This window comes from Streptomyces sp. NPDC002328 (assembly GCF_042890065.1).
Lineage (GTDB): Bacteria > Actinomycetota > Actinomycetes > Streptomycetales > Streptomycetaceae > Streptomyces.
On sequence record NZ_JBIARQ010000004.1, the window covers coordinates 226,129 to 282,414 of the forward strand.

51 protein-coding genes, 1 tRNA gene and 1 pseudogene (2 of these 53 cut by a window edge) are annotated in these 56,286 nt (G+C 72.3%); 20 read left to right on the forward strand and 33 right to left on the reverse strand.

Going from position 1 to position 56,286, the window contains the following annotated elements; translation table 11 throughout:
* Window positions 1-625 carry the 3' portion of a serine hydrolase domain-containing protein gene (locus ACFYX4_RS13450; protein WP_389330814.1) on the forward strand. The gene continues 605 nt to the left of window position 1, outside the view, so the window shows 625 of its 1,230 coding nt (coding positions 606-1,230); the start codon falls outside the window, past its left edge; the stop codon is at window positions 623-625.
* A 12-nt stretch (window positions 626-637) separates the two neighbouring features.
* Here the strand turns inward: ACFYX4_RS13450 and ACFYX4_RS13455 are convergent, their stop codons facing one another.
* The 4 genes from ACFYX4_RS13455 to ribA all read right to left on the reverse strand — a co-directional run bounded on the left by ACFYX4_RS13455 (window position 638) and on the right by ribA (window position 4,817).
* Complete coding sequence (locus ACFYX4_RS13455; RefSeq protein WP_389330817.1) at window positions 638-1,849, reverse strand: saccharopine dehydrogenase family protein; 1,212 nt, start codon at window positions 1,847-1,849, stop codon at window positions 638-640.
* Window positions 1,842-2,903, reverse strand: a complete 1,062-nt coding sequence (locus ACFYX4_RS13460) for a saccharopine dehydrogenase (RefSeq protein WP_389330820.1) — start codon at window positions 2,901-2,903, stop codon at window positions 1,842-1,844. The genes ACFYX4_RS13455 and ACFYX4_RS13460 overlap by 8 nt, the downstream gene beginning before the upstream one ends.
* Entirely contained in the window at window positions 2,900-4,048 is a 1,149-nt protein-coding gene (locus tag ACFYX4_RS13465) for an NAD(P)/FAD-dependent oxidoreductase (RefSeq protein ID WP_389330823.1), read from the reverse strand. The genes ACFYX4_RS13460 and ACFYX4_RS13465 overlap by 4 nt, the downstream gene beginning before the upstream one ends.
* Window positions 4,049-4,157: 109 nt before the next feature.
* Window positions 4,158-4,817, reverse strand: coding sequence for a GTP cyclohydrolase II (gene ribA, locus ACFYX4_RS13470; protein ID WP_389330826.1), 660 nt, complete (start codon window positions 4,815-4,817; stop codon window positions 4,158-4,160).
* 38 nt (window positions 4,818-4,855) lie between these two features.
* Between ribA and ACFYX4_RS13475 the strand changes: the two genes are divergently transcribed.
* A complete protein-coding gene (locus tag ACFYX4_RS13475) occupies window positions 4,856-5,620 on the forward strand; it encodes a creatininase family protein (protein ID WP_389330829.1) in 765 nt (254 codons plus the stop codon).
* 191 nt (window positions 5,621-5,811) lie between these two features.
* On the opposite strand, the pseudogene ACFYX4_RS13480 reads toward ACFYX4_RS13475, so the two are convergent.
* The 5 genes and pseudogenes from ACFYX4_RS13480 to ACFYX4_RS13500 all read right to left on the reverse strand — a co-directional run.
* Window positions 5,812-6,849, reverse strand: a pseudogene (locus ACFYX4_RS13480) (lysylphosphatidylglycerol synthase transmembrane domain-containing protein); the annotation flags it as partial.
* Entirely contained in the window at window positions 6,849-7,994 is a 1,146-nt protein-coding gene (locus tag ACFYX4_RS13485) for a trans-aconitate methyltransferase (protein ID WP_389330832.1), read from the reverse strand. The pseudogene ACFYX4_RS13480 and the gene ACFYX4_RS13485, both read right to left, overlap by 1 nt.
* Complete coding sequence (locus ACFYX4_RS13490; RefSeq protein WP_389330835.1) at window positions 7,991-9,184, reverse strand: glycosyltransferase family 4 protein; 1,194 nt, start codon at window positions 9,182-9,184, stop codon at window positions 7,991-7,993. The genes ACFYX4_RS13485 and ACFYX4_RS13490 overlap by 4 nt, the downstream gene beginning before the upstream one ends.
* The gene (locus ACFYX4_RS13495) at window positions 9,181-9,579 is read right to left on the reverse strand and encodes a 6-pyruvoyl tetrahydropterin synthase family protein (protein ID WP_389330838.1); all 399 of its coding nucleotides are present in this window, start codon (window positions 9,577-9,579) and stop codon (window positions 9,181-9,183) included. The genes ACFYX4_RS13490 and ACFYX4_RS13495 overlap by 4 nt, the downstream gene beginning before the upstream one ends.
* A 116-nt stretch (window positions 9,580-9,695) precedes the next feature.
* Window positions 9,696-10,697, reverse strand: a complete 1,002-nt coding sequence (locus ACFYX4_RS13500; RefSeq protein ID WP_389330841.1) for a zinc-binding alcohol dehydrogenase — start codon at window positions 10,695-10,697, stop codon at window positions 9,696-9,698.
* Window positions 10,698-10,805: 108 nt separating this feature from the next.
* Here ACFYX4_RS13500 and ACFYX4_RS13505 point away from each other — a divergent pair, with 108 nt between their 5' ends.
* A complete protein-coding gene (locus ACFYX4_RS13505; RefSeq protein WP_389330844.1) occupies window positions 10,806-11,567 on the forward strand; it encodes a CDP-alcohol phosphatidyltransferase family protein in 762 nt (253 codons plus the stop codon).
* Between the two features lie 194 nt (window positions 11,568-11,761).
* Here ACFYX4_RS13505 and ACFYX4_RS13510 read toward each other — a convergent pair whose 3' ends face one another.
* From ACFYX4_RS13510 to ACFYX4_RS13525, 4 genes are read right to left on the reverse strand one after another with little or no spacing between them, the layout of a single operon-like run.
* On the reverse strand, window positions 11,762-12,991 hold the full coding sequence (locus ACFYX4_RS13510) for an MDR family MFS transporter (RefSeq protein WP_389330847.1): 1,230 nt from the start codon (window positions 12,989-12,991) through the stop codon (window positions 11,762-11,764).
* Window positions 12,988-14,781 carry an ABC transporter permease subunit gene (locus tag ACFYX4_RS13515; protein ID WP_389330850.1) on the reverse strand — a complete coding sequence of 598 codons (1,794 nt, stop codon included), beginning with the start codon at window positions 14,779-14,781 and terminating at the stop codon, window positions 12,988-12,990. Before ACFYX4_RS13515 ends, ACFYX4_RS13510 begins: the two co-directional genes overlap by 4 nt.
* A gap of 3 nt (window positions 14,782-14,784) precedes the next feature.
* Entirely contained in the window at window positions 14,785-16,284 is a 1,500-nt protein-coding gene (locus tag ACFYX4_RS13520; RefSeq protein ID WP_389330853.1) for an ABC transporter substrate-binding protein, read from the reverse strand.
* Window positions 16,285-16,287: 3 nt separating this feature from the next.
* A complete protein-coding gene (locus ACFYX4_RS13525; RefSeq protein WP_389330856.1) occupies window positions 16,288-16,872 on the reverse strand; it encodes a GNAT family N-acetyltransferase in 585 nt (194 codons plus the stop codon).
* A 136-nt stretch (window positions 16,873-17,008) separates the two neighbouring features.
* On the opposite strand from ACFYX4_RS13525, the gene ACFYX4_RS13530 reads away from it, so the two are divergent.
* Window positions 17,009-17,977 carry an ATP-binding protein gene (locus ACFYX4_RS13530; RefSeq protein ID WP_389331722.1) on the forward strand — a complete coding sequence of 323 codons (969 nt, stop codon included), beginning with the start codon at window positions 17,009-17,011 and terminating at the stop codon, window positions 17,975-17,977.
* Window positions 17,978-18,098: 121 nt separating this feature from the next.
* A complete protein-coding gene (locus ACFYX4_RS13535) occupies window positions 18,099-18,491 on the forward strand; it encodes an SCO5389 family protein (RefSeq protein ID WP_389330860.1) in 393 nt (130 codons plus the stop codon).
* Window positions 18,492-18,584: 93 nt separating this feature from the next.
* Here ACFYX4_RS13535 and ACFYX4_RS13540 read toward each other — a convergent pair whose 3' ends face one another.
* The 6 genes from ACFYX4_RS13540 to ACFYX4_RS13565 all read right to left on the reverse strand — a co-directional run bounded on the left by ACFYX4_RS13540 (window position 18,585) and on the right by ACFYX4_RS13565 (window position 25,709).
* Entirely contained in the window at window positions 18,585-19,424 is an 840-nt protein-coding gene (locus ACFYX4_RS13540) for an alpha/beta fold hydrolase (protein WP_389330863.1), read from the reverse strand.
* A 107-nt stretch (window positions 19,425-19,531) separates the two neighbouring features.
* Complete coding sequence (locus ACFYX4_RS13545) at window positions 19,532-19,735, reverse strand: DUF397 domain-containing protein (RefSeq protein WP_389330866.1); 204 nt, start codon at window positions 19,733-19,735, stop codon at window positions 19,532-19,534.
* Window positions 19,732-20,733: a Scr1 family TA system antitoxin-like transcriptional regulator gene (locus tag ACFYX4_RS13550; RefSeq protein ID WP_389330869.1), complete on the reverse strand. Its 1,002-nt coding sequence runs from the start codon at window positions 20,731-20,733 to the stop codon at window positions 19,732-19,734. The genes ACFYX4_RS13545 and ACFYX4_RS13550 overlap by 4 nt, the downstream gene beginning before the upstream one ends.
* Before the next feature lie 174 nt (window positions 20,734-20,907).
* On the reverse strand, window positions 20,908-22,953 hold the full coding sequence (gene fusA / locus ACFYX4_RS13555; RefSeq protein WP_389330872.1) for an elongation factor G: 2,046 nt from the start codon (window positions 22,951-22,953) through the stop codon (window positions 20,908-20,910).
* Between the two features lie 333 nt (window positions 22,954-23,286).
* Window positions 23,287-23,997, reverse strand: a complete 711-nt coding sequence (locus ACFYX4_RS13560) for a DNA polymerase beta superfamily protein (protein ID WP_389330875.1) — start codon at window positions 23,995-23,997, stop codon at window positions 23,287-23,289.
* Between the two features lie 386 nt (window positions 23,998-24,383).
* On the reverse strand, window positions 24,384-25,709 hold the full coding sequence (locus tag ACFYX4_RS13565; RefSeq protein ID WP_389330878.1) for a jacalin-like lectin: 1,326 nt from the start codon (window positions 25,707-25,709) through the stop codon (window positions 24,384-24,386).
* Window positions 25,710-25,928: 219 nt separating this feature from the next.
* On the opposite strand from ACFYX4_RS13565, the gene ACFYX4_RS13570 reads away from it, so the two are divergent.
* The 11 genes from ACFYX4_RS13570 (at window position 25,929) to ACFYX4_RS13620 (ending at window position 36,823) form a co-directional block, all read left to right on the forward strand.
* On the forward strand, window positions 25,929-27,659 hold the full coding sequence (locus ACFYX4_RS13570; RefSeq protein WP_389330881.1) for a PHP domain-containing protein: 1,731 nt from the start codon (window positions 25,929-25,931) through the stop codon (window positions 27,657-27,659).
* Window positions 27,656-28,156, forward strand: a complete 501-nt coding sequence (locus ACFYX4_RS13575; RefSeq protein WP_389330884.1) for a hypothetical protein — start codon at window positions 27,656-27,658, stop codon at window positions 28,154-28,156. The genes ACFYX4_RS13570 and ACFYX4_RS13575 overlap by 4 nt, the downstream gene beginning before the upstream one ends.
* A 119-nt stretch (window positions 28,157-28,275) precedes the next feature.
* Window positions 28,276-28,500, forward strand: a complete 225-nt coding sequence (locus tag ACFYX4_RS13580; RefSeq protein ID WP_389330887.1) for a helix-turn-helix domain-containing protein — start codon at window positions 28,276-28,278, stop codon at window positions 28,498-28,500.
* A 116-nt stretch (window positions 28,501-28,616) separates the two neighbouring features.
* Window positions 28,617-29,573, forward strand: coding sequence for a hypothetical protein (locus ACFYX4_RS13585; RefSeq protein ID WP_389330890.1), 957 nt, complete (start codon window positions 28,617-28,619; stop codon window positions 29,571-29,573).
* Between the two features lie 71 nt (window positions 29,574-29,644).
* The gene (locus ACFYX4_RS13590; protein ID WP_389330893.1) at window positions 29,645-30,799 is read left to right on the forward strand and encodes an NAD(P)/FAD-dependent oxidoreductase; all 1,155 of its coding nucleotides are present in this window, start codon (window positions 29,645-29,647) and stop codon (window positions 30,797-30,799) included.
* Window positions 30,796-31,095: a (2Fe-2S)-binding protein gene (locus ACFYX4_RS13595; protein ID WP_389330896.1), complete on the forward strand. Its 300-nt coding sequence runs from the start codon at window positions 30,796-30,798 to the stop codon at window positions 31,093-31,095. Before ACFYX4_RS13590 ends, ACFYX4_RS13595 begins: the two co-directional genes overlap by 4 nt.
* On the forward strand, window positions 31,088-32,614 hold the full coding sequence (locus ACFYX4_RS13600) for an FAD-dependent oxidoreductase (protein WP_389330900.1): 1,527 nt from the start codon (window positions 31,088-31,090) through the stop codon (window positions 32,612-32,614). Before ACFYX4_RS13595 ends, ACFYX4_RS13600 begins: the two co-directional genes overlap by 8 nt.
* Before the next feature lie 47 nt (window positions 32,615-32,661).
* Complete coding sequence (locus ACFYX4_RS13605; RefSeq protein WP_389330903.1) at window positions 32,662-33,558, forward strand: dihydrodipicolinate synthase family protein; 897 nt, start codon at window positions 32,662-32,664, stop codon at window positions 33,556-33,558.
* A 70-nt stretch (window positions 33,559-33,628) separates the two neighbouring features.
* Entirely contained in the window at window positions 33,629-34,630 is a 1,002-nt protein-coding gene (locus ACFYX4_RS13610; protein WP_389330906.1) for a proline racemase family protein, read from the forward strand.
* Window positions 34,631-34,734: 104 nt separating this feature from the next.
* Window positions 34,735-35,388 (forward strand): GntR family transcriptional regulator, encoded by a 654-nt coding sequence (locus tag ACFYX4_RS13615; RefSeq protein ID WP_389331725.1) that lies wholly within the window; start codon window positions 34,735-34,737, stop codon window positions 35,386-35,388.
* A gap of 148 nt (window positions 35,389-35,536) precedes the next feature.
* A complete protein-coding gene (locus tag ACFYX4_RS13620) occupies window positions 35,537-36,823 on the forward strand; it encodes a flavin-containing monooxygenase (RefSeq protein ID WP_389330909.1) in 1,287 nt (428 codons plus the stop codon).
* 164 nt (window positions 36,824-36,987) lie between these two features.
* Here the strand turns inward: ACFYX4_RS13620 and ACFYX4_RS13625 are convergent, their stop codons facing one another.
* From ACFYX4_RS13625 to ACFYX4_RS13655, 7 genes are all read right to left on the reverse strand, one after another.
* Complete coding sequence (locus tag ACFYX4_RS13625) at window positions 36,988-38,163, reverse strand: tryptophan dimethylallyltransferase family protein (RefSeq protein ID WP_389330912.1); 1,176 nt, start codon at window positions 38,161-38,163, stop codon at window positions 36,988-36,990.
* A 321-nt stretch (window positions 38,164-38,484) separates the two neighbouring features.
* Window positions 38,485-39,828 carry a cytochrome P450 gene (locus ACFYX4_RS13630; protein ID WP_389330915.1) on the reverse strand — a complete coding sequence of 448 codons (1,344 nt, stop codon included), beginning with the start codon at window positions 39,826-39,828 and terminating at the stop codon, window positions 38,485-38,487.
* 8 nt (window positions 39,829-39,836) lie between these two features.
* Window positions 39,837-40,430, reverse strand: a complete 594-nt coding sequence (locus ACFYX4_RS13635) for an ATP/GTP-binding protein (protein ID WP_389330918.1) — start codon at window positions 40,428-40,430, stop codon at window positions 39,837-39,839.
* Entirely contained in the window at window positions 40,405-40,782 is a 378-nt protein-coding gene (locus tag ACFYX4_RS13640; protein ID WP_389330921.1) for a DUF742 domain-containing protein, read from the reverse strand. Before ACFYX4_RS13640 ends, ACFYX4_RS13635 begins: the two co-directional genes overlap by 26 nt.
* The gene (locus ACFYX4_RS13645; protein ID WP_389330924.1) at window positions 40,779-41,180 is read right to left on the reverse strand and encodes a roadblock/LC7 domain-containing protein; all 402 of its coding nucleotides are present in this window, start codon (window positions 41,178-41,180) and stop codon (window positions 40,779-40,781) included. Before ACFYX4_RS13645 ends, ACFYX4_RS13640 begins: the two co-directional genes overlap by 4 nt.
* Window positions 41,177-42,358: an ATP-binding protein gene (locus tag ACFYX4_RS13650; RefSeq protein WP_389330927.1), complete on the reverse strand. Its 1,182-nt coding sequence runs from the start codon at window positions 42,356-42,358 to the stop codon at window positions 41,177-41,179. Before ACFYX4_RS13650 ends, ACFYX4_RS13645 begins: the two co-directional genes overlap by 4 nt.
* Window positions 42,359-42,764: 406 nt before the next feature.
* Window positions 42,765-42,849: transfer RNA gene (locus ACFYX4_RS13655), tRNA-Leu, on the reverse strand.
* A 307-nt stretch (window positions 42,850-43,156) separates the two neighbouring features.
* Between ACFYX4_RS13655 and ACFYX4_RS13660 the strand changes: the two genes are divergently transcribed.
* The 4 genes from ACFYX4_RS13660 to ACFYX4_RS13675 all read left to right on the forward strand — a co-directional run bounded on the left by ACFYX4_RS13660 (window position 43,157) and on the right by ACFYX4_RS13675 (window position 49,782).
* Entirely contained in the window at window positions 43,157-44,839 is a 1,683-nt protein-coding gene (locus tag ACFYX4_RS13660; RefSeq protein ID WP_389330930.1) for a thiamine pyrophosphate-binding protein, read from the forward strand.
* Between the two features lie 12 nt (window positions 44,840-44,851).
* Window positions 44,852-46,123, forward strand: coding sequence for a formyl-CoA transferase (frc, locus tag ACFYX4_RS13665; protein ID WP_389330933.1), 1,272 nt, complete (start codon window positions 44,852-44,854; stop codon window positions 46,121-46,123).
* Window positions 46,124-46,127: 4 nt separating this feature from the next.
* Window positions 46,128-48,272: an acetate--CoA ligase family protein gene (locus tag ACFYX4_RS13670; RefSeq protein WP_389330936.1), complete on the forward strand. Its 2,145-nt coding sequence runs from the start codon at window positions 46,128-46,130 to the stop codon at window positions 48,270-48,272.
* 121 nt (window positions 48,273-48,393) lie between these two features.
* Window positions 48,394-49,782 (forward strand): OFA family MFS transporter, encoded by a 1,389-nt coding sequence (locus ACFYX4_RS13675; protein WP_389330939.1) that lies wholly within the window; start codon window positions 48,394-48,396, stop codon window positions 49,780-49,782.
* 36 nt (window positions 49,783-49,818) lie between these two features.
* Here ACFYX4_RS13675 and ACFYX4_RS13680 read toward each other — a convergent pair whose 3' ends face one another.
* From ACFYX4_RS13680 to ACFYX4_RS13710, 7 genes are all read right to left on the reverse strand, one after another.
* Window positions 49,819-50,847: a sugar phosphate isomerase/epimerase family protein gene (locus tag ACFYX4_RS13680; protein WP_389330942.1), complete on the reverse strand. Its 1,029-nt coding sequence runs from the start codon at window positions 50,845-50,847 to the stop codon at window positions 49,819-49,821.
* Between the two features lie 79 nt (window positions 50,848-50,926).
* Entirely contained in the window at window positions 50,927-52,300 is a 1,374-nt protein-coding gene (locus tag ACFYX4_RS13685) for an alkaline phosphatase family protein (RefSeq protein WP_389330945.1), read from the reverse strand.
* Entirely contained in the window at window positions 52,297-53,466 is a 1,170-nt protein-coding gene (gene eboE / locus ACFYX4_RS13690) for a metabolite traffic protein EboE (protein WP_389330948.1), read from the reverse strand. The genes ACFYX4_RS13685 and eboE overlap by 4 nt, the downstream gene beginning before the upstream one ends.
* 3 nt (window positions 53,467-53,469) lie before the next feature.
* Entirely contained in the window at window positions 53,470-54,333 is an 864-nt protein-coding gene (locus ACFYX4_RS13695) for a TatD family hydrolase (protein WP_389330951.1), read from the reverse strand.
* Window positions 54,333-55,193 carry an EboA domain-containing protein gene (locus ACFYX4_RS13700; protein WP_389330954.1) on the reverse strand — a complete coding sequence of 287 codons (861 nt, stop codon included), beginning with the start codon at window positions 55,191-55,193 and terminating at the stop codon, window positions 54,333-54,335. Before ACFYX4_RS13700 ends, ACFYX4_RS13695 begins: the two co-directional genes overlap by 1 nt.
* On the reverse strand, window positions 55,190-56,125 hold the full coding sequence (locus ACFYX4_RS13705) for a sugar phosphate isomerase/epimerase family protein (RefSeq protein WP_389330957.1): 936 nt from the start codon (window positions 56,123-56,125) through the stop codon (window positions 55,190-55,192). The genes ACFYX4_RS13700 and ACFYX4_RS13705 overlap by 4 nt, the downstream gene beginning before the upstream one ends.
* Window positions 56,122-56,286, reverse strand: the end of a protein-coding gene (locus tag ACFYX4_RS13710) for an SCO3242 family prenyltransferase (RefSeq protein ID WP_389330960.1). The gene runs 774 nt beyond the window's last position; the window shows 165 of its 939 coding nt (coding positions 775-939); its start codon lies beyond the right edge, outside the window — the gene reads right to left on this strand; the stop codon is at window positions 56,122-56,124. Before ACFYX4_RS13710 ends, ACFYX4_RS13705 begins: the two co-directional genes overlap by 4 nt.

A 56,286-nucleotide genomic window follows, 5' to 3' on the forward strand; every position in this document is an offset into this window, starting at 1 on the left:
CCGGATCGTCGAGGTCGTCTCCGGCCGCCCCCTGGACGAGTTCCTCGCCGAGCGGATCTTCCAGCCGCTCGGCATGCCCGACGCCGGCTTCCAGGTCAGCGACGAACAGGCCGGGCGGCTGGCCGAGTTGTACGGGGACACCGAGAGCGGCGCCATAGAGCCGATCGCCGGTCTGCCGCTGTTCGGACGGCCCCGGTTCCTGTCGGGCAGCGGCGGCATGGTGGCGACCCCCTACGACATCCACCGCTTCATGGAGCTGCTCCGCCGCCGCGGCGAACTGGACGGCGTGCGACTGCTCCGTCCGGAGACGGTGGACCTGATGACCCGCAACCATCTCCCCGGCGGCGCGGACCTGCGCACCGTCGGCAGCCGTCCCGCCCACGACGAGCCCGGCAACGACGGCGTGGGCTTCGGCCTCGGCGTCTCGGTCGTGATCGACCCGAGCCGCACCCAAGCCCCGTCAGGGCTGGGCACGTTCGGCTGGAGCGGGGTGGCCACGACCACGTTCTGGGTCGATCCGAGCCGGGACGTCACCGTGCAGTTCCTGACGCAGTTGAGGCCGAGGAAGTCGCTGAAGCTCTACCCCGACCTCAAGCGCCTGGTGCACGAGGCGATCAAGGACTGACCGAACTGGCGGCTACGGGCCGGCCGGCGGATCGTCGACGCGCAGGGTGAACGGGACTCCTTCCCGGGCCAGTTCACCCAGCCAGTCCCGTGACCGTCCCTCCGTCTCGGCGGCACGGCTCAACCCCGCGGGCAGTGTGCCGTCGAGGATGTGCCGGACGCCGAGGGCGAGGGGCCGGGAGACGCAGCGGGCCATCGCACTCTCCTCCTCGTCGCCCACCAGGTCCAGCAGGTGACTGCCGGACCACGAGGCCCCGTCGTCGGCCCGCACCGCCAGTGACACGGCGAGGACGACCCGGTCGCGGTCGGCGTCGGTGGTGGGGTGCTCGGCCGCCAACTCCCTTGCCAGCGCGGCGATCCTCGCGTCGTCGCCAGCCGTCAGCTCCTCGAACACCGGCTGCCACGCCCGCCGCCAGCCGCCCAGCCGGAGCGTGCCGCGCACGAACGTCAGCGGTCGCCAGGCCTCGGGCAGCCCGTACTGCTCGACGAAGGGGACGCTGTCGCGGTTGGGGTAGACCTCGAAGGTCTCCCCGCCCACGGTGTGCTCCCGGGTCGCCTCCCATGGCCGCCCGGCGGTGGTCTCGCCGCCGTCCTCGATGTAACGGGCGGGCGAGCGCAGGGCGTTGAGGACGCCGAAGGGCGCCCAGCTGAAGCGGTAGCGGAAGTCGTTCGGGACGGCGGGGATGCCGCCGCAGTAGGAGGTGAAGCGGTAGGCGGCCGGCGTGCCCGCGCCGATCGCCGCGCGGGCACGTCCGACGAGGTCGTGCGCGAAGAGGTGGTCGATGCCGGGGTCGAGTCCGGCCTCGGTCAGCACGACGGTCCCGGCGTCGACGGCGGCGGGCACGTGCTCCAGCACCGCGTCCGAGACATAGCTCGAACAGGCGAAGTGCGCCCGCCGCTCGGCGCACGCCGCCAGCAGCGGGGCGTGCTCCGTGGCCGGAAGCATCGACACCACCACGTCGCCCGGGGCGAGTTCGGCGATGAGCGCGTCGAGCGTGTACGCGCGTGGCTCCGCCCGTCCGGTCAGACCCAGGCGACGGAGGGCCTCGGCGGCACGCGCCTCGGTACGGTGCCAGAGCCGGACGCTCCCAGCAGGCCCATCCTGGCCGGTAGGGCCCGCCTGCCCGGCGTACTCGCACAGGGCGGCCAGTCCGCTGCCCGTGGACAGGCCCGCTCCGACCCAGTGCACCGTTCCGCTCGCGGGGGTGCGGTGATGTTCAGCCACGACCGGACTCCCCTTCCTCGACGCCGAGTTCACGAGAGGCCTGGTGGAAGCGGTTCAGGCAGCGCTCCCAGGGGTCGCCCGCGCCGAAGTCGAGCAGGAGCGGCAGCAGGGACGCGCTGAAGCCGGTGCTGGACTCGCGGGGCAGCAGGGACGGCAGGTTGTCGATGGCGATCAGGTCGAGCGGGGGCTCCTTGCACAGCCGTCGTACCGGGTCCGTCCACTCGGTCGTGCGGTCGTACACCGGCAGGACGTTGAGGGGCGAGCCCACGTCGCAGGTGACGTCGGAGAGGGTGCGCAGCCGGCGGGCCGGGTCGTCGAGGTCCTCCTCGCGCACGAAGGGCGGGACGGGGGTGGTGGCGAGGACGGCGTTGACCATGACCTCGTGGTCCAGCAGGGCGCGGCGGTCCAGTTCGCGGGTCTCCGCCAGGTCCCAGCAGACGGGGTCGACGCCCGCCGTGGCGAACGCGGCCCGCGCGCCCCGGCCGCTGCGGCCCAGAGCGCCGACGACGAGGGCGGTGAAGGGCTCGTCGCCGGGCGCGGGACGCAGCGTCTCGTCCAGGTCGTCCTTGCCGGCCGGGCGCAGGGGCGCGGTCAGCCGGCCCCGGTGGTGGAGGGCCGCGAGGGCCGCGCCGAGGTAGCCCGCCCAGAAGCCGAAGGCGGCGAGCCTACGCCCGTGGTCGTCCACCAGGTACTCCAGGTCGAGGAGCGCCCCTCCCCCGGCGGCGAACCGGCGGAGCAGCTCGGCGGCCCCCGGCTGCCGCTTGTAGGCGTGCCCGAAGTAGATATGACGATGCGTCAGATCAGTTGGTACGTCGGGGAGTTCCTTCAGGCCCAGGACGACGGCGTCCCTGGGCGAGGACGTCCAGGAGCCCGCGGGTGCGATCCGGGCGCCGGCCGCCTCGTACTCCCCCGCCGGGAAGATCCGCTGCGGGGAGTCCTCCACGGTCAGTTCCACCCCGCTGTCCACCAGTCGCCGGGCGTCGTCGGGGACGATCGGGGTGCGGCGTTCGGTGGAGCGGACCTCGTGGCGCAGCCACAGGTGGAGTTCGGTCATACGCGGTTGACCTCCGGACGCGGGGCGTCGGCCTCGAAGCGGCCGGCGCCGAGGGGGGTGACGTCCACGAAGGGTACGCGTCCGAGGTACAGGTCGCGGACGACCTCGCCGACGGCCGGCCCCTGGAGGAAGCCGTGCCCGGAGAAGCCGGTCGCGTAGAGGAACCGGGAGACCGAAGTCGCCTCGCCGATCAGGGCGTTGTGGTCCGGGGTGACCTCGTACAGGCCCGCCCAGCCGCCGGTGCGGCGCAGGTCGAGGAGGGAGGGGGCGCGGCGTTGCATGGCCGCGGCGAGGCGGGGGATCCAGCGGTCGTGCGGGTCGGTGGCGAAGCCGGGTCTCTCGTCCGGGTCGGACATGCCGACGAGGAGGCCGGGGCCCTCGGCGTGGAAGTACAGGGTGCTGTTGAAGTCGATCGTCATCGGCAGGCCCGGCGGCAGTCCCCCGGGCACCGCTTCCGTGACCGCGATCTGGCGGCGCAGCGGCTGCACCGGCAGGTCCACGCCGACCATGGCGCCCACGGAGCGGGACCAGGCCCCGGCCGCGCAGATCACGGTGTTCGTGGTGATCCGGCCGAGGGTGGTCGTCACGGCGGTGATGGCGTCGCCGCGGGTCTCGATGCCGGTGACCGCGGTGTGCCGCAGGATGTGCGCGCCGTAGCGGCGGGCGGCGCCGGCGTAGCCGTGGACGACGGCCTCGGGGGTGCAGTGGCCGTCGTCGGGCGAGAAGGCGGCGGCGAGCAGGCCTTCGGTGCTGATCAGCGGGGAGAGGCGGCGGGCCTCGTCCGGGGAGATCATCCGGCTGGGCACGTCCAGGTCGTTCTGGAGCCGCACGCTCGCCTCGAAGGAGGCGACCTCCTCGGGCGTCGACAGCAGGAAGAGGTAGCCGACGCGGTGCAGGCCGATGTCGGTCCCGATCTCCTCCTGGAACCGTCCGAACAGCGCGAGGCTGCGCGCCCCGAGCTGGATGTTGACCTCGTCGGAGAACTGGGCGCGCACCCCGCCGGCGGCCCTAGACGTGGATCCCGCGCCGAGCTCGTCCCGCTCGACCAGCAGGACGTCCGGGACGCCGGCGGCGGCCAGGTGGTAGGCGATGCTGGTGCCCATCACCCCGCCGCCGATGACGACGACCGAGGCATACGTGTTCACGCGGGCGGCTCCTTTCGGCGGGCGGCCCCGGCCCGGGTGCGGAGGCCGAGGCTGTCACGCGCCGTCGCTGTCGTCGCCGGCGCGGGCCGGGAGACAGCCGGGAGCGGGGTCAGGACCAGTGGGCCACCGCGTCCAGGTGGGGCAGGTGGTGGTCCAGGCGCTCGCGCTTGGTGCGCAGGTAGGTGATGTTGTTCTCGCACGGCGGGATCAGCAGCGGCACCTCTTCGGCGACCTTGATGCCGTTCTCGACGAGCGCCTCGCGCTTGCGCGGGTTGTTCGACATCAGGCGGACCGAGCGCACGCCGAGGTCCTTGAGCATCTCGGCGGCCACGCGGTAGTCGCGGGCGTCCACCGGCAGGCCCAGCGCGAGGTTCGCCTCGACGGTGTCCAGGCCCTCCGCCTGGAGCGCCATGGCCCGCAGCTTGGCGAGCAGACCGATCCCGCGGCCCTCGTGCCCGCGCAGGTAGACGACGATGCCGCGGCCCTCGGCGACGACGGCGCGCAGCGCGGCGTCGAGCTGGTCGCCGCACTCGCAGTGCTGGGAGCCGAACGCGTCGCCGGTCAGGCACTCCGAGTGCAGCCGGATCAGCACGTCCTCGGCGCCGATCTCGCCGTAGACGAGGGCCACTTGCTCATCACCGCGGTCGTGGTCGAGGTAGCCGACCGCCTGGAATTTCCCGTACACGGTGGGCAGGGGCGCATTCACGACGCGTTCCACACCGGTGCGCTGCGGGGTCTTCTTGCCGAGCACGCCAATTTTTTCTGTCATGATCTGGTTCCTAAGCAGAGATGGAAGGCCGGGAAAAGATGAGTGGTTCGGAGATACGGTCGGCGGCGTACGGACTGTTGCCGGCGGACACCACGGAAGACGTGCGCGCTCGGGAATCGGGCGTCCCGGTCAAGGTGGCGGTCCTTCCGGTCGGAAGCTTCGAACAACACGGCCCGTACCTGCCGTTGGCCACCGACACGCTCGTCGCGTGCGCCATTGCCGCGGAGGTCGCCGCAGCGTACCCGGTGCAGCTCCTCCCGCCGGTGACCATCGCCTGCTCGCACGAGCACGCGGCCTGGCCGGGAACCGTCAGCATCTCGTCGGTGACCCTTCACGCGGTGGTACGGGACATCGCGGCGTCGCTGCGCCGCTCGGGCGTCGAGGCCCTGGTGGTGATCAACGGACACGGCGGGAACTACGTCCTGGGCAACGTCGTCCAGGAGGCTTCCGCCCGTGGGGAGCGGATGGCGCTCTTCCCGGCCCCGGAGGACTGGGAGGCGGCGCTGGAGCGGTCCGGGGTGTCGACCTCGCTGCTCACCGACATGCACGCCGGGGAGATCGAGACCTCGATCCTGCTGCACGCCCATCCCGAACTCGTCCGGCCCGGTTATGAGTCCGCAGATTTCACCGCGGACGACCGTCGCCATCTGCTCACCCTGGGAATGTCCGCCTATACCGATTCGGGCGTCATCGGCCGTCCTTCCCTGGGGTCGGCGGAAAAGGGCAAGGAACTCCTGGCGAGCCTTGCGGATTCCTTCGCCGCGTATTTCTCACTGCTGACGACGGAATCCGCGGGGTCCTGATCCGGCGCGGCAGTCCCTCCGGGTGCGGCCTGCGCACCGGGGGCCTCGGCCGCGGCGCCCGCGGGCGTCTCCCCACGGGTGCGCAGCGACGTGTACCAGCGGAACAGCAGGACCGCCGCTCCCGGCACCGCCGCCGCGAAGGTGAGCACTCCGTAGACGACCGCGACGGAGAGGCCGGTGCCCGCGCCGAGGCCGGCCGCGCCGAACGCCCAGGCGGTGACGCCCTCACGGGGGCCGAAGCCGCCGACGTTCAGCGGCAGGCCCATCGCGAGCAGGGCGAGGACCGCGAGCGGCAGCAGCGTCAGGACGGAGGCGTCGGCGCCGGCGACCCGGGCGGCCAGGACGAACGTCGCGATGTGCCCGGCGAGGACGACCGCCGACGACAGGGCGACGCCGGGCCCGTTGCGCCGGGACAGCAGCCCCTCGCGCGCCTCGGCCAGCGCCGCCCGGAGCCGTCCGCCCCGGCGCGGCCCAGCGGAGTTCATCCGCACGGCGAGGACGACGGCGAGCGCGCCGACGCCGCCCAGGGCGACCATCGGCGCGAAGTGCCGCACGTCCGCCCGCACCGGCGACGGCAGCGCCAGCAGCACCGTCACCCCGGCGACGGCCAGCGCGAGCTGCCCGGCCGTGCGCTCCAGGACGACGGCCCGCACGCCGCGTCCGACGTCTCCGGCGCTCTGCCCGTGCCGCACCGCGCGGTGCACGTCGCCGAGGATGCCGCCGGGCAGGGCGGCGTTCAGGAAGAGGGAGCGGTAGTAGTCGGCGACCGCCGGACCGAGCGGCAGCCGGATCCGCAGGCCGCGCGCCACCAGCGCCCACCGCCACGCGCTGAACACGGTGGTGACGACGCCGATGCCGAGCGCCGCCAGCAGCGTCGGGGCGTCGATCCGGCGCAGTCCGTCGAGGAAGACGCCGGTCCCCATCCGCCACAGCAGGACGGCGAGGATGGCGACTCCGGCGAAGGTGCCGAGATGGGTGCGGAGAGCGGGGGACTTGAGGCGGGCGAGGAAGGGACGCGCCGGCCGGCGCTCCGCCCGGGGCTCGGCGACGATCACGCCGATGCGGGCCGCCGAGACGGCGGCGTCCGTGCCCGCCCGGCGTCCGGCGCAACCGCCGCGGACCGTGACCACGGTGGCCCGCCCGGACCGCCGTGCGACCGGAGTCGTGCCCTCGCGCCTCATCGTCGGCGTCGTCGTGCGCACGCGCGCGCCCACCGTCTCCGCACTCATCACGCGCCGCCCGTCGGCCGGGCCAGGGCCAGCAGGTCGCTGTGGTGGACGGCGACCCGCAGCTCCCCGGCCGTGCAGGCGGCCAGCCGCCGGGTGAGGTACTCGTCGGCGCGGGCGGCGAGTTCGGGACGCTGTTCGACGGCCGCGCCGACCCAGCCGCGCAGCCACTGCGCGGTGAGGGCGGCCTGCTCGGGGCCGAGCCGCCAGGCGCTGGGGTGGACCTTCACCGTCGCGCCGCGGTCGGCGAACGCCTCGCAGGCGACGGTCACCGCGTCCGGGCCGAGGAGGCCGCCGCGCCGCTGGTGGTCGTTGAAGGCGGCGGCGATCTCCTCGTCCATCGGGTCCGGGTCGCCGAAGTCGACGCGTCCGGCGACCGACAGGGTGAGCAGCGCCGGGCAGCCCGCCCCGGCGCAGGCGGCGGCGAGGGTGCCGATCTCCTCGCGGGTGAGGACGTCGAGCAGCGCGGAGGCGGTCACCAGCGAGGCCCCGACCAGGGCGTCCGGGGTGAGGCGGGCTACGTCGCCGCGCCGCGTCTCGACGGTGACCCGGCTGCCGTCGGCGGCGGCGCGCGGGGAGGCGACGGCCGCGAAGTGCAGCAGGTAGGGGTCGCGGTCGTGCAGGATCCAGTGCTGGGGGCCGTCGAGGCGGGGCGCGAGCCAGCGGCCCATCGAGCCGGTTCCGCAGCCCAGGTCGTGGATGACCAGCCCGCCGGGGCGGCCGGGCAGGTTGGCGAGGCGGATCCGCAGCGGGTCGAGCAGGTCCAGCGCGCGGGCGGCCGCGTCGGCGGGCTCGCGCAGCTGGAGCCATTCGGGGGCGTAGCGGGGCGGCTCCTCCGATCCGGCGTCGTCGCGCAGCCGCACGGTGGGCCGCTCGCCGGGACGGGTCACCGGGCCCGCGCCGGCGATGACGGCGGACTCGTCGAGGTTCTGGCCCGTGACCGCTCCCGCGATCACATCCTCCGCGCTCGTCACCGCGGCGTCGCCGCTGTCGGTGCCACTGGTGCTGGTGCCGCTGGTGCTGATGTCGGTGTCCAAGGACGCCTCCCGAGGCCCCGGCTGGGCCGGTATGGCCGATATCGCCGGCGTGGCCGGCATGTCTCCCGCGTGCGGCGCCAGGTCCGTCGGCGTCACCGTCGTCTTCCTCATGCCGCCCTCCGGGGTTCGCTGGATAGCCGGCCGAGGACGCCGGCCAGGCTCTGGGCGGTGGACGCCCAGCCGTTCAGGGCCGCGCGGCGGCCGCGGGCGGCGGCCTTCAGCCGGCGTCGCACGTCGGCCTCGCCGAACCAGCCGCGCAGTTCGGACGCGAGGGCGGCCGGGTCCTCCGGCGGGACGAGGATGCCGGGGACGCCGCCGTCGGGGGCGCGGCCGACCGCCTCGGGCAGTCCGCCGACGTCCGTCGCGAGGACGGGGATGCCGCGCGCGAGGGCCTCCGTCACCGCCATGCCGTAGGTCTCGGCGTAGGAGGTGAGGACCATCAGGTCGGCGGTGGCGTAGGCGGCGTCGAGTTCGGCGCCGGCCTTCGGGCCCGCCAGCTCCAGCCGGTCCTGGAGGCCGTACTTGGCGATCAGGCCGCGCAGGTGGTCGACGTACTCGGGGTCCTGGCCGAGACCGCCCACGCAGGAGCAGGTCCAGGGCAGGTCGGTGACCGCGGCGAGCGCCTCGATCAGCCGGTGCTGGCCCTTGCGCGGGGTCACGGAGGCCACGCACAGCAGCCGGGAGACGCCGTCGGTGCCGGAGGCGAGCGGCGCGATGTCGGCGCCGGGGGCGGCGACGTGCACCTTCTCGGGGGCCAGGCCGTGGTGGGAGACGAGGCGGCGGACCGCCCACTCGCTGGTGGCGATGACCGCGGGGACGGCGCGGAGCACCTCGCGCTCCTTGGCGTCGAGCTCGGCCGCGACCTCGGGCGCGATGCCTCTCTCGTCGCCGAGCGGCAGGTGCACGAGGACGGCGAGCCGCAGCCGCTCCGCCTCGGGGACGACGATCTCGGGGACGCCGCAGGCGACAAGACCGTCCATGAGGACGATGGTCCCGTCCGGCAACTCGCTCAGCGTGCGGGCGAGTTCACCGCGGTCGGCGGTGCTCGGGCGGGGCCACTCACCGGAGACGAGATGCTTGTGGACCTGCCAGCCGAAGCCGGGGAGGTCCAGGCAGAGCCGCCGGTCGTAGGCGTTGCCGCCGGAGGGGTTCGCCGCGTCGTCGACGCCGCCCGGCATGACGAAGTGCACGGAGCGCAGGGACATGGGGATGATCCCGCCGATCTTCGGAGCTGCCGTCTGCGCGGGGACGTAGGCGAGCGAGGCCTGGGGAACGGCCTTCTCCAGGGTCACGTCGGTCACAGGGCACGCTCGTAACTCGCCCAGGCGATGTGCGACTCGTGGAGCGTGACGGAGATGGCGGCGATGCCGCGGGCGCCCTCGCCGAGCGCGCCCTTGTGGATCCGCTCGGCGAGCCGGTCGGCGATCACCTTGGCGAGGAACTCGGTGGAGGTGTTGACGCCGGCGAACTCGGGCTCGTTGTCGAGGTTTCTGTAGTTCAGCTCGCTCACCACGGCGCCCAGTTCCTGGGTCGCCAGGCCGATGTCGACGACGATGTTGTCGTCGTCCAGCTGTTCGCGGCGGAACGTCGCGTCCACCAGGAAGGTCGCTCCGTGCAGGCGCTGCGCGGGTCCGAAGACCTCGCCACGGAAGCTGTGGGCGATCATGATGTGATCGCGGACGGTGACACTGAACAACGGACGACCCTCCAGGTGCGGCGCGTCTTGTCCCCCGGCCATCGGCCGCCGGGGGATGCCGTGTAGTACGGCTCTTCGGTTCCCCGTGTTCAGCCGAGTCTCACTCTTTTCTCAGGTCAGGCGCGCTTGTCCTCGCCGTGGGCGTGGTCGGCGTACCTGATCCGGTGACACAGCGCGGGAATCTCCCCGGTGGCGAGCCGTGGCATCGCCTGCGGCAACTCCTCGAAGGCGCTTTCCCCGGTGACGAGTGCGTCGAGCGCGGGATCGGCGAGCAGTTCGAGCGCGAGCGCCAGCCGGTCGGCGTACGTCCGGTTCGAGCGGCGCGGGGAGACCGTGCCGACCTGGCTGCTGCGGATGACGAGACGGCGGGAGTGGAAGGCCTCGCCGAGCGGGAGCGAGACCTGCCGGTCGCCGTACCAGCTCAGTTCGAGGACGGTGCCCTCGGCGGTCAGCAGTTCCAGGGAGCGGGCGAGGCCCTGCTCGGTGGCGCTGGCGTGCACGACGAGGTCGCAGCCGTCGAGGGCGTCCGCGGGCGAGGCGAAGCCGACGCCCAGCGCCTCGGCGACCTTCGCCCGCGCGGGGTCGGCGTCGACCAGTTGGACGCGGACGCCGGGGAAGCGGGCGAGCAGCGCGGCGACCGAGCAACCGACCATGCCGCCGCCGACCACCGCGATCCGGTCGCCGACCAGCGGGGCGGCGTCCCACAGGGCGTTGACGGCGGTCTCCACGGTGCCGGCGAGGACGGCCCGTTCGGCGGGCACGGAGTCCGGGACGACGGTGACGGCGCTCGCCGGGACGACGAAGCGGGTCTGGTGCGGGTACAGGGAGAACACCGTCCGGCCGGTCAGCTCGGCCGGGCCCTCCTCCACCACGCCGACGTTGAGGTAGCCGTACTTCACCGGCCCCGGGAAGTCGCCCTCCTGGAACGGGGCCCGCATCGCGGAGTGCTGACTCTCGGGCACGCCGCCGCGGAAGACGAGGGTCTCCGTGCCGCGGCTGACCCCGGAGTAGAGGGAGCGCACGACGACCTCGCCGGGCGCCGGATCGGGCAGAGTGAGGTCACGAATCTCCCCATGACCGGGCGAACCGATCCAGAACGCACGGGCGGTGCGGTTCATCGGCGTCCTCCTGAACGATCGGGAACTGGTGCACGTACCGAGGTGTGGCACAGGTCGCGCACAGTACGCGGCCTTGATCGACTCTGTCACCTGGCCGGAGGATGTGCGGTGGCCCTGAACAACACTTACGACACGAGGCTGGTCCAGCAGGAGACCGCTGTGGGAGCGGGCGTGCAGGTCCTGTTGCTGGCCTTCCTCGGCACGGCGATCGGCATGGGGCCGGCGGGCTGGGTCAGCGGGCTCGTCTTCGCCGTCGCCACCTGGGCGGTGCTCTCCCGGGCGCTGCACCGCTCCCAGTTGCGCTCCTTCGGCCCGGCCAACCGGGTCACCCTGGGCCGCGCGACCCTGGTCGGCGGGGTCACCGCGCTGGTCGCGGACTCCTTCGTGAGCGCGCCGCCGGTCTCCCTGCTGGTCGGACTGACCGCGGTGGCCCTGATCCTGGACGGCGTGGACGGCAAGGTCGCCCGCCGCACCGGCACCTCGACCGCGCTGGGCGCGCGCTTCGACATGGAGGTCGACGCGTTCCTGATCCTGGTGCTCAGCGTGTACGTCTCGATGGAACTGGGCCCGTGGGTGCTGCTGATGGGCGGCATGCGCTACGCCTTCGTCGCGGCGGCCCGCGTCGCCCCGTGGCTGAACGCCCCGCTCCCGCCGAGCATGGCCCGCAAGACGGTCGCCGCGATGCAGGGCGTCTGTCTCCTGGTCGCGGGCGCGGACTTGCTCCCGTACGCCGCCAACTTCGGCGTCGCCTTCGTCGCCCTGGCCTCCCTCGTCTGGTCCTTCGGCCGCGACATCCACTGGCTGTACCGAACCTCCCGAGTCCGGTCCACCCCCCAGCCAGAACCCCGCCTGGAACTGGCAGCCCACTGACCCCTCACCCCACCGTCCCCTCCACCGCAAGCCGCGGGCATGCGTGCCGCCCGGGGCGGCACGGGTGGGCGCGGCGGCACCCCGCAAACGCCGGGCTGCGCACCCCACCCCCGAGCAGCAACCCCGCGCACCGGTGAACACGCCCCCGCAGCACCCCACCCGCTCCACCGAGCGCAGCTCACCCCTCCCCCGGTTCAGCCCCTCCGCGGCAGCAGCCCCACCGCCGCCGCAGGGACCGCTGCCAGGAGGAGCCAGGGGACGGCTGTGGGCAGGCCTGTGTCGAGGAGGGTGCCCGTGGCTGCGCTGCCCAGGAGGACTATCAGGCCCGATACCGACGACAGCGCGCCGGTGTAGAGGCCGAGGCGGCCCTCTTCGGCGAGGTCGGGGACCCAGGCGCGGGCCGCGGGGGCGACGAGCATCTGGCCGAAGGTGAGCAGGACGACGAAGCCGGCCGCGGGGATCAGGCCGATCACTCCGGTGCCGCCGGCGGGCGCCGCCGCGGCCACCGCCGCGAAGCCGACGGCGATCAGCGTCAGGCCCGCGGCCATGGAGCGGCGCAGGGTGAGCCGGTCGCCCACCCAGCGGGTGACCGGGAGCTGGGTGGTCACGACGAGGAGCGAGGACAGCGCGAACAGCCAGGCCAGCGGCGCCTGGGAGCCGGCCGCGCGTTCCACCTCCGCGGGCAGGGCGAGGTACAGCTGGTTGTAGGCGAGGAGGTACGCGCCGTACGCGCAGCACAGGGCGAGGAAGCGTCGGTTGCGCAGCAACGGGCCGAGGCCGCCGCGCAGTTGGACCCGCGCACGGCCGGGGATGTGCTGCGGGAGCAGCCACGCGTGGCCGGCGAGGACGAGGACGAAGATTCCCGCGCCCGCCAGGCACACCGTGCGGAAGTCGACCGACAGCAGCAGCGCGCCCAGCAGCGGTCCGACGAACGCCCCGGCCTGGCCGGCGACGGTGAACAGCGCCAGGACGCGGGTGCGCGACCCGCCTCCCGTCTGCTCCCAGACGACGGCCTGCCGGGCCACCTCGGACTCGACGGCGGGCGAGAACAGCGCGGCGGCGAAGCCGATGAGCAGCACCGCCCCGATGACGGCCCAGGACCGCTCGGCGTAGCCGAGCCAGCCGAACCCGGCGATGCGCAGCACGCACCCGGTGAGGACGACGGGGCGGATGCCGTACCGGTCGGCCAGTGCGCCGCCCACGACGAAGAGGCCCTGTTGGCTGAAGGTGCGCAGTCCCAGTACGAAGCCGACCATCCAGCCCGCCATGCCGACGGCTCCGCCCAGGTGCTCGGCGAGGAAGGGCAGGACGGCGAAAAAGCCGATATTGAAGGCTAGTTGAGTGAGGATCAGGAGTCGTAGGAGCGGCGAGAGTCGGGGCTTGTCGGTGCCGCGGCGCAGGGTGAGCCGGGTGAGCAGGGTCATCGCGCTCCCACCAACGCCTGCTTCCGCGAGGGCTGTTCGGCTTCGGGTTCGGGTTCGGTGGTGCGGCGTCGGCGGGCGGGTAGTCCCAGTCCGCCGGCCGCCGTGACCGCGAGCGCGCCGAGCAGGGCGAGGACGGCGGCCGGGGCGAGGACGGCCCAGGGGGCGCGTTCGGCGTAGGGCTGGTTCTCGGCGAGCAGCAGCCCCCACTCGGGGGACGGCGGCTGCGCGCCGAGGCCGAGGAAGCCGAGGGAGGCGAGCGCGAGGGCGACGCCGGGCAGGCGCAGCACCGCGTGGCGGGCGACGGGCGGGAGGACGGCGGGCAGGAGTTCGCTGCGGAGCAGGTACCAGGGTCCGGCGCCGAGCGCGCGGGTGGCGGTGAGGTGGACGGTGGCGCGTTCCTGCCGCAGCAGCGCCGAGGTGTGCGCGGCGAGCGGTGCCCAGGCGACGACGGCGACCGCGAGGACGGGCGTGGACGCGCCGCTGCCGGAGACCGCGGTGACGAACAGCGCGGCCAGGACGGGCGGCACGGCGTTGACGGTGTCGACGAGCGGCCCGGACAGCGCGGGCAGCAGCCCGAGCAGCAGGCCGGCGATCAGGGCGAGCACGGTGATCGCGAGGGCGAGCAGCAGGGTGTCGAGCGCGCCGTGGGCGACCCGGGCGAGGACGTCCCGGCCGAGGGCGTCGGTGCCGAACGGGTGGGCGGGCGACGGTGCTTGGAGGCGGGCGAGGGTGTCGAGGGCGAGCGGGTCGCCCGGCAGGCCAAGGGCGATGACGCCGAGCAGCAGGACGCCGTAGACGAGGGGGAGCATCCTGCGGACCGGCGGGGCCGGCCGGTGCAGGCTGTGCAGGGCGCCGTCGCGCAGCGCGGGGCCGATGAGCCGGCGGGCGGCGAGGTGGGCGAGGGCGGTGGTGAGCGCGGCGAGGGCGACCAGGGCGAGGGTGCCGGCCTGGAGGACGGGCAGGTCCTGGGCGATCGCCGCCTGGAGGGTGGTCCGGCCGAGGCCGGGGATGTCGAAGATCCGCTCCACGGCGACGGAGCCGCCGGTCAGTCCCACGACGAACAGGCCGACGTTGGGCAGCAGTCCGGGCACACAGCGGCGCAGCGCCTGGCGGGCGATGCGGTGGCCGGGCAGTCCGCGGGCCGCCGCCGCCAGCGCCCACTGTTCGGTGAACGCGCCGGGCAGCTGGTCGTCGAGGAGCCGTCCGAGCACCGCGCCGGCGGGCAGGCCGAGGGCGAGCGCCGGCAGCACCGTCCACTGCGGGCCGTACCAGCCGAGGGCGGGCAGCCAGCCCAACTGGACGCCGACGACGGTGGCGAGGACGGACGCGGTGAGGAACTCGGGCAGCGCGGCGAGCACCGCCGAGCCCGAGCCGCCGGCCCGCCGCCCGTCCAGGCGTCGCCGCGCGCCGAGCCGGAGGGTGCGCGCGCAGACGGCGGCGGCGGTGACGAGGGCGATCACGAGCGCCACCGTCACCAACAGCAGGGAGACGCCCAGGGCTTGGAGCACGTCGGGCATGACCTCGGATCCGGAGATCCACGACCGTCCGGCGTCACCGCGCGGCAGCCCGGCGAGCCACTGCACGAGCAGCCGCAACGGCCCGTCGTCAAGGCCGAGTTGGGCGCGGATGTCGGCGAGCACCTCGGGAGTGGGGTCCCGGTCGGCGGACCGTGCCTTGAGGACCGTCAGCGCCGGGTCGGTGTGCGAGAGCCAGGGCAGCAGCCCGATCCCGCACACCAGCAGCACGGCCAGTCCGGCACGCCACAGCAGCGCGCCCAGCCTGCTCCCCATGGATCAGCGCCGGGTGCCGGTGCCGACGAGGGTGCGCTCGTAGGGGTCGAGGAGCACACCGCTCACCTTGGCGTCGACGCCCGTGATGACGCGCTGGTGCACCAGCGGCACGACGGCGTCGGTGCCGAGGACGGCCGCCTCGGCGGTCATGGCCGCGTCCTGGCGCTCGGCGGTGTCGGCGACGCCCTGGGCCTTGGCGACGGCCTGGTCGACCTTCTTGTCGCAGAGCAGGGCGAGGTTGTAACTGCCGTCGCAGGTGAAGTCGCTGGCGAGCACGGCGACCGGGTCGCCGGTGTCGAGCAGGCTGTTGCGGGCGCCGACGAAGGCGTCGAACTTCCCGGCGAGGGCGTCGCTCTCCAGCCGTGAGTACTCGCGCACCTCCAGCTTGACCTTGAACCCGGCCTTCTCCAGCTGCTGCTTCAACACCTGTGCGGCTTCGGGGAGTTCGGGCCGGTTGTCATAGGTGGCGAGGGTGATGGAGGCTCCGGCGGGCTTGCCGGCCTGCGCCCGCCCGGCCGGCGCGACGCGCTTGCCCTGGGCCCAGGTCAGGGCGGGCCCGTAGACGCCTACGCCGGCGTCGGCGTGTCCCTCGTAGACGCCCTTGGCAAGGGCGGAGGTGTCGACGGCCGCGCGGGCGGCGGCGCGCAGGGAGGCGTCCTTGAAGACGCCGCTCTTGGCGTTGAGGAGCAGGCTCGTGGTGCGGGTGGTGGCGGTCTCGCGGCGGGTGTCCGCTTCGAGGGTGGCGGCCTGGGAGACGGGGATCGCCTCGGCGACGTCGACCTGTCCGGTGCGCAGGGCGTTGGCGCGGGCGGTGCCGTCGGCGATGAATCGGGCGTCGACGCCGGAGGCCTGGGCCCGGCCGCCCCAGTAGTCGTCGAAGCGGTCGAGGTCGGCGCTGGTGCTGCCGTTGACCTTGGTCAGCTCGAACGGGCCGGTGGCGGTGCCGACCGGGTTGGCGGCGCCCTTCGCGTCGTAGGCCTTCGGGGCGAGGATCGCGAGGCTGGGGCTGGACAGGCGCAGCGGCAGCACGGGGTCCGGCGTGGCGGTGGTGACGCGGACGCCGGTCTTGCCCTCGGCCTTGGCCGTGAGGGTGACGCCGGACAGGGCGGCGGGGGCGGGCTTGGCCTGCGTCGCGCGGGTGAGGGAGGCGGCGACGGCGGCCGGGGTGACCGCCGAGCCGTCCTGGAAGACGGCCTCGCGCAGGGTGAACAGCCAGGTGCGGTCGTCCTCGCGGTGCCAGGACGCGGCGATCGCGGGAGCGGCGGCCCCGTTGGCGTCGAGCGAGGTCAGGCCCTCGGTGACGCCGAGCCGGCTGAGGAGGGTGGCGTCCGCGCCGTACGGGGAGAGGTTCTCGGCGGGCGGGAAGGCGAGGGCGACGCGCAGCCGGGAGCCGTCCTTCGCGTCGGCCGCCTCGCCGTCGTCGCCGCCGGAGGCGAAGCAGCCGGCGAGCAGCGGGGTGAGGAGGAAGGCGGCCATGAGCCGCGGACGGCGAGGGAGACGCATGAGTTACCGGCCTATGAAGTGGGGAGCGGGTGCGGTGGACTGGGGGACGCCGAGGAGCGCGTCGAGGGGGACGTCGAAGTGCACGACGCCGTTGACGCCGTCCGCATCCTCGCGCTCGTCGTGCACGACGGTGCCGATCGACCGCCAGAACCCTTCGGCGCCCTCGACGGAGGGGTCCGTGTGCAGATAGACGGACCGGTAGCCGCCGTCGGCGGCGGCGAAGGCGAGCAGGTCGGCGACCAGCCGCCGGGCGAGTCCGCGCCGGCGGTGCTCGCGACGGACGTAGACGCGCCGCAGTTGCGCGGTCTGGCCGGAGGGGTAACGCTCGGCCACGTGGCGGGGGTTCGGCGGGTGCAGGGGGCCGCGCGAGTCCAGAGCGCCCGTGGCGACGACCTCGCCGTCCGAGTCCAGTGCGACCAGCAGGGTGTGGCGGTCCGGGATCAGATACGCGGCGGCCGGGTCGATGATGTCGCCGTGCCAGCGGGGCACGTACCCGGTGCCGAAGTCACGGTAAACGGTATCGAGCATGAGGGCCCGGGCCTCGTCGAGATCGCCGGGACCTGCGGTCTGGATGCAGTAAGCGCGCACTTGCACATCATAGGCATCAAGCGGAACGCACTTGATCACTTCACCCTCCCCTCCCCCGCCGTGCGACTTGACAGAGATCACTTGACGCCCCTAAACCTAGCCACATGACATTCATTTTCAAAACCCTGGGGGTGTGATGCGCGTCGCCTTCGTCGGAAAGGGCGGCAGCGGCAAGACCACCCTGTCGGCCCTCTTCGCGCGTGAACTGGCGCGATCCGGCGCACCGGTGCTCGCCGTGGACGGCGACATCAACCAGCATCTCGCGGAGGCGCTGGACCCCCTGGGCCCCGGTTCCTCGACCGGAGGACCCTTCACGGCCCCGCCCCTCGCCGCGCACCTCACCGAGATCAAGGACCTCCTGCGCGGCTCCAACCCCCGCGTCTCCTCCGCCGAGGCGATGACGAAGACCACACCGCCCGGCCGGGGCTCACGCCTGCTGAGCCTGCTCGGCGACGACGAACTGCACACCCGCCATGTCCAGCGCGTGGGCGGCGTACCGCTGATGGTGACGGGCGCGTTCGACGAGAGCGACCTGGGCGTGGCCTGCTACCACTCCAAGCTCGGGGCCGTGGAGCTCTACCTGAGCCATCTGCTGGACGGACCCGGCGAGTACGTGGTCGTCGACATGACGGCCGGCGCCGACGCGTTCGCCTCCGGCCTGTTCACCCGCTTCGACATGACGTTCCTGGTGGCCGAACCCACCCGCAAGGGCGTCTCCGTCTACCGCCAGTACCGCGACCACGCACGCGAGTTCGGCATCCCGCTCGCCGTGGTCGGCAACAAGGTCACCGGCGAGGACGACCTCCTCTTCCTCAAGGAACAGGCGGGGGACGACCTCCTCACCCACCTGGTCCACTCCCCCTGGGTCCGCTCCGCCGAACGCGGCCGTCCGCAGGGCGAGTTGGAGGACGCCAACCGGCACGCGCTCACCGTGATGCGCGAGACGGTGGACGCCCGCCGCCGGGACTGGCGGGCCCTGCACGACCACGCCGTCGAGTTCCACCTGCGCAACGCCCGCGCGTGGGCGGACCGGGCGACGGGCGAGGACCTCGCGTCCCAGGTGGACCCGGACTACGTGCCGGGGCCGGGGCCTTCTCTGCCCTGACCTCTTCTCCGCCCTGATCTCTTCTCCGCCCCGGCCTCTTCTCCGCCCTGACCGCGGCGGCGACCTCCTTCTCCTGCCCTCCCTCCCCTTTCGTCTCCTCCCTCACAGAACAGGACACGGCATGTCTCTCGACGTCTCCCCGAAACTCCTCGCCGAGGCCGAAGCCGGTGACATCCGCGAGGAGGACTTCGTGGACACCGTCCGCACGTCCCTCCCCTACGCCTACGACCTCATCGCCTCCCTGTCCGCCGAACTGCGCGGCGGCACGGCGGAGTTCACCGACAACCAGACCCCGCCGGCCACCGAGCAGGAACGCGGCCAGCTGCTGCGCGCCCTCGCGAGCGACGCGATCCGGGGCAGCCTGGAGCGCCACTTCGGCGTGACCCTGGCCTTCATGAACTGCCACCGGGTGGCGGCGTTCCGGCCGGGAGCACGGGACGGGGAGACCTACGCGCGGTTCACGTCCACGCGGGCGCAGGTGCTGAACCAGTCGGCGGAGCTGCGGGACTGCTGACACGCCCGGCGGGTGCAGCGGGTGCTGCGGGTGCAGCGGGTGCAGCGGGTGCTGCGGCTGCTGCGGGCCCTCGCTCGGAAAGCAGCGCCCGCCTCACTTCAGGAACCGGTTCACCGCGCCCACGAAGTGCTCCGCGTCGTCGACCCACGGATGGTGGGACCCGCCGGGCTGGACGACGTACTCGGCCTTGGGGAACAGCCCGGCGAACGCCTCCATGGCCGGCGGCGGCCCGGCCACGTCCACCTCTCCGGCGAACAGCAGCACGGGGGCCGACAGTTCGGCGAGCGCGGCCCGCGTCTCCTCCGGTGCGAAGGCCCCGTCGCCGGCGAAGACCGGGATCGCCTCGTGGTTCTTCTCCTCGGCGTCGGCGGCCTGGAGCGCCTGCGCGGTCTCGTCCCAACGCCGGTACCAGAAGGGGGCGATGGCGGCCCACGCCTCCGGGGTCGCCCGCCCCTGGGTGATGCCCTCCAACGCGGCGTAGGCGTCGGCGAACCAGGGCTCACCGCTGCGTTCGCGGGCGGCGGCGAGCCGTTCCTCGGGCGCGATGTCGATGCCGACGGCCATGACGCTCGGCGTGACCAGCACCAGCCCCGCGACCCGCTCCGGGTGCAGGGCCGCATACCGCACGGCGAGATTGGCGCCGGCGGAGTGCCCGAGCAGCGTCAGCCGCTCGAGCCCCAGGTGCACCCGCAGCGCCTCGACGTCCCCGACGAGACGGTCGCACCGGTACGACGACGTGTCCCGGGGGATGTCGGACTCCCCCGTCCCTCTGAGATCCAGGCTCACCAGCCGCCGGTGCGCGCTCAGCCCGCCGAGGTCGCCCAGATAGGCCGAGGCCCGCATCGGCCCGCCCGGGAGGCAGACGAGCGGCGGCCCGTCCCCGTCGACGTGGTAGGCGAGCCGGGTGCCGTCGGGCGCGATGAGGAAAGGCATGGGCGCGAGCCTGGCAGCGGGCGTGGGGCACGGCAACGGGATTACCGGGGAAAGCACGGTCCCGGCAGCGGCGCACATCGGCGGCTCCGCTGCCGGGACACGCGCGGTCAGGCCTGCGCGTCGGGCTCCGCGAAGTCCACGGAACCCACGAACCGCGACCAGCCCTCACGGCCGACCGCGAAGTGAGGGCGCGTCACGTCCTTGGAGTCCCGTACGCACACGGCCTGTTCGGTGACGGCGACCTCGACACAGTCGTCACCCTGGCTGCCGCTGTAGCTGGACTTGAACCAGGCCAGTTCTGTCGTGCTCATAGCTCTCCTCGGAGTCGCTCCAGCAGACGCCGCGAGTCCTCGGCGTTCAGCGCCTGCGAGCGCAGTGTGTCATAGCGCTGACGGAGGAGCCTCACCTCTTTCGGGTCGGAGATCAGACGGCCGTTCTGCTGCCCTTCGGAGTACGCGAGCCACCGCCCCTTCGGGGTCTCCAGCAGCCTCACCGGGCCGTCGAGGCAGGAGTGCAGCCCGGCGTCCAACGGGACGATCTGAAGGGTCACGTTGCGCGGCGCGGTCAGCTCCAGCACGTGGTCGAACATGCCCCGCATCTGCTCGTCGTCGCCGAACCGCCGCCGGAAGACGTGCTCTTCGACGATGAAGCCGAACGGTGTGATGGGCCGCTCGAACAGCATCCGCTGCCGCTGCATCCGCCGTTCCAGGTAGCTCTCCAGCAGGCTGTCGAGCACGACCGGGACGGTCCCCTCGAACACCGCTCGCGCGTACGCCTCCGACTGCAACAGCCCCGGAATCAGCCGGCACTCGTAGGTGCACAGGCTCATCGCCGTGCGCTCCAGCCGGGCCCACTCCCGGAACCAGGCCGCAAGGCCCACGTCGCCCCGCGTCAGGTACTTCGACGAGTTGCGCAGCGCTCCCGTGTTGCCGAGCGCGCCCTCCGACCGCTCCACGTACGCCACGTCCGGCATACGCCGCCCCAACTCCACGGACGCCACGGTGTGCTTGGAGAAGCGGATCAGATCCGCGAACTCCTCCCTGGTGTACCCGGCGTGCTCGCGCAGCGCCCGGCACACGGCGCCCCAGGTGCGCAGACTGTCCGAGGGGTCGGGTTCACGGTCGAACTCACCGTCCGGCAAGTCATCGTCGCCGTGGGGCTCTTCGCCGCGGGGCTCTTCGCCGTGGAAGCCACCGTCGCCGTCGCCGCCGTCCTCGCTCTCGCCCTCGCCCTCGCCCTCTCCCTCGCCCTCTCCCTCGCCCTCCGTGAAGTCGTCGTGGTTCTCCATGCCCATGCCGCTGTCCGTCATCCGCGGCCACCTCCCGTTTTCGTACGTGCGCTGTTCCTGGCCCCCACGCCTCGACGGAACAGCCTGACGCCTGGATCCACGTACTGTCCACAGAAAGTGCTCGTACGCTGACTGAGCGTACGCACGGATGAGGGCGGTGCCGAACCTCGCGGCCCGGCACCGCCCCCTCGTCGACTACGGCGTGGCCGCCGCCGCGGGGGCCGGGGCGTAGCCGGTGGGGCGGGCTGTGAAGGTGCCGCGGCCCTGGGTGCGGCTGCGCAGCCGGGTCGCGTAGCCGAACAGCTCGGCCAGCGGCACGGTGGCGGTCACCACGGCCGCGCCGCCGCGCACCTCCGAGCCGGTGACCCGGCCGCGGCGGGCGGCGAGGTCGCCGAGGACCCCGCCCACGGCGTCCTCGGGCACGGTGACGGTGACCTCGACGACCGGCTCCAGCAGGAGCATCGCGCAACCGCGCAGGGCTTCCCGCAGCGCCAGCCGGCCCGCCGTGCGGAAGGCCATCTCGGAGGAGTCCTTCACATGGGTGGCCCCGTCGGTCAGGGTGACGCGCAGCCCGGTCACCGGGTGCCCGCCGAGGGGGCCCTCGGCGAGGGCGTCCCGGCAGCCGGCCTCGACGGCGCGGACGTACTCCTGCGGCACCCGCCCGCCGACGACGGCGGACCGGAAGTCGAACCCGTCGTCCAGCGGCTCCACATCGAGCACGACCTGCGCGAACTGACCCGCGCCGCCGTCCTGTTTGACGTGCCGGAAGACCAGGCCGGACACCCCGCGCGCCACCGTCTCGCGGTAAGTGACGCGTGGGCGGCCGACGTTGATCTCCAGGCCGAGGGCGCGGCGGATCTTCTCCACCGCGACCTCCAGGTGCAGTTCGCCCATGCCGGACAGCACCGTCTGGCCGGTCTCGGCGTCGGTGCGGACCGTCAGCGACGGGTCCTCCTCGACCAGCCGTGCGAGCGCCGACACCAGGCGCTCGGTGTCGGTGCTCCGGCGCGGCTCGACGGCCACCGAGACGACCGGATCGGCGACGCCGGGCGGCTCCAGGACGAGCGGGGCGTCGGGCGCGCACAGCGTGGAGCCGGCGCGCGCCGACTTCAGGCCCACCACGGCCACGATGTCCCCGGCGACCGCCCGCTCCAACTGGGCGTGCCGGTCGGCCTGGACGCGCAGGATGCGGCCGATCCGTTCGGTGCGCCCAGCGGTCGCGTCCCACACTGTGTCTCCCTTCTCCATGGTGCCGGAGTACACCCGTAGATAGGTGAGCCGACCGGTGCCCGTGGCGCTGACCTTGAACGCGAGAGCCGCGAACGGCGCGGCCGGGTCGGCGGGTCGCCGCTCGTCGGCCCCGTCGTGCGTACCGCGCACGGCCGGCACGTCGAGCGGCGACGGCAAGTAGTCGACGACGGCGTCGAGCAGCGGTTCGATGCCCCGGTTGCGGTAGGCGGAGCCGCACAGCACGACCACGCCGTCCCCGGTGCGCGTCAGGTCGCGCAGGGCGGAGACCAACGTCTCCGCAGACAGCGTCTCCCGGTCGCAGAACTCCTCCAGCGCGGCCGGATGCCGTTCCGCCACGGCCTCCTCCAGCAGCCGTCGCCGACGCAGCGCCTCCTCCCGCAGCTCCTCGGGCACGGGGCCTTCGGTGACCGTCTCACCGCCGTCTTCCCAGGTCAGCGCACGCATGCGCAGCAGGTCGACGACGCCGGTGAAGGCGTCCTCCGCGCCGATCGGCAGCTGCACGACCAGCGGGACGGGGTGCAGCCGCTCGCGGATCGACGCCACGGCGGCGTCGAGGTCGGCGCCCGCCCGGTCCAGCTTGTTGACGAACGCGATCCTCGGCACGCCGTGCCGGTCGGCCTGCCGCCACACCGACTCGCTCTGCGGCTCCACGCCCGCGACGGCGTCGAACACCGCGACCGCCCCGTCGAGCACCCGCAGCGAACGCTCCACCTCGTCGGCGAAGTCGACGTGCCCGGGGGTGTCGATCAGGTTGACGCGGTGCTCGTGCCAGGCGCAGCTGACGGCCGCGGCGAAGATGGTGATGCCGCGGTCGCGTTCCTGCGGGTCGAAGTCGGTGACGGTGGTGCCGTCGTGGACCTCGCCGCGCTTGTGCGTGGTCCCGGTGGCGAACAGGATCCGCTCGGTGACGGTGGTCTTGCCGGCGTCGACGTGGGCGAGGATGCCCAGGTTGCGCACGGCGGCGAGGTGACGGTCGAGGATGTTGCGCACGGCCCTTGGCCTTTCGGGGTGTTTCCGGGAAACGGGCAGCGCGATGTGGTGAGGGAGGAGGGGATGCGTTGCTGACGCACCGACAGAAAGCGTCGGTGCGCCGCGATTTCGAGCTACTGGTCCCGTCAGCCCATCCAGTGCCGGCCGCGCAGCGGGCACCGGACGAACGGAGACACGAGGATCACCTCGTAGCGGGAGGGGGGAACGACGGCAGCGGTGTGGTCACGCATGGCCGGGCTCCCCTCGTTCGTCGCGTCGGCACGCGGCCCTGGCATGGGCGGACGCGTGATGTGTGGTGAGTGTAGGAAGGAACGGGCTGACGGCGCACGGGATTTATTCCCCCGGTGCGTAGAAGTGCCGTCGCACGCGGCGCAGCCAGGCCTCGGCGGCCGTGTCGTCGGGCTGTTCGGGCAGCACGCTGCGCGTCCGCGTGAACGCCTCCTCGTACTCCCGCAGCAGCGGCCCCGCGGCCGCGGGATCGGCGGCCACCTGTTCGCCGAAGCGGCGGTAGCTCTCGGGGTCGTCGACGCGGATGCTCAACTCCCCTGTTGCGTACAGCTCGTAGCCCTGTTGGCACAGCCGCTTGAGGTGGCGGGCGTTCTTGGCGGTGCGTCTGGCGACGGTCGCGGCGTCTGCTTCGACATCGGTGGGGGTGCCGTCGTTCCGGTTCTGGAGTTTGCGGAACTGCTGGGTGGCGTAACCGAGATAGGCGTCACGGACCCTGCGCGCGCTCAGGAACGTCGTGCGTATGCCGATGAGTTCGTCGCCCAGCGGAGTCCGGACCTCGTAAAGGTCGTCGGGCAGCCAGACGAGTTCCATCGCGGTGGGGTTGCCGCCGAGGGCGAGCCGGCACCACTTCGCGGCCTCGTGCAGGGTGCTGTCGGGAGCCTTGCTGACGTACGACTCCTTCGGGCCGTGCAGGCCGTGCAGTTCCTCGGTGGGAGCCGCGAACATGCCGAGACGGTCCACGTCGGAGCCCGCGTGCGCGAGCCCGTAGGCGGTCGAGCCGACGATGCCGGACAGCAGGATGTTCTGGACGGTCACAGGAGCCCCCCGGGCGGTGAACGGCCACCCCCTTCTGACCTGGCCGAAATGCGGCGGGCGAGAGGCGGCTCGCGACGGAACCGCCATGATGCCTCGGCGACCGGCCCGGACACCCCGCATTTTCGCGGCGAGGGGGGCTGGACGCCGAGTCCCAGGCAGGCGACCGCCGCAAGGTCGACCAATGCCGAGCCGAAGGCGATCGCGGCCTGGGCGCGGATCACCGGCCATACGGCCGGGACCAGGTGGCGCTTACGGGGTGTCGCACGACCGGGACGCGGTCAAGCACGCGAACGCCATTCTCGACGGCTGCACCATTCTCGACGGGTGCACCGATCTCGGCGCACCCGTCCCCCGACCGCGGCACGACCGGCCGCTGATCCACCGGGTCAGACGATCGGCGCGTACACCACGCCCAGCTTGTCCATCTCGCTGCCCGCGCGGCCCGTGAAGCCGACGATCTGCCAGCCGGCCGGAGCCGTGTACGTCACGGCGTCGGACGTGGCCGAACCGGACGTCACCGTACGGGACTTGTCGGTGGTGAAGGCGGCCGAGAAGACACGTGTGCGGCCGTTCTTCTGGCCGCGGGTGAGCTTCACCGAGGTGAGGTGTTCGCCGGAGGCGAGGGTGAGAGAGACGGCCGTGCCGCCCGTGCCGCCGTGGGCCAGGGTCGTACCGCCGTCGAGTGCGAGCGAGACCCCGTCCAGGCGGGAGCCGCCGCGTAGTGTCAGTACGCGGGGCGAGGGCGTGGCCGGGAGGTCGTCCGCGTCGTTGAAGGCCGTGCCGTGCGGGCCGCCGAAGGCGTCGCTGGCCCGGAGCTTCGAGGGCAGCTTCCAGGAGAAGTCGACGGCGTGCGGGAAGTGGTCGGAGAGGTTGCCGCCGGCCGAGTCCAGGAACTTCGCCCAGTCGTTGTTGTAGCGGTCGGCCGAGAGGTTCACCAGGTCGTTGCCCCGGTAGAGGACCTTGTCCACGACCTCGCAGGCGTTCGTCGGCGCGGTGGTGGGGCAGACGAGCGCGTCGCTGCCCTGGGCCGGGGCGTTGCCGCCGCGCGCCAGCTGGACCCACGCGTCGGTGAGCCCGTTCTCGCTCGCCAGCGTGCGGATGTTGTCGCCGGTGCGCGTGTAGCGGGTGTTGGTGTCACCCATGACGATCACTGCGTTGCCCGAGGAATTGGCCCGGATGAAGTCGGACAGCTGCTGGACGTTCTTGCGGCGGGCGGCGAGGGCGTCGTCCGTCGAGTCGGCGTTCGTGTGCACGTTGTAGAGGTCGACGAAGACACCTTCGGCCAGCCGGACCCGGGCGAGTGAAAACCCCTTGGGCGTGAGGCAGTTGGTGCCGGTGCAGTCGTTCCACTTCACGCGCTGGAAGTCGTCGAACGTGTAGTCCGACAAGGTGTTGAGGCCGTCGCCGAAGGGCACACCGCCGCTGGTCGCCGTGCGGTGCGGGTGGTCGTCGCCCGCGTACAGCGCAGCGTGGTAGTTGAAGTCCTCCTGCACGTTCACGATGTCGTACGCCCCGAGCCGCGGGGAGATCAGCGGGGTGTTCTTCGCCGGGTGGCCGGAGCTCAGCCCCTCCGGGAGGCCGGCGACGTTGTACGTGAGGACGTTGAAGGTGCCCGACGAGGGGGCGGCCGCCGCCGCGGGAGCCGCGGCGGCGGTGGTGAGCCCGCCGACGGCCAGCGCGCCGGCCATCAGAGTGCCGATGAGTCTTTTCATGGGGGGTGACTCCACTGATTCGGAGGAACTTGAATGCCGTTCAGGTTCAAGGCCAATCAGTGTGACGGACAAGGGTAGTTGGGGGAACAGTGAGGGATGAGGCGAGCTGCCGCGTCCGAGTAGCCCGGTGATCACTCCACAGTCGTTCAATGTTCATGTTTCGCGTCGAGTCTCCATACCGCGCGACCGCACCGGCGGCGTCGTACACAGGAGGCCGACATGGGGCACAGCCACGGGCACGGACACGGGCACCACCACCATCACGACCACGACCACGACCACGGTCATGGTCACGAGGTCGGTACGACCCTCCCGGCGGCCTTCGACACCTCCGTACCCGACGAGGCTTTGACCCCCGACCAGCAGTCGCGCCGCTCCATGCTGCGTCGCGCGGGGCTGCTCGGCGCGGGGCTCGCGGCGGCAGGCGTGCTCGGCGGCGCGGCGAGCGGCACGGCCGCCGCTCAGGCGCCCATCCGGGGCCGGAAAGGAAAGGACTTCCTCTGGCTGGCCGGCGACCACCACATCCACACGCAGTACAGCAACGACGGCAAGTACCGCGTCACCGACCAGGTCCGCCAGGGCGCCAGGCACGGTCTCGACTGGATGGTCATCACCGACCACGGCAACGTGACCCATTCGAAGATCGGCGTCGAGAAGGTCAACCCGGACATCAAGGAGGCCCGGAACGCGTACGAGGACACCCTCGTGTTCCAGGGCCTCGAGTGGAATATCCCGGGCGCCGAGCACGGCACGGTCTTCGTGCACCCCGGCAAGAACGAGGTATCCGTCCTCAAGCAGTTCGAGACCGACTACGACGGCAGCGTGAAGGGCGCCACCGACTCGACGCCCGCGAACGAGGCCCTCGCCGTCGCGGGGCTCGCCTTCCTCAGCGAGCAGGTGAAGCGGCGCAAGGTCAAGGACGCCCTGATGCTCGCCAACCACCCCGCGCGCAAAGGCATCGACTCGCCCCACGAGCTCCGTGCCTGGCGCGACGCCACGGACCCGGGCCACCGGATCGCGGTCGGCATGGAGGGCGCGCCCGGCCACCAGGCCGCCGGGATCGAGAAGTCCGTCGGCATGGGCCGCGCCCGTGGTCTGTACGACGGCAGCCCCGGTGCCAACTCCTTCGCCGGCTATCCCCTGGAGAGCTACCGGACCTGGGGTGGCTTCGACTGGATGACCGCCACCGTCGGTGGCCTGTGGGACAGCCTCCTCGCCGAGGGCAAGCCCTGGTGGATCACGGCCAACTCCGACTCCCACAACGTCTACACGGACACCGCGAAGCGCGGCGGCCCGGACAGCGACTACCTGGCCAACGGCAAGCACACGGACCCTGTCTACAGCGGCAGGATCGACCTCGCCGAGGGCGACTACTGGCCCGGCCAGTACAGCCGCACCCACGTCGGCTCCGACGGCTTCTCGTACGCCGCGGTCATGGACGGCATACGCGCCGGACGCATCTGGGTCGACCACGGCCAGTTGATCAGCGGCCTGGACGCCCGGCTCGCGGGCGGCGGCCGCTGGGCCACGCTGGGCGGCGCGCTGCACGTCAGGAGGGGCACGCACGTCACGCTGACAGTGGATGTGGCGTTGGCCGAGGACTCCAACTGGGCCGGTTTCGTACCGAAGCTGGCTCGTATGGACGTCATCCAGGGCGATGTCACGGGTGCCGTCTCCGACCGGGACACTTTCACCGCGCCCACCGCGAAGGTCGTGCGGTCGTACGAAGTGAACAGGTCGACCGGCACGGTACGGCTCACGTACTCCCTCGGCCGCGTCGACCGTCCGCTGTACGTCCGCTTGCGCGGCACGGACGGCAACCGCTCGGCAACGGGCCTGATGGGCGCGGGAGTCGACGCCCACGGCCCGGCCATCGACGTCGTCGGCGACGCGGACCCGTGGAACGACCTGTGGTTCTACTCGAACCCGGTATGGGTCCTGCCCGCGTGAGCCCGTACGTCGTCACGGTCGGCACCGATGTACGCGACCTGCGCGCGGCCGACCATCTGTTGCTGAAGCTGGCAGCCGAACTCGCTCTGCCTGAGGGCGCGTTCGGCTGCACGCACCTGGTACACGGGGAGCGGCCGCGGGTGGTGCTGTCGTTCACGACAGCGTCCCCCGAGGCCGCCCGCGCACTCATATCGAAGGAGTACGAGGTGGCGACCGGCGCACCCGACGAGGTGGGCCGGGCCGTCGTCTATCCGGGGGTGGCTGCCCTGACCGGCACGGTGACGGTCGCGGAGCTGTTGTCCGGCTCCGCGATCGACCGTGTCAGGGTGCTGGGCTCACCCGACCAACCCCCGCCGGAGCAAAGAGTGGTGACGAGAGATCATGTCCGCCCGCAGTGGCAGGCCGGCGAACTCGTCCTGACGCTGATGCCGGCCGCAGGAGGGGTGCTGGTCCCGTTCGAGGTCCCGGACCCTACGCCATGCTGCGCGGACCACTGACCGACCCGACGAAATCGGCCCAGATGGTGAGAGAGAGGTGATCCCTGCGTTACGACGGCCTCACGCGGTATGCGCAAGGAGGCGGGCTGACGCCCGCGGAGCAGGAGAAGCGGGAGGCCGTGCGGTGGGAGGCGGCCAAGTCGTTCGAGGCCGGGGCGGGTACGGCGCGGGTCGCGGCGGAGTTACGGGTGACGGACCGGTCGGTGCGCAGGTGGCGGGCGGCCTGGCGGCGCGGGCAGCGGCCCTCTTGCAGGACCTCGGAAAACACTACGGGGCGGGCCGTCTGCCCGGGGCAGACGGCCCGGGGCGCCTGCCGGGGGGCGGGCCGTCCGTCACCCGGATGATCCAGTGCGCTGGTGACGCGGCCGGGCCGGTGGTGCGGTGGAAGGGCGGGGGGCAGCCGCCACGCCCGGCGCACGGACGCGCCGGGACCGTACCGTCCCGTCTCCAGGAGGCACCCGTGACCACCTCTCGCCCGTCCCACCCGTCACACCGGTCCCACCGGAGGGCTACGGTCCGCCTGGCCCGTCCCGCCCGATTCCTGGCCGGAGCCCTCGCCGCCGGAGCGCTGCTGGCCACGGCGGCGTGCTCCGGCTCGGGCGACGACACGACGGCCGAGCCGGACACCGGGGGATCCGCCGTCGCGAAGCGGCCCGTGGCGGAACAGCCGATCGCCCGGCAGACCACCCCGACGGCCACCGGCGCCACGACGGCCACCGGCTCGCCGTCGGCCAAGCAGACCGGCACCCCGTCGCCCGCCGCGAGCCTCACCGAGTCCGGCGCGCAGACCGCGCTGATCACGGCGGCGGACCTGGAGGACGACTGGACCGAGGTGAACAACGCGGAGGACTGGCGCGACTCGCTCCTCGTCGGGCAGGTGGACGTGAACGACTTCCTCACGGGCAAGTCGGACGCCTCCGAGTGCCAGCGCCTCATCGACGGGCTCTACGGCGAGGATCTGCTCGGCAAGCCGTCCGGGGCGTCGGCGCTCACCGGATTCCAGCAGGGCGAGGCCCGTCTGCTGTACCAGGTGGCCGCCTATGAGCAGGCCGACCTGGAGAAGTCGATGGACTGGCTGGGGTCGCTGCCCGACAACTGCGATCAGTTCACCGTGACCGGCGGCGGCTCAGGCGGTGACCGCACCGTCCAGGTCGTCGAGGCGACGATCCCGAAGCAGGGCGACGACCTCAAGGCGCTGACCGTGACCGTGAAGGGGACGACGAACGGCTCCCCCGTCACGCTCACCCTGGACGTCGCCGCGGTGCGGGTCGGCTCCGACGCCATCACCGTCACCAACGGCGGACTCGCCGGCGTCAACCACGACAGCACCGAGGCCGCGGTGCAGCAGGGCACCCCCCGGCTCCAGGACGTGCTGGCCGGCCGCAGCCCGCAGTCCACGCCGAGCGGCGTCAACTGAGCATGCCGGTCGGGCTCGTTCACCCCGTTCGTCCCGTTCCCTCGGACGGCACCATGTGACATATTACTGGCGTGACCAACCATCCCAGGGGTGACGTCGTGGTCGTCGGCGCCGGCATGGTGGGCGCCGCCTGCGCGCTGTACGCGGCGCGCGCGGGGCTGGACGTCGTCGTGGTGGACCGCGGCCCGGTGGCCGGCGGCACCACGGGCGCGGGCGAGGGCAACCTCCTCGTCTCCGACAAGGAGCCCGGTCCCGAACTCGAACTGGCGCTGCTCTCGGGCAGGTTGTGGGACGAGCTGGCCGAAGAGCTGGGCGCGGCGGTCGAGTACGAGCCCAAGGGCGGACTGGTCGTCGCCTCCACGCCCGAGGCGCTGACGAGCCTGACGGAACTGGCGGCCGGACAGCGTGCGGCGGGCGTACGCGCCGACGAGGTCGCCGCCGATCAACTGCTCGACCTGGAACCGTACTTGGCGCCGGGCCTGGCGGGCGGCGTCCTCTATCCCCAGGACGCCCAGGTCATGCCCACCCTGGCCGCCGCCCACCTCGTACGGGCGTCGGGCGCACGGCTGGAGACCGGCCGGACGGTGACACGGGTGCTGCGCGGCTCCGACGGCAGGGTACGGGGCGTACGGACCGACCGGGGCGACCTCCTCGCGCCGGTCGTGGTGAACGCGGCCGGGACCTGGGGCGGGGAGGTGGCCGCGCTCGCGGGCGTGGGGCTGCCCGTGCTCCCCCGCCGCGGCTTCGTCCTGGTCACCGAGCCGCTACCGCGCCGGGTCCGGCACAAGGTGTACGCCGCCGACTACGTGGCCGATGTCGCCAGCGACTCCGCCGCGCTCCAGACCTCGCCGGTCGTCGAGGGCACCGCGGCGGGGCCGGTGCTGATCGGCGCGAGCCGTGAACGGGTCGGCTTCGACCGGTCGTTCTCCCTACCCGTCGTACGGGCGCTGGCTGCGGGCGCGACCCGCCTCTTCCCCTTCCTGTCGCAGGTCAGGGCGATGCGCACGTACCTCGGCTTCCGCCCCTACATGCCGGATCACCTGCCGGCCGTCGGCCCGGATCCGCGTGTGCCCGGCCTGTTCCACGCCTGCGGTCACGAGGGGGCGGGCATCGGGCTCGCCACCGGCACCGGGCACCTGATCGCGCAGGTCCTGACCGGCAAGACGCCCGACCTCGATCTGACGCCGTTCCGCCCCGACCGCTTCGCCGAGGAGGACGCGCCGTGAACCCGCTGGAGCTGGTCCGGGCCCGGCCCGGAGCCCCGTTCACCGTCACCTTCGACGGCCGGGAGATCGAGGCGCTGCCCGGACAGACGGTCGCTGCGGCGCTCTGGTCTGCGGGCATCATGTCCTGGCGGGACACCCGGCGCGAGTCCCGTCCCCGCGGGGTCTTCTGCGGGATCGGCGTCTGCTTCGACTGCCTGGTCACCGTGGACGGCCGCCCCAACCAACGGGCCTGTCTGACACCGGCCGCACCGGGCACGGACATCCGCACCCAGGAGGGGACGGGGCACGATGACTGAGCAGGGTGCGGGCCGCGAGCGAAGTGAGCGGGGGTGGGCCGCGACGGGCGAGCGGGTTCCGGTGTTCGCCGTGATCGGGGCGGGCCCGGCCGGACTCGCCGCCGCCCTGGCGGCAGCCGCGCGGGGCATTCACGTCGTCCTGCTCGACTCGGCCGCCGAAGCGGGTGGGCAGTACTACCGGCAGCCGGCCGCCGCGCTCGGAGCCGGCCGTCCGCAGGCGCTGCACCACCAGTGGCGCACCTGGCGGCGTCTGCGCGACGGGCTCACGGCGCATGTCGCCGCCGGGCGGGTCACGCATCTGAATGACCATCATGTGTGGTGCGTGGAGCGGAAGTCGACGGGATTCGACGTGCACGCGCTGCTCGGCGCACGGCAGGAGGAGTCGGCCGCCGTCCACGCGGACGGGGTGCTGCTGGCGACCGGCGCGTACGAAAAGGTGCTGCCGTTCCCGGGGTGGACCCTGCCCGGCGTGGTCACCGCGGGCGGTGCGCAGGCCATGCTGAAGGGCGGCCTCGTCCTGCCGGGCCGCACGGCGGTCGTCGCCGGCACCGGCCCGCTGCTGCTCCCCGTCGCCACCGGTCTCGCGGCGGCCGGAGCGCGGGTCGTGGCCCTGGTGGAGTCGGCCGACCCGGGGGGGCTCGTACGCGGTTCCGTCCGGAGCGACTACGCACGTCGGGCCCGTGTCCTCGCCGGCCAGCCCGCCAAGCTCGTCGAGGCGGCGGGATTCGCCGCTCAACTCCTGCGGTGGCAGGTGCCGGTGATGGCACGTCACACCGTGTTGGAGGCGCACGGGCGTGACCGTCTGGAAGCCGTCACGGTCGCCGCGCTCGACGCCGGGGGCCGAGTCGTGCCCGGTTCCGAGCGGCGTCTGCCCTGCGACACCCTCGCCGTCGGCCACGGCCTGCTCCCGCACACCGACCTCGCCGAAGGGCTCGGCTGCCGTCTCGACGGTTCGAGCGTCCGCGTAGACGACGAGCAGCGCACCGACGTCCCCGGCGTCTGGGCCGCCGGGGAGGCCACGGGCGTCGGCGGCTCGGCCCTGTCCCTCGCCGAGGGGCATCTCGCCGGACGATCCGCCGCCGCCCGCCTCCTCGGCATCGCGCCCGACCTGCGGGGACGGTCCGCCGCCGTGCGGGCTCGCGCCCGGCATCGGGCGTTCGCGGCGGAGCTGGACGGCGTGTACGCGGCTCCCGTGCGGTGGGAGGAGCGGGTGACCGACGCGACGGTGGTGTGCCGGTGCGAGGAGGTCACCGCCGGCGCGGTCCGCGAGGCCGTCGGCTCACTCGGCGCGGGCGACCTGCGCACCGTGAAGCTGCTGACCCGGGCGGGCATGGGCTGGTGCCAGGGCAGGATGTGCGAGGCAGGAGTCGCGGGTGTCGCGGGCTGCGAACTCACGCCTGCCAGACGGATGTTGGCGCGCCCGGTGCCGCTGGGAGCGCTGGCCGCGCCGCCCCGCCGAACCCCTGCGCCGAGCAAGCCTGACGACGCCCCGCCCGACGCGACCTGCGGAACCGACTGACATACGCCACCGCCCCTGACGCCCGCCCACCGAGAAGAGGCTCCCGCATGACCGACCCGACAGCCCGCCCCTGGCGCGGCGTCCTCGTCGCCACCGCGCTCCCCCTCGACGACGACCTCCGCGTCGACTACGACCGCTACGCCGACCACTGCGCCTGGCTCGTCGCGAACGGCTGCGACGGCGTCGTGCCGAACGGCTCGCTCGGCGAGTACCAGGTGCTCACCCCCGAGGAGCGCGCCAGGGTCGTGGAGACCGCGGTGGCCGCGATCGGCGGTGAACGGGTGATGCCGGGCGTGGCCGCCTACGGCTCGGCGGAGGCGCGCCGCTGGGCCGAGCAGGCCGGTGCGGCCGGCTGCGGGGCGGTCATGCTGCTGCCGCCCAACGCCTACCGCGCCGACGAGCGGTCGGTGGTGGCGCACTACGCGGAGGTGGCGAAGGCCGGACTGCCCGTGGTGGCGTACAACAACCCGATCGACACCAAGGTCGACCTCGTGCCGGAACTGCTCGCCCGGCTGCACGGCGAGGGTCTCGTCCAAGGGGTGAAGGAGTTCTCGGGCGACGTCCGCCGCGCCTACCGCATCGCCGAACTCGCCCCGGAACTCGACCTGTTGATCGGGGCGGACGACGTGCTGCTGGAGCTGGCGGTGGCCGGCGCGAAGGGCTGGGTGGCCGGCTACCCCAACGCGCTCCCCCGCGCCTCGGTCGAGCTGTACCGCTCCGCAGTGGCCGGCGACCTCACGGAAGCGCTGCCCCTGTACCGGGAGTTGCACCCGCTGCTGCGCTGGGACTCGCGCGTCGAGTTCGTCCAGGCCATCAAACTGTCGATGGACGTCGTCGGCCGGCACGGCGGCCCCTGCCGGCCTCCGCGGGTGCCGCTGCTCCCGGAGCAGGAGGCGGCCGTGCGGGCGGCCACCGAGAAGGCCGTCGCCGCGGGACTCGCGTAACCGTCCGCCCCGAAAGGGGACTTCAGCCGCCCCTCAGAAGGGGACCTCAGCCGCCCCAGGAGGGGACCTCATGCGCAGCAAACTCGTCCTGCACGCCGTCGACTCGCACACCGAGGGCATGCCCACCCGGGTGATCACCGGCGGGATCGGCACGATTCCCGGCGCGACGATGAACGAGCGGCGGCTGTACTTCCGTGAACACCGCGACGAAATCAAGCAGTTGCTGATGAACGAGCCGCGCGGCCACTCCGCGATGAGCGGCGCGATCCTCCAGCCGCCGACCCGGCCGGACTGCGACTGGGGCGTGGTCTACATCGAGGTCTCGGGCTATCTGCCGATGTGCGGACACGGCACGATCGGGGTGGCGACCGTGCTCGTCGAGACCGGCATGGTCGAGGTCGTCGAACCGGTGACCACCATCCGCCTGGACACCCCCGCCGGGCTCGTCGTCGCCGAGGTGGCGGTCGAGGACGGCGCGGCCCGTGCCGTGACCCTGCGCAACGTCCCCTCCTTCGCGGTCGGCCTGGACCGCAAGGCGACGCTGCCCGACGGCCGCACGGTGACCTACGACCTCGCGTACGGCGGGAACTTCTACGCGATCCTGCCGCTGGAGGAGTTCGGGCTGCCCTTCGACCGTGCGCGCAAGGACGACATCCTGCGGGCCGGACTGTCGTTGATGGAGGCGATCAACTCCGAGGAGGAGCCCGTCCATCCGGAGGATCCCTCGATCCGCGGCTGCCACCATGTGCACCTGTACGCGCCCGGCGCGACCGCCCGTCACTCACGGCACGCGATGGCCATCCACCCGGGCTGGTTCGACCGCTCCCCCTGCGGCACGGGGACCAGCGCGCGCATGGCGCAACTGCACGCGCGGGGCGAACTGCCGCTGCACACCGAGTTCGTGAACGAGTCGTTCATCGGCACGCGGTTCACGGGCCGGCTGCTCGGGACGACGGAGGTTGCCGGGCGTCCGGCGGTCCTGCCCAGTTTCACCGGACGCGCCTGGATCACCGGCACGGCCCAGTACCTGCTGGACCCGACCGACCCGTTCCCGGCGGGATTCGTCCTGTGACCGGCGGTGCTTCCGTCGCCTCCGGAGCCGGCGGTGCTTCCGTCGCCTCCGGAGCCGGCGGTGTTCCCCTCGCCTCCGGAGCCGCACAGCCCGCCGGACCGGCGCTGCCCGTGCTCGGCGGACGCAGGAGCAGCTATCGCGAGCGGGTCGCCGATGCCCTGCGGGCCGCGCTGATCGCGGGTGAACTGCGGCCCGGCGAGGTCTACTCGGTCCCGACGCTGGCCGCCCGCTTCGGCGTCTCGGCGACGCCCGTGCGCGAGGCGCTGCTCGACCTCGCCAAGGAGGGCCTGGTCGACGCCGTCCCCAACAAGGGGTTCCGGGTCACCGACGTCTCCGACAGGCAGCTCGACGAGTACACCCACGTCCGCGCGCTCATCGAGATCCCCACGGTGGTCGCACTGGCGACGACCGCCGACCCGGACTCGCTGGAGGCGCTGCGCCCGGTCGCCCGCGAGATCGTCGCCGCCGCCGGCGTGGGCGACCTCATCGCCTACGTCGAGGCCGACACCCGCTTCCACCTGGGCCTGCTCGCCCTCGCCGGCAACGAGCACCTCGTCGAGGTGGTCGGCGACCTGCGCGGCCGGGCCCGCCTCTACGGCCTGACCGCCCTCTCCGCCTCGGGCCGCCTGCTCGCCTCCGCCGAGGAACACCTGGAACTCCTGGACGCGTTGGCGGCCCGCGACGAACGGGCCGTGCGCGAGGTCATGACCCGGCACCTGGGGCACGTCCGGGGCCTGTGGGCGTCCGCCGAGGCCTGACCCGACGGCCGCGCGCCGACTGGCTCCGGCCCACACATCGGCCCACACACCGGTCGCCTGTGATCTATCTCGCGGGTTGCGGGGTGTGCGGGTTGGGCATTCACTGCGCGTGTCCGGTGAAGTCGGTGTTGTTCCTGTGGGGGATGTCGTGCGTGTGTGTCTCATCGGTGCGGGTCTGTCGGGGCTTGCGACGGCGCACGCGCTGAAGTCCGGGGGCGTCGACTTCGTCTGCCTGGAGCAGTCGTCGGACGTCGGCGGCATCTGGCGTCGGCCGCAGGCCGGGGAGCGCGGCCCGGGCTATCTGTCGCTGCACCTCAACACGGCCAAGGAGCTGACGGGTTACGCCGGCTACCCGATGCCGGCCTCCTACCCCACCTACCCCCGGCACAGCGAAGTCGCCGCCTATCTACGCTCGTTCGCCGAGTGGGCCGGCGTCCTGGACCACATCGAGACCGGGACGACCGTCGAGTCCGTACGGCAGGAGGCCGACGGCTCCTGGACGGTCGTCAGCGTCGACGCCCGCGGCGTGCGCGCCTCCCGCGGCTTCGCGCACGTCGTCGTCGCGTCGGGGCACAACGCCGAGCCGTCCCTGCCCGCCCCGCCGCCCGGCTCCGACACCTTCACCGGCCGGATCCTGCACGCCCTCGACTACCGCGACGGCGGCGACCACGCCGGACAGGACGTCGTCGTCGTGGGGCTGGGCGCGTCGGCCGTGGACATCGCCGCCGACCTCTCCCGGCACGCGGCACGGACCTTCCTGTCCGTACGCCGGGGACTGCACGTCCTGCCCAAGCAGTTGTACGGGATGCCGCTCGACGAGATCGCCCGCGCGTCCTGGTGGACCGCCATGTCCCTGTCCGAACAACGGCAGTTCGTCGAACAGGCCCTGCACGTCATCCGGGGCAGCCTCGCCGACTACGGGCTGCCCGAGCCCGACCACCCGCTCTTCGCCTCCGCCGTCACCATCTCGGACGAGATCCTCAGCCGGATCCGTCACGGCGCGGTCGTCCCCAAGCCCGCCGTCGAGCGACTCGACGGCGACCGGGTGGTCTTCGCCGACGGCACCTCCGCACGGGCCGACGCGATCGTGTACTGCACCGGCTACCGCATGTCCTTCCCGTTCCTGCCCGCGGGCTGCCCGGTCGGCCCGCAGGGGTCGGTCGAGCTGTACAAGCGGGTGGTGGCCGCCGACCGGCCCGGCCTCTACTTCGTCGGTCTGGTAAGGCCGTTGGGCTCCATCACCCGGCTCGTGGAAGCCCAGTCGCGCTGGATCGCCCGGATCGTCACGGGCGACGCCGTCCTCCCGGAACCCGAGGTCATGCGCAAGGAGATAGCCGCGTACCTCGGGGGTATCGCCGGCCAGTACGGGCAGACGGAAGGCGCGTCGATCCAGGTCAACGTGGAGCCGTATCTTTGTGACCTCGGCGACGTATGACCGAACCGGCTTATTCGCAGCGCGACTTGACGCTCCACCACCCGACCTCGTCACCGTGCAGCCCGGGCGGTTCGGGCGGCAACGGCGTGACGGGGAGTGAGGGGAGCGGTCCGGCAGCGTCGGCGTACGGCTCCCCTCGCGTTTCTGTGCCGCCGCGGGCCCCGCTAGCCGGTCGCTGTCGCGGCCCGCGCGGGCCGGTGGACGACGGGCGGACGGACGTCGTACGCCTCCGAGGAGATGTACGTCGTCACGCGCGGCGGGCGGCCCTGCTGGTGGGCCAGGGCCAGATAGGCGAGGAGCCCGACCCCGTCCTCCAGCCGGCGTGAGGTGACGGCGGCCAGGGCGCTCGGCAGCGGCGCGGGGTCCATGCCCAGGTCACGCAGGAGTGCCGTGGCGCGGGCCAGGGACTCTCCGTCGTGTCTCGCATAGCCGCGGACGGGGATGTGGAGCGTGAAGCCGGTCGGGCGTCCGCTCCTCGTCTCGGTGAAGGCGTGACACGTCAGGACGGGCCGGCCGGCGAGCCGTGGCTCCCCGTCGGGTCCGGTCTCGAAGAAGGCCTCCGTGCCTAACGCGCCCTCGTCGAGCCCGGCCGCCGTGCGGAAGAACCGTTCGATCTCGGCCGGGCCGGGGCCGGGATCCATGCGGGACAGCTCGGCCGCCTCGGTGGCCGAGAGGCGGTCGTGGCGCAGGTAGACCTTGACCCGCGGACTCTCCCAGTCGCCCAGGTCCAGGGCGAGGAACGGATAGCCGTCGGCGGCGGGCAGCGAGGCGAACGCCTGCCGGTGGCCGAGCCGGTCCAGGGCCTCCTGCACCGTCTCGGCCTGCCGTTCGGCTCCGTTGGCGGCCGGGTTCAGGTACACCTTCACCATCGGCACGCCGCCGGCGCGCAGCTCCATCGCGCACCACAGGGCGAGGGCTCCCTGAGGTGCGGGCGGGAGGAAGAGGTCCTCCAGCTCGTCGAGCCGGTCGGTGGAGAAGCCCCACCGCCGCCCCATGTCCCGTATCGCGTCCAGTCCGACGCGGCCGTTCTGCGCGAGGGAGCCCGCCGCACAGCCGGGTTCGACCAGGACGCGCAGTGCGGAGGTGCCGTCCGGGAGGAAGGAGAGCGAGAACTCGACCGGCGTGTGATCGTCGGAGAGGAAGGTGCGGGAGGGCGGCGGAAGGTCCAGCGGCCGCTCGGCCGCCGCGCCCAGCGCCTCCGTCAGGACGGCGGCGTAGGTGTCCGCGTCGACGGGGCTCAGCCCGACGGCGTCGCACAGGCAGGAGAGTTGGGCGGTGGTGAGGGCGCCGAGCGTCGAAGCGCCGTTTCTGCCATGCCCGTTGAGGACGGAGGCGGTCACCGTGCCTCCCCGTGGGCCAGGGGGCGGGCATGAAGATACCCGCCTGACGGGGCGGGTATCTCGCTGTCCTGCGTGTGGAGTTGGGCCCGTTCGGTGGGGGCGGCGGAGCGCCCCCGGGATATGCGGGCGGTGGTGCGCCCCCACGATATGTGCGGCGCGGGCTGTGGCCGTCCGGTGGGGGGTCTGACGGGATCGGCGTCGAGGCGCATGAGGTCCACGACACCTCCTTCTTCTCGTGAGCAACACGGATTCCGCGTTGCTCACTACCCCCGCGATTGAAACTTCATGCAGTTTCCGAGGAGCCTGTGGATGTCGCGTGAATCACCTCGTCAGCCAGTTGAGGAACTGGCTCCACATACCCCCGCGTTCGCCCCTGCGACCGGTTCCCGCGGCCGGCGCCGCGGGCGCCTCCGTACGGGTCTGCGCGGCTGGCCGGCGCACCGGCTGAACGGGCGTGAACCGGGCGGGGAGGGTGGTCAGACCTCGGCTGAACGCGCCCGGACGCCACGTCAGACTGTCCTCGGGAACGGAGAGTTCGACGTCGGGCAGCTGGTTGAGCAGGTTCTCGATGGCCGCGACGGCGATGTGCCGGGCCGGGTCCTTGGACGGGCAGGCGTGCGGCCCCGCGCTCCACGCGAGGTGCGCCCGGTTGCTGCCCGCCTGCCGGGCCGCCGACAGTGCCGGACCGGTGTTGGCCGCCGCGAAGCTCACCAGCACCAGGTCGCCCGCCGAGAGCTTCTGGCCGGCGAACTCCATGTCGGCCACCGGGTAGTGGGCCGCGTAGTTCGTCATCGGCGGGTTCTCCCACAGCGTGTCGTCGAGCGCCTCCTCGATCAGTCCGCCCTTGTAGGCGTACCGGTCGTCGGTGAGCAGACGGTGCAGGGTGTTGCCGATGAGGTTGACCAGCGCCTCCGCGCCCGCCCCGAGCAGCAGTGCCAGCTGGTGCACCATCTCCTCGTCGGTGAGTCCGGACTGATGCTGCATCAGCCAGGAGGTGACGTCGTCGCCGGGCTTGGCGCGCTTGAGCGCGATGAGTTCGCCGACGGCCTCGAACAGGACGGCGATCGCCTTCTCGGCGTTGACTCCGTCGAACATGCCGGAGATGCCGAAGAAGACGCGGTCGCCGATGTCGGCGGTGCAGCCGAACAGCTCGTTGAACACGAACAGCGGCAGCTGCCTGGCGTAACCGCCGACCAGGTCGGCCGAACCGCGCGCGCCGAACTGGGAGATGAGGAAGTCGGAGATCCGCTCGGTGGACTGGCTCAGCCGGCGCGAGCCGATGCGCGCCATGCTGTCCGTGATCGCCTGACGCAGCCTCAGATGATCCGCGCCGTCGCTGAACATGCAGTTCGGCCGGTACGACAGGAGCGGCACGACCGGGCTGTCCGGAGCGATCTTGCCCTCGTTGAAGTCACGCCAGCGGCGCGCGTCCTTGCGGAACGAGGCCGAGTCCTGGAGGAGATGCAGCGCGGTGGCGTAGTCGGTGACGAGGGTGGCCTCGACGCCCGGGGCGAGTTCGACGGGCGCGGTGGGCCCGTAGTGCCGCAGATAGGCGTAGTAGGCCTGCGGGTCGGCGGCGAACTCCGGCCCGTGCAGCGGCACTCGGCCGCCGGTGTGGTGCGCCGGGCACCCGGGAGGGGGCACCGGAGCGGTGGGTTGGTCCATGTCTGCTCCTAGTGGGCACGGTCCTGCAAGTGGCGGACGAGAGTGATCAGCGCTTCGGCCGACGACTGCTCGTCCCGCGCGTCGCAGGTGACGACGGGGGTGTCGTCGAGCAGGTCCAGCGCCTCGCGCAGGGCGATCTCGTCCCGCAGGGGGCTGCCGTCGAAGTGGTTGACGGCGATGGCGTAGTCCAGGCCGTACTGCTCGATGAGGTCGATCACGGCGAAGGAGTCGGCGAGCCGCTCGGGGTCGACCAGCACCAGCGCGCCGAGCGCTCCGCGGGCCATGTCCTCCCACATCTGCACGAAACGCTGCTGGCCCGGCGTTCCGAACAGATAGAGGACGACGCGGTCGCTGATGGTGAGGCGGCCGAAGTCCATGGCGACCGTGGTGGTGGTCTTGCCCTGGACGCCCTTGAGGTCGTCGATGGACTCGGCGGCCCGCGTCATCGTCTCCTCGGTGGACAGCGGTTCGATCTCGGAGATCGCCCCGATGAACGTGGTCTTGCCCACCGCGAAGTGGCCGACGACGAGGATCTTGACGGCTGTCTGCGTCGCGCCGCCGCGCACGTACGCCTGCTCATCCAAACTTGGCCCTGAGACCATTCAGCACCTCCTCCAGGATCTCCCGGTCGGCGAGGGGCGCCCGCTGCACGGGCGGGCGGGTGATGAGGTAGCCGCCCTCGGTGAGGGCGGCGAGCAGGATCTTCACCACGCCGAGGGGCAGTTGGGTGTGCCCCGCGATCTCGGCGACCGAGAGATAACCGGCCGAACACAGGTCGAGCAGCTTCTGCTCCTCCGGCGACAGCCGGGTGGGCCGCTGCTGGTGGTCGGCGACGGCCGTGACCAGGGTGATGAGGGAGAGCTGCCCCTCATCGGGCAGTCCGCGTCCTTTGGTGATGACGTACGGACGCACTAACTCCGGCGTCTGCGGCTCGAGTTCGTCGAAACCGGTCATGACCGTACGCCGAGGTTCTCGCGCGGCGGCGTCGTCAGCGCCTTGCCGAGCTGGCCGACGAGCTGCTGCATCCGGAAGGTGATGTCCGCCATGTCGACCTCCGGTGAGGCGGAGACGCCGAGGTAGGCTCCCTCGCCCGCGGAGATCAGGAAGACCCAGCCCCCGTCGAACTCGACGAGCGTTTGCCGCCACCTCTGGGTGGCGTCCTCGCAGAAGAAGGCGAGGGAGCGGCTGAGCGACTGCACACCGCTCATCGCGGCGGCCACCCGGTCCGCGTCGTCCTTGCCGAAGTCCTGCGTCCGGGCCATCAGCAGGCCGTCGGCGGATATCAGGACGGCGTGCAGGGCCCCGGGAATCTCCAGGGCGCTGTCAAGCATCCATGACAGATCGTCGTTCACGAGAACTCATGCCCTTCGTTTCTCGCACCACGTGTGCTGCTCGACTGGTCCGCGGAGTCCGCAGGGGTGGCCCGCCGGCCCGACTGGGTGCCGCGCTGGAACGCGCCCATGATCGCCGCCGTCTCCGCGCCCGAGCGGGCGGGAGTGGGGGCGTTCGACGCGCTGCCCGGCACGATGGCCATCGGCCGCTTGCGGCGCCGCTTGGGCAGTCCGTCGGAGGTGGTGCTGGGCGCGGCCTGCGTCGACTCGGGGCCGCCGCGGGTGGGCGCGGGGGCGGGAGCGGCGGCGACGACCGGTGCCGGCTCCTTCTGCTCGGGCGCGTTGGTGAGCAGGTCGTGCGGCAGGAGGAGGACCGCCCGTACGCCGCCGTAGGGCGAGGTGGAGTCCACCGACACCTCGAAGCCGAAGCGTTCGGCGAGCACGCCGATCACCGCGAAACCAAACTGCGGCGGGTTGCCGAGCGCGGAGACGCCCGAGACGCGTTCGCTCGAGAGGAGTTTCTCCGCGCGGGCCCGCTCTTCGTCGTTCATACCGACACCGGCGTCGTCGACGACGATGCAAATGCCCTTGGGCACGGTGCGGATATTGATTTCGACGACGGTGTCCGGGCTGGAATAGCTGGTGGCGTTGTCGAGCATTTCGGCGAGGGCCAGTGCCACCGGTTCGACGGCGCGGCTCGTGATGCCGAAATCGACCTGCGAGAGGATTTCCACCCGCCGGTAGTGCCGGATCCTGCCCTGCGCGCTGCGGACCACGTCGTAGACCGAGGCCACGTCACGCTGGCGGCCGAGCCAGCCGTCGCAGAGGACCGCGATGGACTGGGCGCGACGGCCGAACTGGGAGTTCGTGTGGTCGATCTCCAGGAGGTCCTGGAGGATGACCGACTCGCCGTATTTGTTCTGGAGCCGGGAAACAATCAACTGCTGTTCCGCGGCAAGGCCCTGAAGCGTCCGCATCGCGGACTTCAGGACGGTTTTGGTTGCCTCTTCGGCTCTTTCCTGAGCTGCCTCGACGGATTTCGCGTACCCGTTCTCCAGCTCGGTGTGCTGAGCCCTGAGATCTGCGAACTCCTGCCTTAACGTACGCGCTGCCCTCCGCTGGCGAACAATGAGGGCGACTGCGACGATCACGGCGACGAGGAGAGCCCAGAATACCGGGTTCTGTATGTAATCAGTCATAAGACTCTCTTCAGGCGACTGACGGCCAGTGCTGAATTCCCGTCAACGCGGGTGGACCGGCGGACCCGCACCGGGGTCACCGCCCGGACTGTCCCCGTAGTCGGGGATGTCGTCTTCCACCCATCCGCCCGCTCTACAAGCGCCGTGATCGTATCACCACAAGATGCGATCAACGACCGCCAACATACGCGCTCTTGACGGTCATTGACGGTCCGTCAGACAGTTCGTCGACAGTCGCGCGACAGGCCCTCCGGAGCGGAAGCGATAAACGAGCTTCCGCGGCATTCGGGAGGTATGGCGAGAGGCGCGGCAAGGAGCTGAACGAAAAGCAAAGAAACGACAAAACCCGCCCCCGGGGTCCCGGGTGCGGGTGAGTGTCCGTCGATCGGTCGGCCGATCGATTGAGTGTCCGAGGGGGGACTTGAACCCCCACGCCCGATAAAGGGCACTAGCACCTCAAGCTAGCGCGTCTGCCATTCCGCCACCCGGACCAGGTGTCTGCCACCGCGCGGGTGCTCCCCCCGCGGCGACATGCACAACAATACCAAGCTTTGGGAGTGCCTTTCACCTGCGTATCCACCCGCCCGGGGGCGCCCGGCCGCGCGGCCTCCCCGGGGCGGGACCATGACACGGGCGCCACTCCCCCGCCGGCCGCGGGTCCGCGATGACCGAAAGTGCCGCACGCCCCCTGGACACCACCCACCGGATGCGGGATAACGAGATCCATACAGTATTCGTCGACTGTATGCAATGTACCGCGTGAGCCTTCCAACCCCCATGAAGGGACGGGAATTCGCCATGCCCGACGACACCCAGGACGTGATCTCCGGTGGTCATCTCGTAGCCAAGGCGCTGAAGGCCGAGGGCGTCGACCGCATCTACACCCTGTGCGGAGGCCACATCATCGACATCTACGACGGCTGCGTCGACGAGGGCATAGAAGTCGTCGACGTCCGCCACGAACAGGTCGCCGCCCACGCCGCCGACGGCTACGCCCGCATCACCGGCAGGCCCGGCTGCGCGGTCGTCACGGCCGGACCCGGCACCACCGACGCCGTCACCGGAGTCGCCAACGCCTTCCGCGCGGAGTCCCCGATGCTGCTGATCGGCGGCCAAGGCGCCCTGACCCAGCACAAGATGGGGTCCCTCCAGGACCTGCCGCACGTCGACATGATGACGCCGATCACCAAGTTCTCGGCGACCGTCCCCGACACGGCCCGCGCGGCGGACATGGTGTCCATGGCGTTCCGCGAGTGCTACCACGGCGCGCCCGGCCCCTCCTTCCTGGAGATCCCGCGCGACGTCCTCGACGCCAAGGTGCCCACAGCCGAGGCCCGGGTGCCGAAGACCGGTGCCTACCGTGCCTCGACCCGCTCGGCCGGCGACCCCGAAGCCGTCGAGCGGCTCGCCGACCTGCTCACGCACGCCGAGAAGCCGGCGATCCTGCTGGGCAGCCAGGTGTGGACGACCCGCGGCACCGAGGCGGCCGTCGAACTGGTCCGCACGCTGAACGTCCCCGCCTACATGAACGGCGCCGGCCGCGGCACCCTGCCCCCCGGCGACCCCCACCACTTCCAGCTGTCGCGCCGCTACGCCTTCTCCCGCGCCGACGTCATCGTGATCGTCGGCACGCCCTTCGACTTCCGCATGGGCTACGGCAAGCGGCTGTCGCCGGACGCCACCGTCGTGCAGATCGACCTCGACTACCGGACCGTCGGCAAGAACCGCGACATCGGCCTGGGCATCGTCGGCGACGCCGGCCTGGTGCTGAAGTCGGTGACCGAGGCCGCCTCCGGACGCCTGAACGGGGGCGCGTCCAAGCGCAAGGAGTGGCTGGACGAACTGCGCGCCGCCGAGCAGGCCGCGGTCGAGAAGCGGCTGCCGCAGCTGCGGTCGGACGCCTCGCCCATCCACCCCTACCGGCTGGTCGGCGAGATCAACGACTTCCTCACCGAGGACTCCGTCTACATCGGCGACGGCGGCGACATCGTCACCTTCTCCGGGCAGGTCGTCCAGCCCAAGTCGCCGGGCCACTGGATGGACCCGGGACCGCTGGGCACCCTCGGCGTCGGCGTCCCCTTCGTGCTCGCGGCCAAGCAGGCGCGGCCCGACAAGGAGGTCGTCGCCCTCTTCGGCGACGGCGCGTTCTCCCTCACCGGCTGGGACTTCGAGACCCTCGTCCGCTACGACCTCCCCTTCGTCGGCATCGTCGGCAACAACTCCTCCATGAACCAGATCCGCTACGGCCAGGCCGCCAAGTACGGCCCCGAGCGCCAGCGGGTCGGCAACACGCTCGGCGACGTCCACTACGACCAGTTCGCGCGGATGCTGGGCGGCTACGGCGAGGAGGTGCGCGACCCCGCCGACATCGGCCCCGCGCTGCGGCGCGCCCGGGAGTCCGGGAAGCCCTCGCTGATCAACGTCTGGGTCGACCCCGACGCCTACGCCCCCGGAACCATGAACCAGACCATGTACAAGTGAGGAGCCCTTGTCATGACCCAGGCTTCTACCGACGCGGCATCCACCGAAGCGGCTTCCGCCAAGGCTCTCCAGGGCGTGCGCGTCCTGGACATGACGCACGTCCAGTCCGGGCCGTCGGCGACCCAGCTGCTCGCCTGGCTCGGCGCGGACGTCGTCAAGCTGGAGGCGCCCTCCGGTGACATCACGCGCCGACAGCTGCGCGACCTGCCGGACGTCGACTCCCTCTACTTCACGATGCTCAACTGCAACAAGCGCAGCATCACCCTCAACACCAAGACCGAGCGCGGCAGGGAACTCCTCACCGAGCTGATCCGGCGCTCCGACGTCATGGTCGAGAACTTCGGTCCGGGCGCGGTCGACCGGATGGGCTTCACCTGGGACCGCATCCAGGAGATCAATCCACGGATCGTCTATGCCTCCATCAAAGGGTTCGGGGACGGCCCGTACACCGCGTTCAAGGCGTACGAGGTCGTCGCTCAGGCCATGGGCGGTTCTATGGCGACCACCGGTTTCGAGGACGGACCGCCGCTGGCGACGGGGGCCCAGATAGGGGACTCGGGCACGGGGGTCCACGCCGTGGCGGGGATCCTCGCGGCGCTGTTCCAGCGCGAGAGCACCGGGCGCGGTCAGCGGGTCAACGTGGCCATGCAGCATGCCGTCCTCAACCTCTGCCGGGTGAAGCTGAGGGACCAGCAGCGGCTGGCGCATGGCCCGCTCCGTGAATATCCCAACGACGACTTCGGCGACGAGGTTCCCCGGTCCGGGAACGCGTCCGGCGGCGGCCAGCCCGGCTGGGCCGTCAAGTGCGCTCCCGGCGGCCCGAACGACTACGTGTACGTCATCGTCCAGCCCGTCGGCTGGCAGCCGATCAGCGAGCTCATCGGCCGGCCCGAACTGGCGGACGACCCCGAATGGGCGACGCCGCAGGCCCGGCTGCCCAAGCTGAACAAGATGTTCCAGCTGATCGAGGAGTGGTCCTCGACGCTGCCCAAGTGGGAGGTGCTGGAGCGGCTCAACGCCCACGGCATCCCGTGCGGGCCGATCCTGTCCACGAAGGAGATCATCGAGGACGAGTCGCTGATCGCCAACGATATGGTGGTGCGGGTGCCGCACCCGGAGCGGGGCGAGTTCGTGACCGTCGGCAGCCCGCTCAAGCTCTCCGACTCCCCCGTCGAGGTGACCGGTTCGCCGCTGCTCGGCGAGCACAACGAAGAGGTGTTCGCCGGCGAGCTGGGGCTCGGCGACGAGGAGCTGCGTCTGCTCAAGTCGAACGGGGTGATCTGACGTGATGGCCGACGACCGGCGACCGCGGGTGCGCGCGCTGCTCGACGCGGTGCGCGCCGAGGGGCGGACCGTGCTGACCGCGCCGGAGGGCAAGGTGATCGCCGACGCGTACGGGATCGCCGTGCCGGGCGAGGAGCTAGCGACCGACGTCGAGGAGGCGGTGGCGTACGCGGCGCGCTTCGGCGGCCCCGTCGTGATGAAGATCGTCTCCCCGGACATCCCGCACAAGACCGACGCCGGCGGAGTGGTCGTCGGCGTCGAGGGCGCGGGGGACGTGAGGGCCGCGTTCCACACCGTCGTCGACAACGCGCGCGCGTACGACGCGTCGGCGCGCATCGACGGCGTGCAGATCCAGGAGCTGCTGCCGAAGAGCCAGGAGGTCATCGTCGGCGCGGTCACCGACCCGACGTTCGGGAAGGTCGTCGCGTTCGGGCTGGGCGGGGTGCTGGTGGAGGTCCTCAAGGACGTCACCTTCCGGCTCGCGCCCGTGGACGCCGACGAGGCGCTGTCCATGCTGGACTCGATCCGGTCGGCGGAGATCCTGCGTGGGGTGCGCGGGCAGGCCGGCGTGGACCGGTGGGCGGTCGCCGAGCAGATCAGGCGTGTGTCCCAACTGGTCGCGGACTTCCCGGAGATCGGGGAGGTCGATCTCAACCCGGTGGTGGCGACGGCGGACGGGGCGGTCGCGGCCGACGTCCGTGTCATCCTCGCGGAGGACCTGCCGAAGCCCAGGCGGACGTACACGCGCGAGGAGATCCTCACCTCGATGCGCCGGCTGATGCAGCCCTCGTCCGTCGCCGTGATCGGCGCGTCCGACACCCAGGGCAAGATCGGCAACTCGGTGATGCGCAACCTGGTCGACGGGGGCTTCGCCGGGGAGATCCATCCGGTGAATCCCCGGGCCGACGACATTCTGGGCCGCAAGGCGTACAAGAGCGTCGCCGACGTCCCCGGCGAGGTGGACGTGGCGGTCTTCGCGATCCCCGCGGAGTTCGTGGCCTCGGCCCTGGAGGAGGTGGGACGCAAGCGGATCCCCAACGCCGTGCTGATCCCCTCGGGGTTCGCGGAGATCGGGGAGCACGGACTCCAGGCGGAGATCGTAGCGGTCGCCGAGCGGCACGGCATCCGGCTGCTGGGGCCCAACATCTACGGCTACTACTCGACCTGGCAGGACCTGTGCGCCACGTTCTGCACGCCGTACGACGTCAAGGGCGGCGTGGCGCTGACCTCGCAGTCCGGGGGCATCGGGATGGCCGTCCTGGGCTTCGCGCGGACGACGAAGACGGGCGTGTCGGCGATCGTGGGGCTCGGCAACAAGGCGGACCTGGACGAGGACGACCTGCTGACCTGGTTCGGCGAGGACCCGCGCACCGACTGCATCGCGATGCACCTGGAGGACCTCAAGGACGGGCGCGCCTTCGTCGAGGCGGCGCGCGCGACCGTGCCGAAGAAGCCCGTCGTCGTGCTGAAGGCCGGGCGCACGGCGGCGGGCGCGAGGGCCGCGGGCTCGCACACGGGCGCGCTGGCGGGCGACGACGCCGTCTACGACGACATCCTGCGGCAGGCCGGCGTGATCAGGGCGCCCGGACTGAACGACCTGCTGGAGTACGCGCGCGCGTTGCCGGTGCTTCCCACTCCCCGGGGCGACAACGTCGTCATCATCACGGGCGCGGGCGGCAGCGGTGTGCTGCTGTCCGACGCGGTGAGCGACAACGGGCTGACGCTGATGGAGATCCCGCCGGACCTCGACGCGTCCTTCCGGCGGTTCATCCCGCCCTTCGGGGCCGCGGGCAACCCGGTCGACATCACCGGGGGCGAGCCGCCGTCGACGTACGAGGCGACGATCCGGCTCGGCCTGGAGGATCCGCGCGTCCACGCGCTCGTCCTCGGCTACTGGCACACCATCGTCACTCCCCCGATGGTCTTCGCCGAGCTCACCGCGCGCGTGGTCGCCGAGTTCCGCGAGCGCGGCGTCGAGAAGCCCGTGGTGGCGTCGCTGGCGGGCGACGTGGAGGTCGAGGAGGCCTGCCAGTACCTGTACGAGCGGGGCGTCGTGGCCTACCCGTACACGACGGAGAAGCCGGTGGCGGTGCTCGCCGCGAAGTACCGGTGGGCGCGGGCCGCCGGGCTGATGGGGGGCGGTCGATGAGGTGACCGGCCCCCGGGACGGCCGACGGCACGCGTCGGCCGCCCCGGGGCCCGTGCGCACACGAAAGGCATTGGACAGGGGGCGCTGGCCAGAACTTTCGACCGCAAGGGGTGCGACGCACATGACAACCACCGACTTCTCGACGGCCCTCCCCTGCCGGGAGGTGACCGACCGCAACGGCCGCGTGTACCGGATCGGCGAGACCGACCGCGACATCATGGGGCGGCCACGATGGACGATGGTGCTCTTCCCGTGGATGGGCATGCTGGGCATCAGCTCCTCGGAGTACGCGTTCACGTCGGCCGAGGACACGCTGCACGAGGCCCATCTGTGGAACAGCGGGCACATCTTCTGGCTGATGGGCGTCTGGGTGTTCTTCCAGGCCGCGGTGGCCTTCCCCGCCGGGCGGTTGCGCGAGAGCGGCAGACTCCCCGCGCGGTACGCGATGATGCTCGGCGCGCTGGGCACGGTCTGCGGTTACGTCGCCCTGGCGTTCGCGCCGCACGTGATCGTCGCCTACTTGGGGTTCGGCATGTTCAGCGGCATCGGCGCCGGCCTGGTCTACGCGACCTGCGTCAACATGGTCGGCAAGTGGTATCCGGAGCGCAAGGGCGGCAAGACCGGCATGGTCAACGGCGGTTTCGCCTACGGCTCGGTGCCCTTCGTGTTCCTGTTCACCTCGTACATGGACCTGAGCAACTACCAGGGCGTGCTGGTGACGGTGGGCGTCGTCTGCTGCTCGGTCGTCGCCTTCGCGGGCTGGTTCTTCAAGGACCCGCCGAAGAACTGGTGGCCGCCGCACGTGGACCCGCTCCGGATGACCGACGACCCGAAGATCCGCCGGGCGCTGGAGAAGAACCCCCCGGCCGTGAAGCAGTACACGCCGAAGGAGGCCGCCCGTACCCCCGTCCTGTGGATGATGTGGTTCTGTCTGCTCTGCACGGCCGGCATCAAAATCTTCGGCATCGCCTTCCAGGTGCCGTTCGGCAAGGAGATGGGGTTCGCGGGCGGCATCGTGGCCACGGCGATGTCCCTGAAGGCCATCGTCAACGGCACGGGACGCGGCGTCATCGGCTGGATCTCCGACCGCTCCGGCCGCCGCAACACACTGGTCATCGTCTGTCTGGTGCTCGGCGCCGCCCAGTTCGGGGTGCTGGTCTCCGGCCAGATGGGCAGCATGCCGTTCTTCCTGTTCTGCTCCATGGTCTCCGGCTTCGGCGGCGGCGCGATCTTCCCGCTGTTCGCGGCCATGACGGCGAACTACTTCGGCGAGAACAACAACGCCACCAACTACGGCATGGTCTACAGCTCGAAGCTGATCTCCGGGCTGGTGGGCTCCGGCATGGGCGCGGTGGTGGTGGGTGCGTGGGACTACGAGGGCGCGTTCGTCATCGCGGGCTGCATCGGGCTGGCCTCCGCGGTGCTGGCGTTCTTCCTCAGGGCTCCGGGACGCCCCGCGGCCCGGAAGGTCGTGCCCAACCCGCGCCCGCTCGGCGATGAGGCGGCGTGACGCGGGTCCGGCGGGCTCAGCGCTGTCCGGTGCGCGTCAGCACTTCTCGCGCAGGGAGTGCAGGTGTTCGCTGGAGCGCCGCGCGAAGGTGAAGGACTCGGCCGGGTTGTCGTGCTCGGCCTGCCAATGGTGGGCGAGGCGGTGGCCGCGCAGCCGGGTGACGGCGGAGATGAACCGCTGGTAGTCGATGTCGCCGTCGCCGACGTCGACCATGCGGTAGCCGAACGGGTTCGCCGGGTCGCTCGCCCCGTCCTTCACATGGAAGAGGGGGTAGCGGTGCGGTCGCCTGAGGACGTAGTCGAGCGGCTCGAACGGCGCGGCGCCGCCGTCGGGCCGCTTGGAGAAGCGGAACTGGCCGACGTAGGCCCAGTAGACGTCCATCTCCAGGAACACCAGGTCGGGGTCGGTCTCGGCGAGCAGCACGTCGTAGAGGCGGACCTTGGGGTCGTCGGTGGCGAAGGAGAACTCCTCGGAGTGGTTGTGCTGGTAGAACTTCATGCCGCGGGCCCGCGCCGCCGCGCCGTAGGCGTTGAAGTCGTCGGCCGCCCGTTTCCACGCGTCGACGGTGGAGCCGTAGCGGAACGGTCCCGCGGCGGTGCCGATGTGCTGGAGGCCCAGGGCCTGGGCGTCGTCGAGGACCTTGGTGAGGTTCTGGGCGAAGGTGTAGGCGTTCGGGTCGCTGGAGTAGTAGCCGACGTGGCTGCCGATCGGGGTGAGGCCGTGGTCGCGGGCCAGCCGCCTGAGCCGGGCGAGGGTGATCGGGCCCGCCGAACCCTGCGTGTATCCGGCGAACTCGACCTCGTCGTAGCCGTACTTCTCCAACTCGGCGAAGACGGGCGCGAATCCGAGGGTGGAGACCTTGTCGCGCAGGCTGTAGAGCTGGATGCCGAGCCGGCCAGGGGGCAGGACGGGACGGCCGCGGCCCGCGGCGGCGGGAGCGGCGGCGGTCGGAGTGGCGGCGGCGCCCAGCAGGGCGGCGGCGGTGGCGCCCGCGGCGACGCCGAGCATGCCTCGTCTGCTGAGGCGTCGGGCGAGTTCGGGATCGGTCTGGGAGATGCGGCTCATGCCTGGAACTCCTCGGGATCGGCGGGCGTTGTCAGTGGTGAGTGCTTCACTTGTGACCAGTCGGGACAGGTCTGACAGATCAGGACAGACCTGCCAGGTGGAGCAGGAGTGGTTTCACGTCGGTGGCCGCGAGGCGGTCGCCGACACAACGGGGGGTGGAGCAGATGAGGAGCGGACCGTCGTCGTCGCTCGCCGGAAGGCGGCCGTGGCTGCCGCGAATAGGTGAGGGATCGAGGGGCACGACCGCCATGCGGTAGCGCATGCCGAGTTTCTTGCGCGCCAGCGCGGTCGCCGCCTTGACCTTCACATAGGGGTCGAGCGGATCCATGAACAGCTCGACCGGGTCGTAGCCGGGTTTGCGGTGGATCTCGACGAGTCGGGCGAAGTCGGGCGCGCGGTCGTCGTCGAGCCAGTAGTAGTACGTGAACCAGGCGTCCGGCTCCGCCACGGCGACGAGTTCGCCGGAGCGCGGATGGTCGAGGTGGTGCGCCTTCTTTCCTTCGTCGTCGAGGAGCAGTTCGACGCCGGGCAGGTCGATGAGCGCGGCTCGGGCGGCGTGCAGGTCCTCGGGCCGGCGGATGTAGACGTGGGCGATCTGGTGGTCGGCGACCGCGAAGGCGCGGGAGGCCATCGGGTCGAGGTACTCCATGCCGTCCTGCGTGTGCACCTCCAGCAGGCCGGCCCGGCGCAGGGCGCGGTTGATGTCCACGGGCCGGTTCACACGGGTGATGCCGTACTCGGACAGCGCGACGACGGTCCGGCCCTCGGCGCGCGCGTCGTCGAGGAGCGGGGCGAGGGCGGTGTCGAGGTCGGCGGCGGCCTTCAGGGAGCGCGGGTCGTCGGGGCCGAAGCGCTGGAGGTCGTAGTCGAGGTGAGGGAGGTAGCAGAGGGCGAGGTCGGGGTGGCGGGTGTGCAGGATGTGGCGGGTCGCGCCGATGATCCAGCGGCTGGACACCAGGTCCGCGCCCGGTCCCCAGAAGTGAAAGAGGGGGAACGTGCCGAGTTTCTCGGTGAGTTCGTCGTGCAGGGCCGGTGGCCGGGTGTAGCAGTCGGGTTCCTTGCGGCCGTCGGCGTAGTAGACCGGACGGGGGGTGACGGTGAAGTCGGTGTCGGCGCCCATGGCGTACCACCAGCAGATGTTGGCGACCGTGTAGCCGGGGTGCGCTCGCCGGGCGGCATCCCAGAGTTTGTCCCCGGCGACGAGTCCGTTGTGCTGCCGCCACAGCAGTACGTCGCCGAGTTCACGGAAGTACCAGCCGTTGCCGACGATGCCGTGCTCCGAGGGATGGACGCCGGTGAGGAAGGTGGACTGGGCGGCACAGGTGACGGCGGGCAGGACGGTGCCGAGCGACGCCTGGGAGCCGGCCCGGGCGAGGGCGCGCAGGCGGGGCATGTGATCGAGGAGACGGGGGGTGAGGCCTACGACGTCGAGGACGAGGAGGGGAGTGGTCATGGCAGCTCCTTCAGGCCGAGGTCCGTCAACAGGTCACGGGCGAGGGCGAGTTCTGCGGCGATGCCGTCGGCGAGCTGGGTGCGGGCGCGGGGCCGCAGGTCGGCGGGGAGGGCCTGCCAGGTGTAGGTCTCGACCTCCAGGTGGTGGGTGAGGGGGTGCGGGCCGCCGACGAGGCGGGTCAGCGCGGCTTTGAGGACGGGGAGCGTGGAGGTGAGGGGCGCGGCGGGGGCCGCGTGGAGCGGGACGTGGAAGTGGGCGCGCCAGGGCGCGGAGTCGGGCAGGGCGTCGCCTGCCAGGGCTTCGCCGAGGTCGTCGGTGCCGTGTCGGCCGGTGGCGGTGAGGGTGCGGGTCTGGTGCAGGAAGCGGGGCTCGTCGAAGGCGGCGAGGGCCTCGCGGACGGCGGGGAGACGGGGGTGTTCGGCGTGCAGGGCCGCCGACAGCTGGGATTTGACGACGGGGACGTGCGCTGCGGCGAGCGCGTCCAGGGCGGTGTGCGGATCTTCGAAGGAGGTGGCGAGGTGGCAGGTGTCGACGCAGACGCCGATGCGGGGGTGGCCGATGGAGGTGAGCGGGGGAAGGGCGTCGCCGGTGGTCTCGACGGTGCAGCCGGGTTCCGGTTCGAGGCCGACGCGGACGGACCGTCCGGTGAGATCGGCGAGCGCGTCGAGGCGTTCGGCGAGGGTGAGCAGCGCGGAGTGGGCGGTCTCGGCGCGGGCGGCGTTCCAGGTGGTGCGCCAGCCGAGGGGGAGGGTGGAGACGCTGCCCTCGGTGACGTCGTCCGGGAGGAGTGCGGCGAGGACGCGGGCCAGTGCGGTGGTGTGGTCGAGGCGTTCGGGGTCGGCCCAGTCGGGCTTGTAGACGCGGTACTTGACCTGCTCGGCGCCGAAGCCCTGGTAGGGGAAGCCGTTGAGGGTGACGACTTCGAGGCCGCGCCGGTCCAGAGCGGTGCGCAGGCCGCGCAGGGCGGACGGATCGGTGTCGAGGGCGCGGGCGGCGTCCCTGGCGAGCCACAGCCCGATGCCGAGCCGGTCGCGTCCGAGCCTGCGGCGGACGGGTTCGCAGTGGTCGCGCAGTTGGGCCAGGACTCCGTCGAGGGTCTCCGCGGGGTGGACGTTGGTGCAGTAGGCGAGATGGACGGTGGAGCCGTCGGGGTGACGGAAGCGCATCGCTCACTCCCCGCCGCGCAGCACGGAGTTGCCCTGGTGGGTGGCGCCGGGGTCGGTGGCGTCGGCCGACGCCGGCTCGAGGTTCAGCCGGCCGCTGAGGCCGTAGAAGGCGACGGGGTTGCGCCACAGGACGCGGTCGACGTCGTCCTCGGTGAAGCCCTCCCCCAGCATCAGGTCGCCGACCCCGCGCGTCTTGAGGGGGTCGCTGCGGCCCCAGTCGGCGGCGGAGTTCACCAGGAGCCGGTCGGTGCCGTGGGCGCGCAGCAGCTCCACCGTGCGGCGTTCGTCCATCTTGGTGTCCGGATAGACGGAGAAGCCCAGCCAGCAGCCGCTGTCGGCGGCCTCCTTCACGGTGGTCTCGTTGAGGTGGTCGATCAGGACGCGGTCCTCGGGCAGGGCGGACTCGCGGACGACGTCGAGGGTGCGCCGCAGTCCGGCGAGCTTGTCGCGGTGCGGGGTGTGCACGAGCGCGGGCAGGCCGTGGTCGGCGGCGAGCTGGAGCTGCCGGGCGAGGGCGACGTCCTCGGCGGGCGTCATCGAGTCGTAGCCGATCTCACCGACGGCCACGACCTGGTCCTTGACGAGGTAGCGGGGCAGTTCGTCCAGGACGGGGACGCAGCGCGGGTCGTTCGCCTCCTTGGGGTTGAGGGCGAGCGCGCAGTGGTGGGCGATGCCGTGCTGGGCGGCGCGGAAGGGCTCCCAGCCGAGCAGGGAGTCGAAGTAGTCGAGGAAGGAGGCGGGCGAGGTGCGGGGCTGGCCGAGCCAGAAGGACGGCTCGACGACGGCGCGGACGCCGGCGGCGTGCATCGCCTCGTAGTCGTCCGTGGTCCTGGAGGTCATGTGGATGTGGGGGTCGAAGATGCGCATCAGGACTCCTTGCCGTGGGGGTGCGGGCCGCGCGGTGCGGCGCCGGCCGGGACGGCTGCCGGGTCTGCCGGGTCTGCCGGGTCTGCCGGCTCTGCCGGCTCTGCCGGGACGGCTGCCTCGTCCGCCGGGGCGGATCCCGTGCCTGCCGCCCCGGTCGGGGTCAGGGTCAGGGTCAGGACGCGGTGCAGATCGCCGGGGACGGGGCGGTTCGCGGCGGTGCGTTCGGCGGCGAAGTCGCCCAGCATGCGGGCCAGTTCGGCATCGGCGCGGGCCCGCTGCGCGAGACCCGCCACCTCGTCCACGGGCACTCCGGTGAACAGGCACTTCAGCACGGCGTGCCGCCAGGCGTGCGCGCCGAGGTGCCGGGCGGCGTACGGGCCGACGGCGGCGGCCAGGAGCCGGGTGTCGTTGGTGCGCAGGGCGTCCTCGACGAGCGGCAGGGCGTCCGGGCCCGGCACGAGGTGCGGCAGGGCGAGCAGGACGGCGCGGCGTTCGTCGGCGGTGCCCTGGGAGTAGACCCGGGTGAGGGCGGCCGGGTCGGCCCCGGCCGCGTGCAGGACGAGGACGCGGACGGCGTCGGCGTAGGCCCCGCCGCAGCGGCGGCCGGCTTCGGCGAGGCGCAGCTCCCACACGGAGATGGGCCCGTGGACGCCGGGGTGGGCGCCGGCTTCGTCGAGGGCGCGCAGGAACCAGTCGCGGGCGGAGGCGGGGAGGTGGGACTCCAGGTGGGTGCGGAGGGAGGCGAGGTGCGTGGAGGGGGTGAGCGGGGTGGGGGTGAGCGGGGCGGGGGCGGGAGCGGCCGGCTCGGTGGGGGTGGGAGGGGCTGCCCCGGGGGCCGTGGGTCGGTCGGGGTGGGTCATCGGGGGCTCCCTGCGGGGGCGGCGGTGGGTTCGCCGGGTGGGGCGGGCGCCGTCGCGCGGTGGAGGTACGGGAGGGAGAGGGCGGCGTGGTGGGGGCCGGCGTGGGAGTGGCGGGGCAGTTCCACGACGGTCAGTCCCCGGTAGCCGGTGGCGGAGAGGGCGGCCAGGACGGGCGGGAAGTCGATCTCGCCGTCTCCGAACGGGAGGTGCTCGTGGACGCCGCGGCGCATGTCCTCGATCTGGACGTGGCGCAGCCAGGGAGCGGCGGCGGCCACGCAGTCGGCGGGAGGGAGGGGTTCGAGGCACTGGCAGTGGCCTATGTCGAGGGTGAGTCCGAGGGACGCGGGGTCGCCGAGGAGGTGCCGGAGGCGGTGGAAGTCGGCGAGGGTGGCGAGGAGGTGACCGGGTTCGGGTTCGACGGCGAGGGGGACGCCGGCGGTGGCGGCGGCGTCCAGGACGGGGGTGAGGGATTGCGCGAGGCGCTGCCAGGCGATGGCGCGGTCGGTGCCGGGCGGGAGGGTGCCGCTGAAGCAGTGCACGGCGTGGGCGCCGAGGTCGGCGGCGACCTGGACGGCGCGGAGCAGCAGGTCGGCACGGCGGGCCCGGTCGTCGGGGTCCGGGTCGAGCAGGGAGGGGCCGTGCTTGCGGCGCGGGTCGAGGACATAGCGGGCGCCCGTCTCCACGGTGACGTCGAGGCCGAGCGCGTCCAGGCGGTGGGCGAGGCGTCGGGTGCGGGCGGCGAGGTCCGGGGCGAGCGGGTCGAGGTGCATGTGGTCGAGGGTCAGGCCGAGGCCGTCGTAGCCGAGGTCGGCGAGGAGGGTGAGGGCGTCGTCGAGGCGGAGGTCGGCGAGGCCGTTGGTGCCGTAGCCGAAGCGGAGCAGGTGGGGGGCCGTGTCGGGGGCGGGGGCGGTGCGCCGGGTGGCCCGGGTCATGTGACGCTCACCTTCCTGGCGAAGGTGCGGGCGGCGGGGGCGAGGGCCGCCGTGAGGAGGGCGGTGGCGGTGGCCCCGGCCCGGGCGGCGAGGGCGGCTTGGAGGGGGATGGTGGCGCGGACGCCGGCGCCGACGGCTCGTTGGGTGAGAGGGGGTGAGGG

What these genes read in the sequence shown, in the direction of transcription:
- ACFYX4_RS13460 (WP_389330820.1), bottom strand. Translation starts at nt 2,903, where the DNA reads ATGACCGAACTCCACCTGTGGCTGCGCCACGAGGTCCGCTCCACCGAA.
- ribA (WP_389330826.1), bottom strand. Translation starts at nt 4,817, where the DNA reads ATGACAGAAAAAATTGGCGTGCTCGGCAAGAAGACCCCGCAGCGCACC.
- ACFYX4_RS13475 (WP_389330829.1), top strand. Translation starts at nt 4,856, where the DNA reads ATGAGTGGTTCGGAGATACGGTCGGCGGCGTACGGACTGTTGCCGGCG.
- ACFYX4_RS13485 (WP_389330832.1), bottom strand. Translation starts at nt 7,994, where the DNA reads ATGAGGAAGACGACGGTGACGCCGACGGACCTGGCGCCGCACGCGGGA.
- ACFYX4_RS13500 (WP_389330841.1), bottom strand. Translation starts at nt 10,697, where the DNA reads ATGAACCGCACCGCCCGTGCGTTCTGGATCGGTTCGCCCGGTCATGGG.
- ACFYX4_RS13510 (WP_389330847.1), bottom strand. Translation starts at nt 12,991, where the DNA reads ATGACCCTGCTCACCCGGCTCACCCTGCGCCGCGGCACCGACAAGCCC.
- ACFYX4_RS13515 (WP_389330850.1), bottom strand. Translation starts at nt 14,781, where the DNA reads ATGGGGAGCAGGCTGGGCGCGCTGCTGTGGCGTGCCGGACTGGCCGTG.
- ACFYX4_RS13520 (WP_389330853.1), bottom strand. Translation starts at nt 16,284, where the DNA reads ATGCGTCTCCCTCGCCGTCCGCGGCTCATGGCCGCCTTCCTCCTCACC.
- ACFYX4_RS13530 (WP_389331722.1), top strand. Translation starts at nt 17,009, where the DNA reads ATGCGCGTCGCCTTCGTCGGAAAGGGCGGCAGCGGCAAGACCACCCTG.
- ACFYX4_RS13535 (WP_389330860.1), top strand. Translation starts at nt 18,099, where the DNA reads ATGTCTCTCGACGTCTCCCCGAAACTCCTCGCCGAGGCCGAAGCCGGT.
- ACFYX4_RS13540 (WP_389330863.1), bottom strand. Translation starts at nt 19,424, where the DNA reads ATGCCTTTCCTCATCGCGCCCGACGGCACCCGGCTCGCCTACCACGTC.
- ACFYX4_RS13545 (WP_389330866.1), bottom strand. Translation starts at nt 19,735, where the DNA reads ATGAGCACGACAGAACTGGCCTGGTTCAAGTCCAGCTACAGCGGCAGC.
- ACFYX4_RS13550 (WP_389330869.1), bottom strand. Translation starts at nt 20,733, where the DNA reads ATGACGGACAGCGGCATGGGCATGGAGAACCACGACGACTTCACGGAG.
- ACFYX4_RS13565 (WP_389330878.1), bottom strand. Translation starts at nt 25,709, where the DNA reads ATGAAAAGACTCATCGGCACTCTGATGGCCGGCGCGCTGGCCGTCGGC.
- ACFYX4_RS13570 (WP_389330881.1), top strand. Translation starts at nt 25,929, where the DNA reads ATGGGGCACAGCCACGGGCACGGACACGGGCACCACCACCATCACGAC.
- ACFYX4_RS13600 (WP_389330900.1), top strand. Translation starts at nt 31,088, where the DNA reads ATGACTGAGCAGGGTGCGGGCCGCGAGCGAAGTGAGCGGGGGTGGGCC.
- ACFYX4_RS13605 (WP_389330903.1), top strand. Translation starts at nt 32,662, where the DNA reads ATGACCGACCCGACAGCCCGCCCCTGGCGCGGCGTCCTCGTCGCCACC.
- ACFYX4_RS13610 (WP_389330906.1), top strand. Translation starts at nt 33,629, where the DNA reads ATGCGCAGCAAACTCGTCCTGCACGCCGTCGACTCGCACACCGAGGGC.
- ACFYX4_RS13630 (WP_389330915.1), bottom strand. Translation starts at nt 39,828, where the DNA reads ATGGACCAACCCACCGCTCCGGTGCCCCCTCCCGGGTGCCCGGCGCAC.
- ACFYX4_RS13635 (WP_389330918.1), bottom strand. Translation starts at nt 40,430, where the DNA reads ATGGTCTCAGGGCCAAGTTTGGATGAGCAGGCGTACGTGCGCGGCGGC.
- ACFYX4_RS13640 (WP_389330921.1), bottom strand. Translation starts at nt 40,782, where the DNA reads ATGACCGGTTTCGACGAACTCGAGCCGCAGACGCCGGAGTTAGTGCGT.
- ACFYX4_RS13650 (WP_389330927.1), bottom strand. Translation starts at nt 42,358, where the DNA reads ATGACTGATTACATACAGAACCCGGTATTCTGGGCTCTCCTCGTCGCC.
- ACFYX4_RS13660 (WP_389330930.1), top strand. Translation starts at nt 43,157, where the DNA reads ATGCCCGACGACACCCAGGACGTGATCTCCGGTGGTCATCTCGTAGCC.
- frc (WP_389330933.1), top strand. Translation starts at nt 44,852, where the DNA reads ATGACCCAGGCTTCTACCGACGCGGCATCCACCGAAGCGGCTTCCGCC.
- ACFYX4_RS13670 (WP_389330936.1), top strand. Translation starts at nt 46,128, where the DNA reads ATGGCCGACGACCGGCGACCGCGGGTGCGCGCGCTGCTCGACGCGGTG.
- ACFYX4_RS13675 (WP_389330939.1), top strand. Translation starts at nt 48,394, where the DNA reads ATGACAACCACCGACTTCTCGACGGCCCTCCCCTGCCGGGAGGTGACC.
- ACFYX4_RS13680 (WP_389330942.1), bottom strand. Translation starts at nt 50,847, where the DNA reads ATGAGCCGCATCTCCCAGACCGATCCCGAACTCGCCCGACGCCTCAGC.
- ACFYX4_RS13685 (WP_389330945.1), bottom strand. Translation starts at nt 52,300, where the DNA reads ATGACCACTCCCCTCCTCGTCCTCGACGTCGTAGGCCTCACCCCCCGT.
- eboE (WP_389330948.1), bottom strand. Translation starts at nt 53,466, where the DNA reads ATGCGCTTCCGTCACCCCGACGGCTCCACCGTCCATCTCGCCTACTGC.
- ACFYX4_RS13695 (WP_389330951.1), bottom strand. Translation starts at nt 54,333, where the DNA reads ATGCGCATCTTCGACCCCCACATCCACATGACCTCCAGGACCACGGAC.
- ACFYX4_RS13700 (WP_389330954.1), bottom strand. Translation starts at nt 55,193, where the DNA reads ATGACCCACCCCGACCGACCCACGGCCCCCGGGGCAGCCCCTCCCACC.
- ACFYX4_RS13705 (WP_389330957.1), bottom strand. Translation starts at nt 56,125, where the DNA reads ATGACCCGGGCCACCCGGCGCACCGCCCCCGCCCCCGACACGGCCCCC.